This window comes from Methanobrevibacter sp. V14 (genome assembly GCF_963082475.1).
Classification (GTDB): Archaea; Methanobacteriota; Methanobacteria; order Methanobacteriales; family Methanobacteriaceae; genus Methanocatella.
In genome coordinates this window covers 1-57,500 of record NZ_CAUJAM010000001.1, presented here as the reverse complement: position 1 = coordinate 57,500, position 57,500 = coordinate 1, and the positions used below count along the sequence as shown (strand labels likewise).

Sequence of the window (57,500 nt, the reverse complement as noted above, 5' to 3'; positions counted from 1 at the left end):
TAATCTTAATGGAATTAATTTGACTTGTTCTAACTATGCATATATTTTAAGTAATTACATCGCTTTCAATACAAATAATGGAGTTTATGTTGATTATAACATTACAAAAATCGAAATTAAAGGAAATTTCTTTAATCAGAATCATTTATGGGAAGTTTTCAATAATTTCCATGTTTTGAATATAAATGATGTATCTCTTAAGAATGTAGAAAGTTTAGAAGTAATTACAAACAATTATATGATTAACTATGGTGGAGGAGGTACTGCAGATATTGATAGGCCGGTTTGGACTCAGATTTATGAATATAATCCTAATATAGGGAATTATAATTACGATGAAAGTAAAGACGTTTATGTATATGTTGGAGATGGCAATGGCCAATATTACGGTCATCAGGGAATAATGTATTTAGGTTATGTATTTGAAATAAATGAATTTGTAAGTTGCCCGAATATTTATTACTCTCCAGCTAAAATATGGTCAAAAAGTGGAAACTATGAACTCCTATTAAGCAATATTAAACAAATTAAAAAAGGAATTTATTCAATTTCAATTGTAGATGCAAAAGGCAATATTGCAACTGACTTGAGCTCTGTTCCAGTAACATTTTATCTTAATAAGGTTGGAAATAGCGTTTCTCCTCAAGAGGGGGAGATTTATAAAACTGTAATGCTGGTTAATGGAACTGCAACTGTCAGATTTTATATGGATGAATTCACACAAAGCGGTAATGTTATAACGGCTGTTTTCCCAACACCTGGCACAACACTCGATGCTAAAGTATCAAAAACATTCAATGTTAAGGATTCTGAAATTCCGGGAATTCCATTAAACACTTCAATTAAAGTTTATAATCTAAACACCTATCCAAATTCAAATCAACAAATAATAGCTACATTAGTTGATCAATATGGAGCGGCTGTTGCTGGAGAAGTATTGACATTTACAATTAACTCGAAAACATGTAATGTTGCAACTGACAGTAATGGTCAAGCTAAAATAAAAATCTCTGAGTCAAAAGTGGGAAATTATACTCTGAAAGTAAAATACGAAGGGGATGATGTGGAATATAATGGCAATACTTCATCTGCCAGTGTTGTCGTTAAAAAAACAGCTACTGAAATGATTTCTTATAATTTGAATATGATTCCTGAAAAGGCTGAATATTTCTCAATTACTCTAAAAAATGCATTCGGTGGAGTATTAGCTAATCAAAAAGTTACATTCAAAGTCAATGGCAAAACTTACACCAAAACCACTAATAATAAGGGTGTTGCAAAAGTCAAACTCAGATTTAATAAAAACAATAAAAATTATAAAATTAAAATCACTTACAAAGGATCCAACAAATACGCTTCAATCTCAAAAACAAATAAAATCAAAGTTAAATATTCTTCAAAAACCGCCAAGTTGATAACTCCAAAGATAACTATTCCTCCAAAAATCGCTAAATATTATAAAATTGCATTGAAAGATGGAAATTCAAAAGGAATAGCTAAACAAAAAGTTATTATTAAAATCAATGGCAAAAAATTCACTAAAAGGACTAATTCTAAAGGCGAGATTAAAATAAAAGTTAAATTTAGTAAATTAAAAACTTATAAAGTAAAAGCAGTTTATAAAGGAAGTAAAATATATAAAAAGGCTGTTTCTAATGGTAAAGTTAAAGTGGATAAAACAGCTACTTCAATCACTGCTCCCAGTATTTCTATGGTTCCTAGTGAATTTAAAACATATTCTGTTACTTTAAAAGCAAATAATAAAGCATTCGCCAAACAAAGATTAACAATCAAAGTCAATGGTAACACTTATGTTAAAACCACTGATTCAAAAGGCCAAGCTAGTGTAGGTCTTAATTTTGATGGTGAAAATACATATGCCGTAAATGTCGTGTATAAAGGAAATAAAATTTACAAAGCTTCAAAAGCTACTGGAAAAGTCACTGTTTCAAAAGTAGCAAGTCGAATTACAAGTTATGATAAAACTTACTCTAAAAATAGTCAAAAAGATTATCGAATAACATTAAAGGACAAATCAGGTAATGCAATTCCAAGTCAATCTGTCATGTTTAAGATTAATAACCGAAGTTACAATAAAACTACAGATTCAAAGGGTGTAGCCATTATTGGTCTTGATAGTTTGGAAGAAGGTTCATTTGATATTGTAACCACTTTTGGAGGTACTTACAAATATAAATCAATTTCTAAAACTAATAAAATTACGGTTTCTGGTAAATTAAACACCGTATTTGTTGATAACAATCTTCCAAATTCCGAAATTCAAAGTATTTTGGATGGTGCTTCAAATGGGTCTGATGTTGAATTTTTAGGAGATAATTATTCATCCATTGCTTTAACTATTAATAATGCATTAAATGTTTATTCATCTCAAAATACTACATTAACTGCAAAAACAAATACTCCTGTATTTGCAATCTCGGGAAATAATATTAATATTAGCGGATTTATAATTCGGGGAAACTCTGATAGTGCAATATCTGTTAATAATGGAGATAATGTGCATATTTATGGGAACACTATTTCAAATATGTTGGACGAATCAAAAATGAGAAGTTATCTTGATGCAACAGTTAATATGCCTGGGTGCGGTGTTGAAATTTCCAATTCGCGTAATGTAGCTATAAGCAACAACACTATTAATTTGTTTGAAAGTGGAATCTTTGCTGAATACTCTTCAAATTTATTGGTCAATAATAATACTCTCAAAGAAAATAATTACGGTATTAAATATGGTTATGGTGTTGCAAATACCGAGATTCTCTACAATGAAATCACCGATCAAATTGGATTGTATATTATGACAGTTCCTGAAGGTCCAAGCGGCTATGGAATATTTTTCAATAATTCTGCTGTAAATGTAACTGTTAGTCATAATCATATTTATTCAAATCATCTTGGCATTTCTCTTGATGCTAATCACACAACAGGTATTGTGATTACTCAAAACACCATAACTGACAATGTGTTAGAGGGCATTAGATTTAATGCAGGTTATGATTTAGCTCTAAATGCAGTTGAACCTCATGTAACTGATAATGCAATTTATAGAAATGCACGTGGTCCAAGCATGATGATTTTAGGTGAGTTAAGTGCAAATCCTGAAGGAATCTATGGAAATGGTTTATATAATGATGGGGATAAATTACAACTTGAAGCAAACTGGTATGGTACAAATAATTTGGTTACTTGGGATTATGATGCTGGCGTGATTGGTTATGGAACAATGTGTCCGAGAATCAATACTACAAACATCATTTTTAACATGACCCGTAACTCTCATGATAGTTACAGCATTGTCTTTTATAAAAATGGAGAATTGGCATCAAATCTTCCAGAGTTTGATATGTATGCAACATTAAATAAAGAAAATGAGAGTGCTGTTGAAGTTATTTTCAATGTAGTTAATGGAGTAGGCACATTTGCTTTAGACTCACAGAACTATATTGCTGGAAATAACACTATTGATATTTCCATTGGGTCTTTACTTTATTCTACATCAAGAGTATTTAAAGTAACCTATTCCTATGAATTCATAAATGATGGGTGAACATGTTTTTAACATATTTGCCCTTTTTGGATATAAAATATTTCTTAAAGCTATTTTTTAAAACAAGTATCATTTCATTGCCATTAACTATCATTAAATCAGTTGATATTAATCGAACTATTAAAATAATTAATCAGATATTCAATTTAATCAATCTCAAATCCGCACTCGGAACAGGTTTTATTTTGGAATTTCACAACTCATTCACACTTGGGACATAACCATTTTTCACGATCCTCATTCATCATACGGCCAATACCCATAGTTTTGATACGTTTGGCGGAGTTTAAAGTATCCAAATTTTGTCTTTTAATATATTTTTTAGAATGTTTTTTAATCTGAGGGCATGGAAACTCACTGCAACGCCCGCAATAGCTGAAATTCTTTTTATCAAAACAAGCCCTAATTTTGCATTTTAAACTAGCTTTGCTTTTACCATCATTATTTATCAAGCATCCTCCACAAGGGTTTTGGAATCTTTCACAACTAATGCAGTTAATTCCACATGGGGCTAGCAATTTTGAATCTAAAGTTTCAGGCATTTTCATAAAGAAAGTTATATATTTATTCAATAATAAATATTACCTCATGAAAATTTTGATTGTTCAAGAGTCTGATTGGTTAGAGAGAAATCCTCACCAGCAACATCATTTGATGGAGAGAATGGCAGAAAGAGGTCATCAAATAAAAGTCATTGACTATCCTATAGACTGGCCAAATGATGATGTGGGCGGTTTGATTTATCACAAGGAAGTCCATGAAAATGTTTCAAAAATTAAAGAAGATACAAATATTCAAGTTATAAGGCCGGGTTTTATTAAAATAAAAGGTTTAAACTACGCAACATTGTTTTTTACTCATAAAAAAGAAATTGAAAAACAAGTTGAAGAATTCAGACCAGATGTGATTTTAGCATTAGGAATCCTAAACTCCTATAACGCTTCAAGAATTGCTAAAAAACACAATATTCCATTTGTATATTACTTTATTGATGTTATTTATGCTTTAATTCCAGAAAAATCATTTCAAAAACTTGGACAACGGTTCACTGAAAAAACCATAAGAAATGCCGATTTGGTTATTACAATCAATAAAAAACTATCCGAATTTGCTTATTCGGTGGGTGCAAAACATGATTCTACAATATTGATTGATGCTGGAATTGATTTGAATAGTTATGATCCTAATTTAGATGATTCATCAATAAGAAATGAATATGGAATTGCTCAAGATGATATCGTATTGTTCTTTATGGGCTGGATTTATGAGTTTGCAGGTATGAAAGAGCTTGCAAGAGCATTAGGTGAAAATAAAGACAAATATCCAAATTATAAGATTTTAGTTGTTGGAGATGGAGATGCATTTGATGAACTGTTAGAAATCCGTGACGAATATGGACTTGGGGATCAACTTATTTTAACCGGAAAACAGGCTTTTGAAAAAATACCTGAATTTTTAGCTTCAGCAGACTTCTGTCTTTTGCCTGCACATATTGATGAGCCAATTATGCAAGATATCGTGCCGATTAAAATTTATGAGTATTTGGCCATGAAGAAAGTGGTTATAGCATCTGAATTGCCGGGGCTATCAAAAGAATTTGGCTATGGAAACGGCATTGAATACATTCAAGAAGCTTTTGAAGTTCTCCCAACGGTTGAAAAGATTTTAGATGAGGGGAGATATGGCGAAATTGCAGGTAATGCAAGAGAGTATGTAAAATCTAATGATTGGGAAGTCATCACTGACAAGTTTGAAGAAGCAATGAAAAAATTGCTGTAATCTATTTCATGATAATATTTTCTTTTTTTATTTGTCTAATCACCTAATATTGACTATTTTTAATAGGATATTGAGTTTTTAAGTTAATTTTGCTGATTAATATAATATTTTAGAAAAGTTATTAAATAACTTACTGAATATATATTCTTATCGAAAATTATATTTGGGGATTATAATAATGGAAAAGAAAATCAAAGTTATAATATTGCTACTTGCTGTTTTAGTTATAATGGGAGTAGCTACACACTTATTTTTAACACCTTCGACTGTGGAAACTGAAGGCTCTAAAAATGTTACCGATATGTTAGGAAGAAATATCGAAATATCTGATTCTGTAAGTAATGTGGTGGCAACCAGTCCTCCAATGACTACTGTGTTATATATGATTGCGCCGGATAAACTTAAAGCCGTAAACTTCCAATGGACAGAAGAGGAATTAAAATATGTTCCAAGCCAATATCAAAACTTCCCAGTTGTGGGGGGATGGTATGGTGCACAGGATGGAAATTATGAGGAGTTTATTGCATCAGAACCTGATATCATTATAGAGTCAATTGATGAAGGCGGCGATGGTGATGCATCAACTGTTGAAGAGCGTCAGGAAAAATTTGGAAAAATACCTGTTGTTGCAGTTAAAGACACTACGGATGTGGAAAAAATAGGAGAGTCCATTACATTTATGGGGGAAATTGTCGGGGCTGAAGATAAAGCCTCTCAGTTAAATGATTTCAACAATAAATATTTGGATTTGGTTCATGACCGGGCATCTAAATTATCTGAGGGTGATAAAAAAACTGTTTATTATGCTCAAAGTGATGATGGACTTCAAACAAACCCATCCGGATCTAGTCATGGTCAATTAATCGATTTGGTCGGTGGAGTCAATGTTGCCGATTCTTTAGGTCAAGGAAACACTACCTCTGGTGTTCAAGTATCGATAGAGCAAGTAATTAGTTGGAATCCGGATATAATCATTACAAATGACCCTGAGTTTTACGCAAGTGTTTATAATGATTCTAATTGGGGGAAACTTGATGCAGTTAAAAATCATGAAGTATACTTATCTCCACAATCTCCATTTAAATGGTTTGATAGGCCTGTTGGAGCAAATATGATTATTGGAGTTCCATGGGCTGCAAAAGTAATCTATCCTGATGATTATAAGGATATTGACATGGTTGATGCAACTAAAGAATTTTACTCCAACTTTTATCATATCGATTTAAGCGATGATAATGCAAAACAGATTCTTTTAGATTCAGGACTCAAGGAATCAAATTTACAGTGATTTATATGGATGGCGAATCAAAAGAGATTATGGGCATCATACTTTTAATCTTTTTTCCAATAATTTTATTTTTTGCTTCATTTTTAATTGGAAGATATCCGATTGGTCCATTCGATGTGATTAGTACATTATTGTCTACAATATTTCCATATCTAGAAGTATCTCCGACTATTACAACAATCGTATTTGAAATAAGGCTTCCAAGAATAATTGGAGCAATTGTAGTTGGAGCATGCCTTGCAATTTCAGGAGCAGCTTTCCAATCAATATTCAAAAACCCCCTTGTTTCATCTGATTTGCTTGGAGTATCAAATGGTGCAGGATTTGGAGCAGCTTTAGGAATTTTAATTAGTGGAGCTAATATAATCACTCAGATATTCGCATTTCTTTTTGGGTTAATTTCAGTGGCAACTACATATTTCATATCTAGAACATATAATGCGGGAGGAATACTTGTACTTGTACTGTCGGGGGTTGCAATTTCGGCATTTTTCAATTCATTGATTTCCGCGATTAAATTCATCGCTGATCCTGATGATAAGCTTCCGGAAATTGTTTATTGGCTAATGGGATCTATAGCTTCCATTAATGCTGATAAGCTATTCATGATTGCAATACCAGTTATCATTGGATTGGCAATACTGTTAATTTTAAGATGGCATATGAATTTACTTGCAATGGGTGATGAGGAAGCACAATCCCTAGGATTAAACCCTTCAAGAATTAGATTTTTAATAATCGCAGGATGTACTTTACTGACCTCGGCCGCAGTATCAATAAGTGGTATCGTTGGTTGGGTTGGTTTAATCATTCCTCATATGGCCCGTATGATTGTGGGGCCTGATAATAGAATATTGCTTCCAGCATCATTGAGTTTAGGTGCAAGTTTCCTATTGTTAATCGACAACATATCTCGCGCAGTCATTGCTATTGAAATTCCAATCGGAATCCTGACAGCCATCATAGGCGTTCCAATATTTTTATACTTACTTAAACAGGGGTATTCAGAATGGTCATAGACAATAAACTCTTTGAAGTTAAGAACATATCATTTTCATATGATGATGAGGAGATTTTTTCAAACATTAGTTTTTCAGTTGATAAAGGTGACGTATTATGTATTTTAGGGCCGAATGGCACTGGAAAAACCACATTAATCAAATGTCTCAATGCTTTGCATGATATTGACACGGGTGAAATCCTAATTAATGGCAAAAATATGAAAGAATTATCATTTAGAGAAATATCCAAACATATTGGTTATATTCCCCAATCTCATGTTCCTTCATTTCCATTTAAAGTGTTTGATGTTGTTTTGATGGGTAGGGCACCTTATCTTAATTTAACCGACTCTCCTAAGGAGGAAGATGTTGAAATCACTCTTGATGCTTTGAAAACTCTTGGAATTGAAGATTTGAAAAATAAAGAATACACTAACTTAAGTGGTGGAGAACGCCAATTAGTATTTCTTGCAAGAGTACTGTGTCAAAAACCAGACCTGTTGATATTGGACGAGCCAACTTCACACTTAGATTTTGGAAATCAGATTAGATTATTGGAAATAATTGATAATCTTGCAAAAAATGGATTGTCAATTATAATGTCTTCGCACTTCCCGGATCATGCATTTTTAAGCTCGACAAAAGTAGCTATTATGAAAAATAAGCAATTTATTGATTTTGGAAGTCCTGAAAGTGTTGTAACCGAAGAAAACTTAAAGAAGGCATATTCAATTGATGTTAAACTCATTGAATTGGATGACAGTCGAAAAGTCTGTGTACCAATGAAAACAGATTTAAAATTAAATTTATAAAGACGATATTATGAATGAAAAAGATTATGATGAACAATTAGAAAAAGCTGCGGAGTTTCACGGCCATATCTGCGGCGGAATAGCTATTGGAACAAAACTTGCAATGTATGGCCTGGAATTGCTTGGAATGGAATTAAACCAAAGGCATAAAAATTTAATAGTATTTTTAGAAATCGACAGATGCATGTCTGATGCTGTTCAATCAGTCACTGGATGTTCTATGGGTAAAAGAAGCCTAAAACAAATGTATTATGGTAAATTTGCAGCAACATTCTATAATCAGGATACTGGTGAAGCCTTAAGAATTACCGATGCTGATGCAAATAAAAAATTCAAAGATGAAGAAACTAAAGGGGAAATGATTGCCCGTTTTAGAAGAACACCTCCTGAAGAGTTATTCAAAGTGGATAAAGTTAAAATTGAGCTATCCAAAGGGGATATGCCAGGTAAGCCTTATACCACAACATTTTGCTGCCAGTGTGGTGAGAAGGTTTCTGATGGAAGGCACGTTATTAAAGGAGGTAAACCTTATTGTATTTCCTGTGCTGAAGGTTCCTACTACGAACTAATTGAAGAATAGATATTCATGTTGTAATTTATTTATTCTTTAATATTATTTTTTTCATCATATTTATTAAAATTTTTACTTTATTTTGTTTTTTCTTCGTTTTTAATAGTTTTTTAGTTAATTTAGTTAATTTAAAGATATTGATTTATATTTTAATTATTTCTTACGATATGTTTATATATTCAACTGGATAATATTTAATTAGATAAATTAATATAGGTTTGAAAAGAATGGATTTGATTGGGGGATATTTATTAATTCTTTTAGTGTTATTCACAGCAAACATTGCTTTGATACTCGGAAACTATGAATTTAATAGTTCTAAGTCAATATTGATGTCATTAATATTTTCGGTTATTACTTTTGCCTTAATGTATCTTTCAAATTATTTAAATGCTGGCTTGTCATTCATATTGGATTATTTAGGATTAATATTCCTGATAATTGCAATAGTGATATCTGCTTCAATGATACATTATTCTAAAACAGATGATTTTAAACCCGCTTTATATTCGATAGCTACAATATTTTTGATATCTGCTGTTTTATTTGCATCTCAAACAAATTTGGACTTTTTAAACACAGCGTTATATTCTATATTCAGTTTTATAATCATTTTTATTGTTTATCAACTCACTAAATTACTGCATCATGCTAAACGACAGTATCCAGTAATAATTGGAGAATATATGTCATTGTTCGCTGTTTTGATGTTTATTTTCGCATTGACCTATAATTCAACAAGAAATTTAGATTACACAATGTTCAGGTCATTTTTAATACTGACTCCAACATATCAGTTAATCTATGTTATTATAGGAATAGTTGTTGTTTTAGTCATTGGTGTTTTAATAAATGATACTAAAGGGGGAAATTCATGATAATTCAGGGAACTGAAACTTTAACATCATTAATTCACATAATCTCTGAAAGTTTACTAACGCCGGTGGTGATATTGCTTATAATTTCAATAATCATTGTAATCTTAGCATTCGGAGGACTAATTAATGAATTTATTTCAAGAAAAGCAATTAAATCAGGTGATTTGGAAGATTTAATCCGAAGAATTTCATTTTCAACTAATGTTGATGAAATGAAAAATGAAATAAATAATAGTGACTTATTCGATTATCAAAAAGAAATATTGACTAGAATAGCTAATAATTATGATATTGGGCCTGATGCAAGAAAGGCATTGGCGGGAGAGTTAATATCTGCTCAAGAGACAAAATTAATTAAAAAAACTAATAAAACAGATATTTTAGTTCGTGTAGGTCCTATTTTAGGTTTATTAGGTACTTTAATACCTTTAGGTCCTGGTCTTGCAGCACTTGGAACCGGAAATATTGCAACTCTTGCCCAATCTTTAATAATTGCATTTGATACGACTGTCACCGGATTATCTGTCGGCGCTGTTGCTTTTTTAATTTCTAAATATAAAAAACAATGGTACGAATCTGAATTGATAGATGTTGAAACTGTTTGCGAAACAGCTCTTGAAGCTATTAATAAATGGTGATGATATGCTTAGAAAAAAAAGAAGAATTTCAGAATCTGCGGATGATGATCCGATGGGAGGATTAAGTAATCTTTCAGATGCAATGCTTGTTCTTGCTTTAGGGTTTTTAATTTTTGCAATACTGTCATTGTCCGCTAATCCGGATATGATTACCCAATCTCAAGCAACCCAGGATGTTTCAACAGCTGATAATTTCACTCAAAATTACTCTGATGCTGGTGGAGGTCTTGAAAATAGTGGCTACAGTGAAGTTGGAAAGGTATATGAGGATCCAACTACAGGCAAGCTTGTAATGGTATCGGGTTAAATTAATTTTTTATTTTTTAATTTTTTCTTATTTTTCACCAATTTTACGATATATTTATAAATACATAAAACAAATATTTGATTACTGTTATTTTAATGACAGTTTCAAAATACTTTTTTTGGGATAAGTTCCCATAGGATGTGGCCTTCATGGCTGAACAAAAGGTGTTATTATGTACAAATATATAAGAGATGCATGGAAAAACCCAGATGAGTCTTACGTACGTGAACTCATGTGGCAGAGAGCTCCTAAATGGAGAAGAGAAAAAGCAGTTCAAAGAATTGAAAGACCTACTAGACTCGATAGAGCTAGAAGTTTAGGTTACAGAGCTAAAAAAGGATTTGTTTTAGTTAGAACTAGAGTAAGACGTGGTGGAAGAAGAAAAACTCGTCGTTTCAATGGTCGTAAACCTAAAAGAATGGGTGTAAACAAAATTACTCAAGCAAAATCTATTCAAAGAATTGCTGAAGAACGTGTAGCTAAAAAATACCCTAATTTAGAAGTATTGAACTCCTACTGGGTATGGGCTGACGGAAAATATAAATATTTTGAAGTAATTTTAGTAGATCCGCAAAGTCCTTCTATCGTCAACGATAAAAAAATCAATTGGATTTGTTCCAAAAAGCATACTAACAGAGCTCTTAGAGGATTGACTAGTGCTGGTAACAAAGGACGTGGAATCAAATCTAAAGGAAAAGGCTCTGAACAAGCTAGAAGAAGAAAATTATAATTTTCTTCATTCCTTTTTTGATTAAAATGATTCATAATATTAAATTTAGAGTTTTCGTATATGAAAATGAAAGCATTGATGATATTAATCAAGCTATTTTAAACTTACTTCCTGAAGCTGAAATTGAAGTGGAAGAAGCTGAAGGATTACTTGAAGATAAAATATTAATTTTATCTGGCGAAGTATCTAAAAAAAGATACACAAGAACTTTTTTTAACACACTTATTGAAAGTGTTGATTTGGATAAATTAAATGAGGATTTAGAGCGTAAAATGGATGAAAAAGGAAACTGGTTTTTAAGATTTGATAAATCCGACGCTCTGGATGAAAAATTAACTGTCCTGGATAAAGGTGATGCAATACATCTTAAAATTAAGATTGCTGCTTATCCTGCAAAAAAACAAATTGCAGTTGATAAAGTTCGTAATGCTTTTTTAGGTGATGGTTAAATGGAAAAGAAGAGTTATTATTTATTGATTCTATTAGTTGCACTTGTAATCAGCATTGGCGTATTCTGGTTCCAATTTAATAATGATGTGGCAACTCTCATAATAATTAATGAAACTGAAGTTGTGGAAAACGAATCTTTTTCTGGAATGTTAATGGATGCATATGGTTATGGCGTTCCAAATCAAACAATATCTTTTCACAAACCCAGTTATGAGATAGGAACATTAGTTGTAGCTCAAACAGATGAAAATGGTGAGTTTACAATAGAACATGCTGATTATTTGCCGGATAGGCAAAGTGAAAATTATTATGGCAACTTTACATTTGCAGGTAATGGAAAATATCAGGGATGCAAATATGAAGGAACCGTTGCTGTTGGGGCTAAATAGTTATTTATAATTCTAAAACAAAACTATTATTATATTTGGAGGTATATTATGAAAGGCGAAATATATTATGGAAAAGGTATTAATCAGTTAAAAGACAATAATCCTGATTTATATGAGCTTGTAAACGCTTTAAATGAAACTTTATGGAATGGTAAAACTTTAGATTATAAAACTCAAAAATTAATAGCTATCGGCATTACCGCTTCTCGTTCAGATGCAAAAGCCACTAAAAATCAAATACAAAGTGCTATTCAAGAGTTGGACATTACCAAAGAAGAAATAGTGGATGTTTTAAGAATTGTACTATTGACTTCTGGCATGCCCGCTTTTTCTAATTCTTTACAAATATTGAATAGTGTTGTTGAAACAATAGATAAATAAGTTATCTATTGTAATTTCTATTTTTTTAGCTTAATGCCTGTGCAGTTATTTGCAATATAAAATATCCAACAAATAAAATCATCCCATAATTTAAAAACATTGTTTTAAATGGGTATTTCAGTGGAATTTGAGTTTTGATGCCATTAAACCTTGCTCGCTTAAAGTCTTTAAGTCCGTAAATTCCTATGATGAAAAATATTAATACAAATAGGGTATATCCGATTACAATTATCAAATCAACTGTACTGTAACTATTTTGAATATTCATCAGGGAGCTTGAAAAGATTAAACTGACTACTGATCCCATTATATTAACAATAGTATGTAATATTATGGTATATGTAACTTTTCCGGTTTTAATATATACATATGCGAAAAATCCGCCAAGTAGCAATGTATAAAAGAATTGATTTAAATTACCATGTATAAGTGCAAATAGTACTGCAGATAATATTATCGACACTTTAGCACCATATTTAAGTGTTCTATCAATTAATAATTTTCTAAAAATTAATTCTTCAAAAATGGGAGCCATAATTCCCAGCAATATTAAGTTCAACCATATGTTTGTATTATTAACTAGGTTGTGAACTGGATTTGCAATGTCATTTTGTATTGCACCGCCCAATAGTGCGGTTATGCCTAATCCAATTTGATTTCCAATCATCATCAATACACATGTGATTCCGATATATATGATAAATTTTTTAGCATCAACACTTCTTTTTTCGATTTCCACATGCTCTAGTTTATTCATTAGCCAATAAATTATTGGAAATGGAAGTATATAACAAGCTATTGATGATAATATAGTTTGCATATTAATGTCATTTAAATATTCAGGTTGTATTAGAGATATGATATTCACCAGAATTATTTGAAAAATCAAGGTTAATATAACATATATTAAATAATTAGCGCCTATTTTTGAGAAAAACTTTTTGTTGATATTCAATTTTTCACCTATATCATTTTTTGAATTTTGCATTATATATGTTATTCGTTTAATATAAGTTTAGGCATTCCAAAATATTTATATACTATGGAAAATAAAATTAGGTATACCTAAATATTATGGGAGGGGTGTAATTTGAGAGGTAGATACGGTGCTGGTAATTCAATATCTGCATTAGAGATTGGAATGCATATATTTTCCGAATTTTTAAAATCATCACATAAGTCAAGATGGCGTATTGGAAATGAAATTCAAAGATGTTCCTTATGCGGTAGATGTCAAGCAGTTTGTCCAGTTAATGCCATTACCGTAAGTGTACATAATAAAACTTGGACTTTAAATAATAGGAGATGTACTCAATGCCTTAATTGTGCTGTTAAGTGTCCGACTCATTGTTTAACACAAGTCCGTTTATAAAATTTTTAGGCATATAAAAATTTTATTTCTTTTTTTACTTATTTTTATCACTCTGTTATATAAAAAACTCCATATTATCCGTTTAATTTATATATAATGATTTTTTAACATATTATATGTAGTTAACTTGGTGTGTAACTTAAAATTTCGGAGGGTTGTTATATGGGTCACAGACATAGACGCGGTAGATCCCCTAGTTTATTTCACTTACGTCCACGTTCTACTCTTGGATTGGTTCGTGATGTTGCATTAGGCGCATTTATTGTTCGTGAAATAATTAAAAAATAATTTAATTATTTTTTTCGAGTATTTGCCAGAATACATTTATTATTCTTTTAAGGTTAAAATATGATTAATTTTGGCCAATGCTCGTTTTGGATTTCTTTGATATGTTAAGTATTTCACATGATTGTCATATATTTTTTTTGAAATTCATCTTATTTTTATTCATAATTTTCCATGTTTTTTTGGGTATAACTAAAAATCTGTCATGTTTTTTTAGGTATAATTAAAAATTAAACCGTTTAATTTAAATATGAAGAGGAAGTTATTTATTAATAGTATAACCAGAAGTTATACATTTAAGGCATTTTAAATTTAAATTAGCTACTTCATGTTTTTACATGATTTTACCTCAAGTACACACCTTTGCTTTTTTAAATTCCATGCCTTTTATTGTTCTTCCTGTTTTTAAGCATTTTTTTAAGTTTAAGATTAATAAATCAATTATTTTTTATGTAACATTTTTTGGCATTGCTAAAAATTATTTTGATTCACGTAAATTATTTTTTTGTATAACTAAATAAAAATCCTTTGTTTGACCTATAAGGGTCTTAAAAATCGATTACTTTATATAATATGACTAATTAATATTGTATTGTCAGATAACTCATGTAAACTCAGTATAGTTTTTAGGTTTACATAAGTTTTGAGATCAGGTTCAAAAAACTTTCTTGCTGAGTTGGAAGTATTTTGTTTCCAGTTATAAAAAATGAATATTTTAGGAGTCCTAAAATATTAAATATGTTTAAAAACAAACTATATTTAATTGAAGTATTCAAAACTTCAGTTAATATAAAAATTTAAAGGATGGTATAAAAATGAGACGTGAAGATATTATTAAAGCAACTGTAGAACATAAACATGCATTAATTTTTGCAGCAGGAATTGCAACAGCTATTGTAGGTAAAAAAATAATCGAATCTAAAACTGTTAAGGATGCTGCAACTAAAGGAATGGCAACTGTAATGTCTGCTAAAAAAGATGCTGAAGAATGTTTCCAAAATATGAAAGAAAATGCTGAGGACATTGTTGTAGATGAAAATGCTGATGTCAAAAAAGAAGTTTATGTTGAATCAAAAAAATAGATGATTAATTTTTTTTAAGTGATAAATATGAAATATCAAGTAATGCATGATAGTGGACCTCGTTTAAGAGTCCGTGCTGGTCAATGGGCTTTCACTAAAGAAGAGGGCTATGGTCTCGCTTCATTACTTTTAGATCAAGATTTTATTCATGATGTTTTCACTTCTTACAGAAATGGTAGTATTTTAATTTATTATGATGGGGAAGTTGAAAACAAACAAAGGATATTCGATATTTTAGACGGAATCACAATCGATGATTTATTTGAAGCCGAACCAACTCAAACTCAAGTTTCAAAAGAAATTACTGATGATTTCTATTGGAACATAAGTGGAATGATTGGACGTAGGTTACTTGGAAAATGGTTCTTGCCTATGCCAATTAGAAATGCAATAACTTTATATAGGGCTATAAAATATATTTGGAACGGTTTGGATAGTTTGACCAGTTTCCGTGTCGATGTTGCTTTACTTGATGGTGCTGCAGTAACTGGTGCTTTATTACAAGGACAATATGACCCTGCAAGTTCCATGATGTTCTTATTATCCATCTCCGATGAACTAGAACATTATACTGTACAAAAAGCTAAAAGTACATTAAAAGATAGTTTGGCTTTAAATATTGATACAGTCTGGCTAGTTGACGATGATGGTGAAGAGAAACAAGTTCCAGCAATGGACATTGATAAGGGGGATAGAATTAAAGTTCGCATGGGCGATGTAGTTCCTGTGGATGGAAAAGTAGTTGATGGCGAAGGTATGGTTAATGAAGCTTCAATGACTGGAGAACCATTGGCTGTTCATAAAACAAATGGAAAAACAGTTCATGCGGGAACTGTTATGGAAGAAGGAAACATTGTTGTTGAAGTTTACTCAATGAATAAAGAGACTAGATTAAACAAAATCATTGATTTAATCGAAAACTCAGAAGATCTAAAAGCTGAAACACAAGGCAAAGCTGAAAGATTAGCTGATTCAATTGTTCCATATAGTTTCCTTGCCACTGCTTTAACATATTTAATTACAAGAAATGCATCCAAGGCACTATCAGTACTTATGGTCGATTTCTCATGTGCAATTAAATTAACTACTCCATTATCCGTAATTTCTGCAATGCGTGAAGCATCTGATAATAGAATGATGGTTAAAGGCGGTAAATTCCTTGAACACTATGCAAATGCTGACACAATTGTATTTGATAAAACCGGAACTTTAACTAATGCAACTCCAAAAGTTGTTGATGTAATTCCAATGTCTAGAAGATATAAGCGTGATGAAATCTTAAGAATGGCGGCATGTATTGAGGAACACTTCGCACACAGTATCGCTACATCTATTGTAAATCAAGCTGCAGAGGAAGGTCTTAAACATGATGAAGACCACAGTGAAGTTGAATATATTGTAGCTCATGGTATTGTAACCGAATATGATGGTAAACGTGCAGTAATAGGATCCAGACACTTCTTATTTGATGATGAGAAAATTAAATTAACTAAAACTCAAGAGAAAAAAATCGAAAAAGAAGCCACAGAACACTCTGTAGTTTATTTAGCTATTGATGGTAAACTTGAAGGATTGATCTGCATTGATGACCCTGTGAGGGAGGAAGCAAAATATGTCATTGAAGAGCTTAAAAGCTTAGGTATTGAAAATGTCATAATGCTTACAGGAGACGGTGAAAGCGGTGCTAAGGCAGGAGCTAAATCATTAGGTATTACCCAATACAGATCTCAAGTACTTCCAGAAGACAAATCCAGAATTGTTGAAGAACTTAAAGCTGAAGGTAAAACCGTTATCATGGTTGGTGACGGTATTAACGATTCACCAGCATTGGCAGCCGCTGATGTATCAGTTTCAATGAAGCACTCTTCTGATATTGCCCGTGAAGTAGCTGATATTTCATTATTGTCCGATGATTTATATGATCTTGTCACTTTAAGAAAGTTAAGTGTTGGAATGTTGGATAAAATTAATACTAACTACCGCAATATTCTTGTATTCAATGGTTCCCTTTTAGTTTTAGGGGTTATGGGTTTAATTCAACCTGCAACATCTTCCATGTTGCATAACTTATCTACAATGATATTCGGTGCAATGAGTACTAAATCTGTATTATCCGACAGAGATATTTCAAATGATATTGAAGTAGAAGCTATTCAGGTAGCTGATGCTTCATAATTTTTTTTTTAAAGTTTTTATATTATTAAATTAATAACTATTAGTGTGTAAAAATGTTAATTAAGTGATGTAATGTTTGAAAATTATAAAAATAAATTCATTCCATTAATTTTACCAATCTGCATTATAATCTTCTGGTATTTAATTACTGAAGGATTAAGTATGGTTAGTCCATATATATTGCCCGGTCCGATTACAGTTTGCGAATCTGCCTGGAAATTAATATTAAATGGCAAACTTCTTGCAAATACATTAGATACTTTATATAAAGTGTTCGGAGGTCTAATTTTAGCATCTATTATTGCAATTCCTTTAGGAATTTTACTTGGATGGTATAAAACCTTGGAGGACATTGCAACTTTGATAATCAGTGTTTTAAGGCCAATTCCTCCGGTAGCATGGATTCCATTTTCTATTTTATGGTTTGGTATAGGTATGTTTCCTGCAGTATTCATTATATTCATGGGATGTGTCTTTCCGATATTGGTTTATACAATTGATGGAGTTAAAAGAACTGACAAAGTTTTAATTGAATCAGCTCAAACTTTAGGAGCTAATGATTTGAATGTATTAAAAAGAGTAATATTGCCATCAGTTGTCCCTTATGTTATTTCAGGACTTAAAGTTGGAATTGGTATTGCTTTAATGTGTACTATTTCTGCTGAAATGGTTGGTTCAAGTAGTGGTTTAGGTTATATGATTCTTACAGCAACAAGTTTATTCGATCCAGGTACAACAGTTGTTGGTATGTTAGATATTGGGTTAATTGGTATCATATTTGATTATGTATTCACCAAAGCTCAAGAGAAGATATTCTGGTAGGTGTTAAGTATTCCAATTGAAATTAAAAATATTAATAAATCTTTTAATAGTAAAAAAACTAATAAGTTATCTGTTTTAGAAGATATTAATTTAAATATTGATGATGGGGAGTTAATTTGTCTTTTAGGCCCATCTGGTTGTGGCAAAACAACTCTTTTAAGATTGATTGCAGGTCTTGAACAACCTACCTCTGGGGAAATAATTGCTAATGGAGAAAAAGTTACAAAACCTTCAGGGGATAGAGCGGTAATTTTCCAGCAATACTCCCTATTTCCATGGTTAACAGTATTGCAGAATGTTACTTTTGGTTTGGAAATGACTAAAAAAGATTCTAAAGAGGAAAATATTGCTGCCGCTAAAAGATACTTAACAAGTGTTGGCTTAATAGACTTTAAAGATAGTTATCCTCATGAACTTTCAGGGGGCATGAAACAAAGGGTTGCAATTATTCGTTCTCTGCTTAACCATTCTCCAATCTTACTTATGGATGAACCATTTTCTGCATTGGATATGCAAAATAGACATAAGCTTCAAGAACAACTTATTGGGGTTTGGAAAAGATTCAAAAACACAATAGTTTTTGTAACTCATGATGTTGATGAGGCGGTTTATCTTGCAGATAAAATCGTTATTCTCGATAAAAATCCAGGCAGAATCTCAAAAATAATTGAAGTTAACATTGAAAGACCAAGAAAACGTGAGTCCCAAGAATTCATTGACCTTCAGGAAGGTATTGTAGAAAAATTGGACATGGGAGATTAGTTAACTATTAACTAATTTTCAAACTTCTTTTTTTAATTATGCATGTGACTATTCTTTTACGTTTTGCTGTATTAATGTTCCGTAATTTCCGTTTTTTATACTTTCATATATATAATCTAGAGATTTCGAAATAGCTGTGTGCAAATCATTATTCTTTGCTAGGTATGCGGTTATTGCAGCGGATAAATTACAACCAGTTCCATGAAGATTATCAGTCTCAATTAATTCTTGTTTTATGGTTGAAATTTCACCATTGATGTAAATAGTGTTTATTCCATCTAAATGGCCTCCAGTAATAATGTTATTGCAAACAATTTTTTCTGATGCTTTAATGGCGTCTTCTTTTGTGTTAATGGGCATGTTTGCTAATTTTTCAGCTTCAGAAATATTTGGTGTGGTTAAAATTGATTTTGGAAGTAGATATTTATTTAAGACTCGTGCAATGTCTTTTTTAGTTAAATCTCCACCTGAAGTTGCCACCATAACAGGGTCAACTACTGCCTTCAGATTATATTCATCGATTTTTTTAGCTACTAATTTAATAATTTCAGGGGAATAAAGCATACCTGTTTTTATAAACTCAATCTCATAAGAATCAAAAACGCTGTCAATTTGTTCGCAGATATAATTTTCATCAATTGGCAATGTGGAAAAGAATTTATAAGGATTTTGAGCAGTTAAGGCTGTTACCACTCCGGTTCCATAAACACCAATAGCTTGAAACGTTTTAATATCGGTTAAAACACCTGCTCCTCCTGACGGATCAACACCTGCAATGCTCATTACAATCATTTAATCATCTCTTGTTACTTTTATTCGCTCACTGCCTCTATATGGTTCAAATTTGACCTTTAACTCTTTTAAGTATTGTCTTGTGTGGGTTTTTTCACCATGAATCATGATTTCGCCTAAATCTTCAGCAGTATTGACGTCCAATGCCATGAAAAAGGAATCATGGACTTGCGGATTTAATTTTTTATTCTCAGCAGCATTTACATGTTCTGTATAGCTAAAACCTTCGAATTTGGTACGTATTGCCATAGGCTTCATAATTATCATATTTGTTCCGCCACCTTTAGATGGAACAATGATGAATTCTAGGTTTTTAGATGCATCAATTAACATTTGCACATTAGTTTTTCCAATTAAAGGAACATCGCTAGGGGCAATAAGGACTTTTCTAGTTTTTCCTTTGCAGTATTTCATTGCTTGAGTTAATGCTTTATTTAAGTTTGATTTTTCATTTTCAAGAATGATATTCAAGTTTAAGCTTTTAGCATAACTTAAAACATCATCATCGTTGCTTATGATGAATATTTTATCAACATATTTTTTTAACGAGTCGGTTACATCTTTAAGCATCACTTTCAATAGTTTTTCCCTTTCCTCCTCTGATAAAAAAGGGGATAATCGGGTTTTTGCATTTTTGAATTTAGAAACTGGAATTATTGCATAAATGTTGTCCATATTATCACTAATAAGTTTTAGCAATTAAAGCCATGAATTTAGCATCATTATCACTGGCTATACATTTGCCTTCTGAGATTTCCTCTTGAATGCCTAAAAGGTCATAGCCAGTTCTTTCTTCAATTTCTTTACCTGTCTCTTCGTCTCCACACCATCTGAACTTGACAACATTGCCCGCTTCAACAAGTTCCGGGATTTCGGCAATGTTTTCTGTGAATTTGACATGTTCTTTTTGGAAGTTCCATGCAGTATCAGATAATTTTTCAGTTGTTTTATCTAATAACTCCACAACTGCATCTGCTAGGCTGTCGTCAAGAGGAAGTTCTATTTTTTCTTCTTCATCTCTCCTCATGGCTATTGCAATATTGTTTTCCAAATCACGCGGTCCGATTTCAAGTTTAACAGGGGTTCCTTTAACTTCCCAATCGAAGAATTTTTTACCGGGCCTAATGTCTCTGTCATCCATATTGACTCTTAGACCTTTAGCTTCTAATTGTTCTTTAATTTCCATACACTTAGTTAAAACTTCTTCTTTTCCTTTTTTAAATATTATTGGAATGATGGTTACTTGATTTGGTGATACTTTAGGTGGTAAACGTAATCCTTTTTCTTCACCATGAACTCCAATAATGGATGCAATAACTCTGTCTGAAAGTCCAGCACATGTTTGGTAAACTAATTTGTGCTCTCCATCTTTGTCTTCAAAGGTAATGTCAAATGTTTTTGCAAATGTCTGGCCTAAATTATGGATTGTTCCTATCTGTAAGGTTTTACCATTTGGCATAATGATGTCAAATGCCATAGTGTAATCTGCACCTGGGAATTTGTCCCATTCTGGTCTTTTTGAAATTAGATATGGCAATCCTAAATCATCAAAGAATTCTTTATATATTTCAATGAAGTCTTGAATTTGCTCGTCTGACTCTTCTTTAGTTGCATGAGCAGTATGAGCTTCTTTGAAAGTAGTGATTTCACGAACTCTTATCAAAGGTCTTGTGTGTTTTGTTTCATATCTAAAGGTATTTACAATTTGGTAGTATTTAATTGGAAGGTCAATATGTGATCTAATCCATAAAGCATACATTGGATAAATTGCAGTTTCACTGGTCGGTCTCAAAGCTAGCTGTTCGTTTAATTCACTTTGCCCACCTTTGGTAACCCAGTATACTTCCTCTTCAAATCCTTTTACATGTATCCCTTCTTTTGCAAGTTCAGTTTCAGGAATAAGCATTGGAAACAATACTTCTTCGTGATCTTTATCCAGTAATTTTTTAATTATTTCCATTGTGTGTTTTCTTATTTGAAAACCGTATGGCATCCAAATTGCCATTCCTTTAATAGGATATCTTGAATCTGTAATATTCGCTTTTTCTAATATGTCATGAAACCATTCATCAAAATTTTCCACCATATCACCTAAATAACATTTTATAATATAAATTATTCTGTTTTTAATAAGTATTAAAGTTATTTATTTGCTATTTAAAATGGTAATGGGGATTTATTTTATTTAAATTTTTAATTATGTAACAATTAATTTTCATTTCCAATTGCCTTATCAATTCTCTCAAGACAATGTAATTTTTAGAAGTATATTACAATTTTTTTAGAAGTAAAAGTAAAAATATTTATATCATTGTTGTGAAATTATAATATATAGTTTAGTTTAGGATATGAGATGATTTAATGTTATTAAATGAATTGTTTGGTGAAAATGCGAGGATAAAAATATTGGAGGAATTATTAACATATGTTGATTCATTTTTGACTGCAGATGAGATATCTAGGATGTCAGATGTTTCTATAAAAACAGTTTATATTCATATGAATCAATTAGAAGAAATTGGAATATTGGATGTTGAAAAGAAAGGAGCTAAAAAATTCAAACTAGATGCTAATGATGAAAGGGTATTGGCATTAGGATTGATTGAAGCTAATGAATTTTTAAGAAGATCTGAGAGATTAGAGTTATCATTTGAAATCAGCGAAATCAGCTCTTCTGAAAATATTAAAACATATTCAGATTTCAATCAAGTGGAATTGTTATTTGACGAAGCACCTATTTTAGAGTTTTCAACAACATTATAATCGGGTTGATAATTATGAATAATGAAAAACAAGAATTGAATATGTTAATCCCAGAAGAGTTAACCGAATATTATATTACAGGTGGGGCAATAGCCTCTTCTCCTGTTGACCTGAGATTAATTTTATTTACAGATGAACTTGAAAGAAACAATAATATATTAGATGGTTCAAAAGTGGGAATGGTTCGCACAGCTAAAACTGAAATTATCATGTCTCCTATAGTTGCAAAGCAGTTAAGAGATTTATTAGATAAAGAATTAAAAAATATGGTGATGGCTAATTTTTTGATTTTTTTGGAGGCAATATGATAAATATTGATAAGGATCCAAAAGAGATAATCAAAGAATTATCGGCATCCGAAAAAAATATTTTGTATATTTTGGGAAAAATGCGAATTTCCGTTAAAAAGAATTTTAATGAGAAAACATTGAAAAAGAAGTTAAGCAATGAGGATTTAAAAAATTATAATCATGCATTTTCTAATTTATGTACAAGTGGGATAATTGTAATGTATAGGCCTGAAAACTATGGAGTTTCAAAGATAGGTCGAAAAATTACTGATGAAATTGTTGAACAAAAAAGAAGAAAAAGATATTCTATTTTAAGGATTTTAATGCTTCAAGTTTGATTATTTTTTAAGTTAGCATAATTTCTTGAGTTAATTTTTATTTAAGTAGGTTAATTTAAGTCAGAATTATCACATTATAAAAATCTATTTATAATTACTATTTATAAATATAATGATGTATAATTATTTTTAGGAGATATTATGAGTAACAGGAAAATACAAATGCCTCGTGAAGTTTACATTGATCCCGGCATTATCAAAGACACTGGGGATATTTGCAAGTCTTTGCATTTGGATAAAAAGATTTTAATTGTTACTGGTTTTCATACATACGATATCGGTGCAAAACCAGTAATTGAAAGCCTTGAAAAAGCAGATATTGCATGTGACGTTGTTAAAGTGGACAATGCATCTTACGACTCAATATCCGAAGTTGAAGAATTCATTACACCTGACACTACCGTTTTAGGTGTAGGTGGAGGAAAAGTTATTGATGTGGCTAAAATATCTTCATATAATCAGGATGTATATTTTGTATCTATGCCAACAACAGCTTCTCATGACGGCATCGTATCTCCTTTGGCATCAATAAAAAATCCAAAAACCTCAATATCCGCTAGTGCACACTCGCCAATAGCGGTCATTGCTGATTCAGAAGTTATTGCACAGTCTCCATTCAGATTACTTTCTGCAGGTTGTGCAGATTTAATTTCGAACTTTACAGCTATTAAGGATTGGGAACTGGCCCATAGACTTAAACATGAGTCGTTTAGTGAATCTGCAGCAGCATTATCAATAATGTCTGCTCATTTAATCACTGACAATATAGCTAATATTAAACCCAATCTCGAACCTAGTGCAAGAATTGTGATGAAGTCATTATTCAGTGGCGGAATGGCAATCAGCATTGCTGGCTCATCAAGACCTGCAAGCGGATCCGAGCATTTATTCTCCCATGCTCTAGATAAGATTTTAGATAAACCTGCATTGCACGGGGAGCAATGTGGTATCGGCACAATAATGATGATGTATCTTCATAGTGGGGATTGGAGAGCGATAAAAAAAGCACTTGAGGGTGTAAAAGCTCCAACTACTGCCCGTGAAGTGGGCATTGCTGATGAGGACATTATTGAAGCATTAATGATGGCTCATAAAATCAGGCCTGCCAGATACACAATACTTGGAGATAACGGAATCTCTGAAGAGGCGGCTTATGATTTAGCTCAAAAAACTGGAGTGATTGAATGATTACATTAATTGGTATAGAAATTGCAAAAGAAGGCCAAGAATTTCTATTTTTAGGTCCAGCACCCGAATGTGAAGAATGTAGATTTAAATCATCTTGTGTAAGCAAATTGGAGTTAAATCGAAAATATGTGGTCACTGATGTTCGTGATAACGAACAAAAATGTCTTATACATGGTGAAGGTAAGGTAGTGCCTGTAGAAGTGGAAAAAGCATCAATTGGTTTACTTACCAATTCAAAAAATATATTTGAAGGTTCAACGTTCACATATAATTCTCCAAATTGTGAAGAGATTTGCGAATTTCATGATTTATGTTTCCCTGATGGTTTGGTGGAAAATGATAAATGCCTTGTTTTAAAAAATGATGGCAAACATGAAGGAAAATGTAAAAAAGGTTATAAACTTAATAAGTTAACTTTAGGATTTGTGGTATAAATGAAAAATGCTGGTAGTAATAATTCTAGTAAGAAAAATGCAGGTTATAAGGCTGCTGAATATGTTTGTGATGGAATGGTTTTAGGACTTGGTACAGGTTCTACAACTCATTACTTTATTGAAAAAGTAGGCATGAGAATCAAAGAAGAAGGAATTAATGTAATGGGAATTCCAACATCATTTCAATCATTATTAATTGCTAAACAGTGGAATATTCCAGTAACCACTTTGGAAGAATATGATATTGATTTATCAGTAGATGGTGCTGATGAAGTAGATCCTGAGTTTAATTTAATTAAAGGTGGAGGCGCGGCTCACACAAAAGAAAAGATAGTGGATTATGCTGCAGAGGAATTCATAGTAATTGTTGATGAATCAAAATGTGTGGAAGAGCTTGGAACATTTCCAGTACCTGTGGAAGTCCTGCCTGATGCATCTCGTATGGTAATTCAAACCTTAGAGGATATGGGTGCAAATTGTGAGATAAGAATGGCGCAAAGAAAAGACGGGCCTGTAATAACTGATAATGGTAATTTTGTAATAGATGCTAAATTTGATAAAATAGAATCTCCGGATTGCTTAGAGATTGATTTGAACTCAATTCCTGGAGTAGTTGAAAATGGAATCTTCTCACAAATGGTTGATAAAGTAATTGTTGGAACCAAAGAGGGTACAAAAGAATTATAGGTGATAACATGTCTATGTTTGATATTCCAGACATAATAGATTTAACCTATAAACTGGCGATCGTTTTCGGTGCTTTAGTAGTCCTTTATGGTATTTTATGGTTGCTTGTAACATTGGGGGTAATCCCGGCGATTGTTGCAGCTATATTTCCACAGGTAGTATTGATAATCATTGGATTGTTTATTATTTATGCTGCAGTTGACCGCAGAAAAAAATATTATTAATTTTTTAAAAAAGAAAAAAGAGATTATTTAAATCTCTTCTTATTTTGTTTTAATCTTAACCTGTTTGGTTACTTTGCTATAGTATTTATTGCCTTTAAAAGTAATTTTAGCTTCAAATTTACCTTTTTTAGTTAATTTGTTAATTTTAAAGGTAGCTTTACCTTTAGAATTGGTTTTAGCATAGTAAATTTTACCTTTAACTTTGATGGCAACTTTTGCTTTAGCAATTTTCGCACCGGTTTTTGATTTCAGAACAATTGTATATTTTTTATTTTTAGTTTTTACTTTGAATGTTTTCTTTTTGGCAGTTATTTTACTTGCTTCTTTGGTGATTTTAATAGTTGTTGTTTTACTTACAGCTTTATTGGCATTGTCTCCAGAGAAAGTAACAAATGCTTTTTTAAATCCGGTTGAAATAGCTTTTAAGGTTACGGTAGCAACACCTTCTGAGTTGGTTGTTCCCTTGTAGGTTTTACCGTTGAATACTATGGTAATAACTTTATTGGTCAAAACCTTTCCATTAGCATCATTAAGGGTTACAATGTATTTGTAACCTGAAGCAATAGATTTTAAATAAACAGTTTTGCTAACGGCAGTTAAAGCAGATGCAGCCCTATCATCTTTCACGGTAATTGAAGCATTTCCACTTGCAGATGCATAATTGTCATTACCTTCATATTTAATTGCTGCTTCATAAGTGCCGGCGGTTAAACTTAAATTGACTGTTGCAATACCATTGGCATTAGTGGCGGTTGTGTAGTTAACTCCGTTAATTGTAACAATCACAGTTTGTTTTGGAATCGCTTTGTTGTTTTGATCAATCAGTGTAATTTCAAGAGTTCCTTTCTTATAACCAACAGTCACATCAGCCGCATCGATAGTTACAGTTTCTTTATCGGAGTAGGTTCTCACTACATTATCCTCAGATTGATATTTGTTTTCTGCTTTTGCAAGATAAGTTACAAAAGTAGGAGGGTATGGTAATGAGTCTAAGTTATATGTGTTTGCACCGATTGTTACATTGTAATATCCTCCACCAAGTAAAATACCAATTCTGCTTCCTTTTAATGTATTATTAAATAAACATTCATTGCCTGAGCCATAACATGTGATGGAAGCAATTTTAGAGTTTAAAATGGTGTTGTTGTATACAGCATGTCCTCTTGAGTGCATTAAGTAAATTCCTTCTTTGGAACCTGAGACGATGTTGTTAAATATGGTTGCATTGGGTCCGGTTCCGTGCCTTACATCAATGCCATGGTTTATGGCATTAGTAATTATATTGCCTGCAATGGTACTGTAAGGGGAACCAAAGTTCATTATGCCTGTTGTGTATTGGTCATGTACATTATTGTTTGCAATAATGCTGTGGTTACAATGTTGTTGGAAAATACCCCAGGATGCGCCTTTGATATCACAACCTGTAATTGTTAAATTAACCGTAGACTCAGCATAAAGACCGGAAGTCTTATATTCATCTGTTTTTGGTGTTACCTTTGTTGTATCATATCCTGGGTATAATGCAATGATATTCAAATTGCTGACAACTGCATTGGTGTTATTTAATACATATAATACTGCACGGTATGCAACTGAATATCCTCCATTGTTAGTGCTTGCCCTTACTTTTTCAGGTATGTAATTTAAGCTGATATTGTTATATCCAATTAAAGTTGCATTGTTGCCGATTATTTTAATGTTTTTATCAGTATAGATGGAAATGTTTTCATAAATTCCATTTGCTTCGAATTCTAATGTGTCTTTGTCATTCATTGAGCCAATTATGGTTTGAATCTCAGCGCTTGATGTTCCAATTGGAACGGTGTATATAGTTCCAGTCTTTTCTAAAATTGTAGCATAATCAATGCCGATTCCTGCAGGAGCTTTAATTTCACTGTATTCAGTGTAAGTTGGACTGTAACTTGAACTGTCAGAATAGGTACCCATTATATCTGCAGTATCTTGATAATCAGATTTTGCTTCTGCAACATAATATACAAAGGTTGGCGGCATTGGTAGGTTATCTAAATCAAATTCATTTTCACCAATGGTGATATTGTTGTATCCCCCACCTAACAATACTCCAATTCTGGATTTTTTCATAGTGTTGTTATAGATATTTATGTTTGATGATCCATAACAAGTAATAGAGCTTATGGTACAGTTAATCAATGTATTATAAGATGCTGTGTGTCCTTTTGAGTGCATTAAGTAAATTCCTTCTTTAGAACCAATTACTGTATTATTTATAACTTTCACATTTGGTCCAATACTATGTCTCACGTCAATACCGTGGTTTATGGCATTGGAGACTTTATTTTGTTCAATTAAAGTTCTGGCAGATCCGAAGTTTAAAAATCCTGTTACTGCCTGATTTTTAACAGTATTTTTTTTCACAATTCCATCTTCACAAAATTGGAAATATAATCCCCAGGAGGATCCATTCAGGGTATTATTTTCAAAAGTCAAATTTTTTGCCTGATAGGCATATACTAAAGTATTTAAATAATTCGAAGAGCTGTTTGCACCTCCGACAATAGTTAATCCATTAATAGTCACTCCGGTTGTCTTTAAAATGTATAATGTTGCAAAGTTTTTAATGGAATATCCTCCACCACTGGTGTTTCCCCAAATGAGTTCAGGTGTGTTATTTTTGGAAGGAGTATCGTATCCTACTAATTTTGCTCCATTGCCGTTTACTGTAATATTTTTGTCAATGTAAATGCAGATGTCATTATATGTTCCAATTTCGAATGATAATGTGTCACCATCGTGCATACCGTTGATTTTTTCTTGGATTACAGAGCTATTTGAACCTGCTGTAATAGTTTGTTGTGATGATAACATATCATCGTCGCTTTGACTTATTGTTGCTATGTCATTAGTTTGATGTAACTGAACATCTTCTGTAATTTCTTCAGCAAATACAGAATTTAAACTTAATATTACAACATATACTAATAAAATAGCTAGAATAAAATTCTTTCTATTCATTATTTCACTCTTTTATTTAAATTTTAACCATTGCTTAGAAATTCATAAAATTAAGATTAAGCAACTTATGATATAGTGTATTTTTCATTATATTTAAATTAAAATGTCTTAAAATTTCTATATAACACTGTTAATATTTGTAAAACATAATTTAAACACTTTTAAATCCATATTTTTTGATTTTTTTAATAAAGTTTATATATTATTGCTATGATATTCTATTGTATAATCAATATTCATGTTCGGTTAAGTCGTTAATTTAAGTGTATGATTATGCCTTTAAATTGGATAGTTCATTATCAATAGTCAATTAATTTCATATAATAATATAACTGAATGGCATGTATTGATTACAATTACATATTGGAGAGTAAAAATATGGATAAGAGATTTTCAATAATTTTGTTCATATGTCTAATTAGTTTATTTCTAATTTCGGCAGTTAGCGCAGCAGCTGATGAAAGTAAAACCAATAATGCAATTGCCGGTTTTGATACCCACTATCAAGTTACTTCTGATTTGTCAAATGATGATGTTCAAAGTATGTTTGATGGAGCTAGTGATGGGGATACATTCGAGTTTACAGATTCCAATTATAATGACATGTCTTTAATTGTGGATAAAAAGCTGAATATTGTATCTAATTGCAATTCTAAAGTTTATACTTCAAGTCAGCTAAGTGACAGTGCAAGAAAATTAGGAATCACTAGTTCCTTTGGATTTTACTTCACATCTGCTGGTGCAGGCAGTGTTTTATCGGGAATTACCATTGTCTCTTCAAATAGCGATTGCGGAATAATTGTTGATTCAGCTAGAAACGTAACAATCAATAATAATGTAATTGCGGGTGGTAAAAATTGCATTTTAATTAAAACCTCCCAAGACATTACTATAACAAATAACAATATTTCAAAAGCAACAGCTAATGGAATTCAACTTCAGAATGTTTATAACTCGTTAATCTCAAAAAACGATATTTCTCACAATAAAAGATCAGGAATTGAATCTTCAAATATTTATCATTGTGAAATAACTAATAATGCTGTTCATCATAATAATTTTAATGGAATTTCATTGTTCAATATATCTTATGGAAATGTAATTAAACACAATCAGGCTTATGAAAATCCAAATGGCATTTATATTAATTCAAAATCTTCATATGATGTTATAAATGCAAATTCATTTATCCACAATCGAAAAGACACAGATTATGAATTAGGTGCTTTTGAATCTGGTAATGGTTTACTTTTTGGAAAGAACTTCAGAACTTCCAAAGAAGATAGTTCTGCTAGATTGGAAGTTAAATATAATGTTTTAGCACATAATGAAGGTTATCAAGCTAAAAATAATCCTGAATTGCCGACATTCAAACTTGGAGACAATTGGTTCGATTCTACTGATGATGAGAATACCTTTGTCTGCCCTATGCTTTTGGCGGGCATTATGAAAATGGGAACAGTATCTGTTAAAAACGGTATAGGTCTTCAGATGTATGATACTAAAGGCCAGCCTGTAAAGGAGTTTGGAACATTTGATACTACAGTAAATGTTGATGGTAATACCTACACTGCGAAATTTGTAAATGGCAAAGCCACAATCGATGCAAATTTAGATCCTGATAGGGAATATGATATTGAAGTTAATATTGGTGGAAAACCTGTAACTTTTAAATATAAAGTTGCTTCTGGCAAAACTGGTGAAAATAAAGACTCTTCTACCACAGACCATTCTGGTGGAAAAAAAGGATCATCAGGTTCTAATCCGCAAACTTCCACAAGTTCAAGTTCTGGTGTTGCTAAAGGCAATGGGGGGAATGGAACTTCCAACAGTGCACATTATGCAAATTCTGATAAATCAGGAGTTTATGGAACTAATGCATCTGGCAGTTATCGGGATTCATCTGATAATGGTGAAAGTGCCTTGACAAATGGGGATATTGATGCAGGAGATGCAAGTGAAGGTGAAGTATCTAAAGAAGGGGAAGCATATGAAGTCGTACCTCAAAGCAAGATTTCAAAAGAAATCACCGATACATCAGGTCTTGTGGTATTAAGTATTATTTCCATTATGGGAATGCTTATTTACGGATACTGGCGTAGAGATAACTGCGATTAAATTCTTTTTCTTTTTTTTTATTTATTGGCTACTTTTAACATATGATCTTTAAAATTCAGCTATTGCGGTTAATGAAAAGGAATGTGGGTTGTTGAATGATTTAAAATTTGTATTGGGTGATATAAATATCAGTGTAATCATGAAATCATTGATAATAATGATTCATCATATTTAAAGTCATTTTTACTCTCTTCAAGTGAAAGCATAATTTTAAAATGGATTTGGGAAACTGGTAGTCTGTATTTTTTTTATATAACTTGATGGATCTAGAAGTAATGGAACCATAAGTTTAATAGTACTTGGGGAATAATATATTATTAATATGTGGATAATGAGGTTATTTTTATGGATGATGAAACACTTAAAGCATATGGTTATGTAATTAGTTCATCCTATAGGGAAAAATCGGTTAAATCCTTAAGTGATGGTAAGAAAATTCCAACAGATTTGGCAGAGGATATTGGAATTAGAACAAATCATGTTTCTAAAGTTTTGCGCGAACTTAAGGAATGTGGTGTAGTTGTATGTGAAAATGAGGAAAAACGTATAGCTAAACTTGTAGATTGATGCTATTTTTTCAATGTATTGGTGATTTAATTGAGAAGAGGGGTGATAATTTTAGTAGTAATTATAATTGTATTGTTAATTATGATATTTGCTTTCAATAATTATGATGCTTCTCCAACTGGGGATAATTACTCTTATATTGAAACACAAATGCGAAAATTATGGTATTGAAAAAGAATTTTAATTTAAAAATTCAATTTCAAATGCAATAACAGGATAATCAAGGGTGAAATTACTGATTACTTCAGGGGATACCTCACCAAAGAAACCTTTAACAGAAAGGTTGCCTGCACCACCTTCAACATCGGCCACTCTACCGCTAATGAAGGTCTTATTTTCACTATCCCTAATTTCCATTGAGTAACCAAGGTTAGATAAAACAGTAGTTACAACAGATTTTATTTCGGTAAAGTTGGCAGTTGAGTGACAAATTACTCCAGCTAATTTTTTGGAAGAAACGGTTTTATTTTCTTTACTTTCATCTAAGTATAAAACGTCCCCAATTTCGAATATTTTTTGAGGTAGATCCTCATGTTTGTTGTCTTCTAAAAATTCCATTAAACTATTGATTAGGCTAGTTCTAATCATGGTTCTATCAATTGTAATTGGTTTTGCAACTTGCACATGAGGTTTTTCTTCCTGATTCATGTTTCTGTAATGTGATTCTTCGCTTGTAAGCATTAGACTCATTACTTCCTGGAAACCTAAGCCAACCATCACATCACGAATGCTGCTTTCTGCTTTAAACCAATTGTTTTCATAAGCAACAGTATTGATGTCAGGCAATTTTGCTACAACATCATTAATGCGGTATTGCACCGCAATATTTTCAACAATATCAACTTCATGTAAAATATCTATTCTGTAAGGGGGGATAATGGCTTTAACTTCATTATCATTTAATATTTCAGCATCAAAACGAGCTTTTTTAAGCAAACCTTCAATATCTTTGGCAGTTAAATTAGTTCCGCCGATTAATTCATTTGCAGTATTAACATGAATGTTCATTTCTTGTGGAGTCAAATCCGGACTAACAATTATTTTATCATCATATTTAACTTCCATGCTTTTGATTTGACCTCCAACTTCAGCAAATGAAGAGCAAATGATGTTTAATGTTTGATTAACCGCTTTCTCATCAGTTCCAGTTACATCGACAATAATGTTTTTTGTGCTCTCATGGAGTTTTGTTAATTCTCCGTTAATAATCGGAGGCATAGATAAGACATTGTTGTTTTTATCCAGAATTAATGGGTATTTGTCAAATTCGTCAATTAAATGGGCATAATCTTTACCTTTTTCATGCTCTTTTAAAATTGCTTCAGGAGTCATTTCCAAGTCTTTTTCCAGCGGAACAAAAGCATTTTCATCTTTTGGTGTAGCAATATATCTGAATGGAGCTTCAACAACATCCGCATTATGAATGCCGATAGCTACTTTTTTCCTATCTCTTCCAATAACCCAGTGAAGGTTTTCTTGGAAATCCATAATATATTTGAGTTTATCACCAGCAAAATCAACATTGTTGATTTTAGCAAAAGCAATGTATGGTCTGATTTCGGCAACTTCTTTTTCCACAATTACCTCTTCATTTGAATGGATTGTTTCATATTTTGCTAATCCTACTTCCTGACCAATAAAACCTTTAAAAGATCTAGCCACTCCCTCAACAGATAAATTGTCCGGACGGTTTGGGAAGAATTCTACTTTGATTTCTTCATCATCAAAGTCCTCAATATCACTGGACATCATTGGTAAAGTGTCTATTAATTCATCTTTTTCCATGTCGATACCTAAATCTCTTAAATCTTTATATTTAAATGTTATAACTGGCATTCAATAACTCCATTAATTAATTTATTATAATCCATATATTAAAATGAAAAATAGAGACTCAATTACAAAGTGAAGAGCTCTATGTTCTAATTCACCCATATCTCGTATAAAGACAGTATGGGTTACATCAATTGTAAAGTGGACTAGTGCTCCTAGTATTCCAATAACTGGATTTAAGAAAACTATTGACAATACTATAAAATGAAATCCAGCTTCCATCGCTTCATGGGAAAGCCAAGTTTGCCATGTATAATGGGTGGATTGTTGAATTAAACCACCTAATAGTATGTAGAAGTTATTTAATACTTTCCACATTAAAGTGGTGTGCAATACATCACTTACAGCTAATACAACTGCAATATAAAACCATAGTAATTCCATTTCTCACACAATCCTTTTTTAATTCATAATATTATTACACTCAATTCAATTATTAATCAAAATTTTGATAATTATGAAATAATTGTTATAGATGATGGTTCAAGTGATAATACTTTATCAAATATTAAAACTTTATCTAAACAAGATAACAATGTTAAGTTCATTTCATTTTCAAGAAATTTTGGGAAAGAATCTGCGTTATATGCAGGTCTTGTAAATAGTTCTGGGGATTATGTAGTTATAATGGATGTGGACTTACAAGATCCTCCAAGTTTACTTCCTGAAATGATAAGTATTCTTGAGGATTCAGATTTTGATTGTGTAGCTACTAGACGAGTTTCAAGAAAGGGAGAACCCATTATCAGGTCATTTTTTGCAAGATTATTTTATAAATTAATGAGTTTTTCAGACGTGGATTTGGTCGATGGTGCAAGAGATTATAGGATGATGAAAAGACAAGTTGTTAATTCTGTTCTGGAATTAAATGAATATAATCGTTTTTCTAAGGGAATATTTCAATGGGTCGGTTTTAAAAATAAATGGCTTGAATATGAAAATATTGAAAGGATAAATGGTGAGACAAGCTGGTCATTTTGGTCACTATTTAAATATTCCATAGAGGCTATCGTTGCTTTTACAACCCTTCCTTTATCAATTTCAACATTTATGGGCATTTTATGTTCAATAATTTCTTTTATTTTAATAGGTGTTGTTGTATTTAAAAATTTAGTTTTTGGTGATGCTGTTCAAGGTTGGACTTCTTTAATATGTGTTATTTTATTATTAGGCGGTATTCAATTGTTATCTATTGGAATATTAGGTAAATATTTGGAAAAACCTATATTGAAACTAAAAAAGGCCGATTTATTTAGTTAAAGAAACTAACTTTAAAATTTAATATTTTGTATAAATTTTTATTTATGATGAATTAGATATAATTATTTAAATAATATTTGATTTAGTGATATAATGGAAGAGGATATTTTTAATGTTAAACGGTATAATAAAGAATTTATAGGAAAATTATTTTATATTTTTTCTTTTTTGTTTTTTGGTTTTATGGTATATTTAATTATTACTAAACCTTTTGTTTTTAATGATGATTGGTTTACAGTTGGTTTAACTTATCTTCCATTATCTGATTCAATAAAAATAACTGCAGCGGATGTACATCCTCCGTTATATTATATAATTATTAAATTTGTAACTTTTATTTTAACTAGTCTTAATATAAAATACAATACAATTTTTCTTTTAAAACTGCTTTCTGCAGTTCCATATCTTTTAATTTTAATAGTTTCTGGAATAAAATTGAAAAATGAGTATGATTGGTTAACTATAGGGTTATTTACAATTCTCATTGCTATCATGTCAAATTTTCTTTTAATGTATGTATCAATAAGGATGTACACCTATAGTGTTTTGTTTTTATTATTGTCTTTTTATTACTTAAATGATGTTATAAAAGAGTCTTCTACAAAATCTTGGGTATTATTTACTTTATTCACTTTATTAGGGGCATATACTCATTATTACACAGCAATATCCTCAAGTTTATTGTATTTTTGTTTATTAGGATATTATTTGTTTAATAAAAACCTTAAATTCAATAATAAAACTGAAATAAAAAAATGGTTTGTTTCTGTATTGTCTTTAATAGTTTTATATTTGCCTTGGATTTCAGTTTTATTGTCTCAATTCAGTAGGGTAAGTGATAGTTATTGGATACCTCCTATTGATATTAATAGTATAATGCATATTTTTAGTTATTTTGCTGTAGATACTGGTGATTTTTTTGTTCAAGTTTCTTGTTTATGTGTTTTAGCTATTTTGATGATTTGCGTATTTTCAAATTTAAATAAAATGAATGATATGGAAAAATTTTATATTTTAACCGGGCTTTCAGTGTTTTTTGGAAGCTTTTTTATAGGATTTATATTATCTTATGTTTTCCAACCAATGTTATATGATCGTTATCTTTTACCTGCTATGGGATTATTATGGTTGATATTTTCAATTTCTATCTCAAGATTATATGATTCCAATAAAAAAATATTTGTCATGATATTATGTTTACTTTTGGTTTTGGGTTCTGTAAGCTTAATTGATACTATTGACACTATTAATAGATATGATCATTATACAGATACAACTATGGAGTTAATTAATAATTTTGATAATGATACTATAGTGATTTATAGTATTGAACATGAGTTTATAAGATTCCATGAACAATTAAAAGGAACAAATGAATTCCTAGTTCCTAATAAAAATAGGCTTTTAATCCTAATGATTATAACTTGTCAGTAATGCCGATTGATAAAATTGTAAATGAAAATCCTCATAAAGATATATATCTAATATTGAGAATTCAAAAAAGTAATGAAAATTTTGGAGAAGGGATTAAAGTTAACAAATCAGCTTATATTGGACCTTCTTTTGTAAAATTGGAAAAAATTAACTGATTGTTAATAATTAAGGGCATTATATGAGTTTAAAAAAGAGTTAATACTTTATTTAATATTCGGCATTTTAACTACAATTGTTAATATTGTAGTTTATTTAATTTTGCCAAGTTTTTAAATATTGATTATATAATATCTAATATTTTCGCATGGTTTTTTTCTGTTTTATTTGCTTATGTAACTAATAGAATTTGGGTTTTTGAGCGGAAAAGCAATAATATAATTAAAGAAGCAACTTTATTTTATGGAGGTCGGGTTTTTTCAGGAGTTTTAGATACCGGACTCATGTATCTATTTATTGATATATTGTTTATTAATGATTTTATATCTAAAATTATAATACAGGTCATTGTTGTCATTGTTAATTATGTTTTTAGCAAATTCATTGTTTTTAAATAATAAGATGCCTATTGTGGTATGATGTTTAGAAAAGCTTGCAATGCTTTCAAATCTTGCTTTTGAGTTCTAACTTCTGGTCTTGTAATAATTACGTTTTGTAAGATTAATTCAGTTCCAAGCATGCTAACAGTTCCAAATAAAGAACCTACACCATGAATAATGGATCATTCAATGCTGTTTGTTAATTCTATAATTTACTTGCCAACAGCACCATAAATTGCAGAATCTCACTGAACACTAGTTACTAATTTATTTACTTTTATAGCTTCAGCAATTATTCCCTTGCTTTCTTCTAAATTAAGATAAGCGCTGCTGTAAACTTCACAATCATCTTTTTTGGATTTAAAACTTATTTATTTTAATAGGCATTCGTCAATTTGGTTTTTTGTGAAGAGTGGATGAAATTTCTACATGGTATATAGTTTTATTTCAAATTATGCAGTTTTTCATTAGCTTCCTGTGAACATCCTCATTGGAATTATTTTTCAACGTTTTCTATTGCATATTTTACTGTTTCACTAGTATGTTCACAAAATTCTATGTAATGATTTAAATCAGCATTAACTTCATGAATTTTAGAAAGTGGAATTTCTTCATTAATATAATCATTTCTACTAATTGAAGTTTTAGTCACATTTTAATCTGTGTATGAAATGGGCAAAGCAGAAGGTTAATGAGATGATTTTAGAGTTAGGGTTTTGATTGCTTTTTAAACTATTTTATAACCTTAAATTATTTCATTGTTTATTTTAAAAACAGTTATATTAATTGAATTCTACTTTAATATTGTCAAGTTTTGTTTAATTAAATTTAAATACTTTTAAAGTTAATATATTTTGTATGGATTTGAATTTTGACTTTACCGAAAAAAGAGTAATTATTACTGCATTTTTCTGTATGGCATTCACAATCGCAAACTTAATCACTGTTAAAATCATAAGTATAGACTTTATAGGTATGCAAACTCCTGCTGGAGTTTTAATTTATCCTTTAGTTTATATTTTAACTAACGTAATTGCAGATGTTTATGGTGAGAGAACTGCACGTCGAACCATTATTCTAGGTCTTTGTGTAGATGTTTTATTTGTATTTATGACAACATTAATATTGTTCTTGCCTTCTCCATCATTCTATACTGGAGATTCAAGCCTTGCATTTGTATTTACTCAAACTCCAAGAATTCTTATAGCTTCTTACATTAGTTACTTAATCGGTAACTTTGTAAATGCAAGAATTACTACTATGGTAAACGCTGGCGAGGAGTATTCCTCTGTTAAAAACTTGGGGATTATTGCTTTAAGTGAACTAATAGATAATTTCATATTTATCGGTTTGGCATTTGTTGGAGTATATTCTGTAGTGGATATTTTAATAATGATTATTTCACATTGGGTATTAAGTTTAATTTGGAGTGCAATAGCTCAACCATTTACTTCAATGACTGTTAGGTGGGCTAAAAAAGGAAAATCTGTGGAAATTTAAATTTTTTAGGGATTTATTTTCCCAACTTTTTTTTATTTTTCAATCACATTTCTAAAAAGATAAATATTTTATACTTTTATTCAGAGATATATTAATAGTCAAAAATTATTATTTTATATTTGAAATAAGTTTTTACAAATTTTAGATATTTTTATATTATTAAATAGATTTTTTGGTAATTATTGATCAATTTATGAGAATTTTGTGATATGTATGGTTGAAGAAAATAGTAATATGATATTAGGTGTTGCTGATAAGCCATCTACACTTAGATGGATTTTACTTGCTATTCAGCATGTATGTGCAATGTTCGGAGCTACAATTTTGGTTCCAATTGTTGTCAATACAACGGCTGGAGCAGATATCTTGTCAATTCCGGTAGCATTAGTATCATCAGGTATAGGTACGTTAATTTACATTATTTGTACTCGTAATAGAAGTCCAGTTTATCTGGGAAGTTCTTTTGCATTCATCACTCCAATGGTTGCAGGATATGCAATAGGAGGTACTGGAAGTGTATTCACTGCACTGATGATTGTAGGTATAGTTTATATGATTATTGCTTTGATAATCCATCTTTCTGGTCCTGGTTGGATTAATAAGTTATTGCCTCCTGTTGTTGTAGGTCCAATGATTATGGTTATTGGTTTATCACTTGCTCCAACAGCTATTTCTGAAATTGGATTAAATTTAACAACTGTCCAATTGAACAATATATTGGTTGCATTTGTTTCATTTTTAACAACTGCAATTATTGCGATTCATGGAAAAGGAATTATAAGGGTTATTCCATTTTTATTAGGTATTATTGTAGGTTATGTTGTAGCGGCAGTATTGGGGATGGTTGATTTTTCACAAGCTTTAACAGCAAGTATTGTTGAAGTTCCAAAATTCTATCTGCCATTTATGCATTATGATTTAAACTTTGCAGCAGTTTTAACTATTGTTCCAATTGCTTTAGTAACAATGGTGGAGCATGTAGGTGACCATAAAGTATTAAGTGAAATTATTGGCCGTGATTTAATCGAAGATCCGGGACTTAATAAGACCCTTCTTGGTGATGGACTTGCTACATTTTTAGCAGCTGTTATTGGCGGTCCTGCAAACACTACTTATGGTGAAAATACGTCTGTTGTTGGTATGACTCGTGTAGCATCAACTCATGTTTTAGGTCTTGCAGCATTAATTGCTATTGTATTTGCATTTTCAGGACATTTGACAGCACTCCTAACAGCTATTCCGGCACCGGTTTTAGGGGGAATTTCAGTATTATTATATGGGTTTATCTGTGTAAATGGACTTAAAATCTTAATTAGTCATCAAGTCGATTTTAATAATACTAAAAATGTAGTAGTGGCTGCAACAATGCTTGTTTTAGGTTTAGGTGGGGCAACATTATCTATCGTGTCTGGTGATTTATCCATCTCAATATCTGGAATGTCTCTTGCAGCAATTATTGGCGTACTTTTAAATCTTTTAATACCGGAGGAACAGCATGAATGAATTTGTATTAAATCATCCATTGATAACTCATAAATTAGCTATTTTAAGAGATGAAAACACTGGAACAAAAGAATTTAGAGAATTAGTAACTGAAATCTCAACAATTCTTCTATATGAAGCAATGAGGGATGCAAAACTAGAAAAAGGAACAATCAAAACTCCGCTAGAAGAAATGGATACTGGAATGTTAAATGAAGATAGGTATGCATTTGTACCGATTTTAAGGGCAGGTATGGGTATGGTTGAAGGTGTTTTAAATGTAATTCCAAATGCAAAAATAGGTCACATTGGTCTTTATCGTGATGAGGAAACATTTCAGCCTGTTGAATATTATTATAAAATGCCTGATGGAATTGATAAAAGGGAGGTCTTTGTCATTGACCCAATGCTTGCAACCGGAGGAAGTGCATCAGCGACAATTTCAAGGCTCAAACAAGATGGAGTAACTGAAATTAAATTACTATGCATTGTCGCTGCTCCGGAGGGAATTAGATGTATCGAAAAGGAGCATCCTGATGTTAAAATATTCTGTGCAGTTGTGGATAGACAATTGAATGAAAATGCATATATTTTACCTGGTCTTGGGGATGCAGGTGACAGAGTATATGGAACGAAATAGTGAAGTCAAATCTTCACTTAATTTTAATTCTTTTAAGTGATGATCCACATAGGTGTTGTTTTTAAGATAAATTATATTTTTTTTTGAATTGTTTAAATAGTGTATAATTTTATTTAGATAATTTATACAAAGTTTGAAATTTTGAGTCATGTCGCATCCTTTTGATGATATGTCTGATTCATCTATTTTTGAGGCAAGATTTCTACGGGATTCATATCATTTTATAATTAATTTTTAGGCCGTTATACTAATGATATATCATAAATATGGTTCTTGGATGGATTAATGGCAATATTAATTCTATAATTGCGAATATGATGGTTAAACAAAAAGTTTTTATAAAATAATATTTAAATAATTGACTAGTTCTTGGAGGTTCTATTATGGATGAAAGAGTATATGATATTTTAGAATTTGCAATTGAAGGAAGAGAAGCAGTAAAAACAGTATTCTATTCAACAGATTCAACAAGTGGGTCTGTATGGTGTGTAAAACCAGGTCAGGAAGTAGCTTGTCACACTCACAACAATTCCGATGATATTTGGATTTGTATTCAGGGGAAAGGAGTATTCTACCCTGAAGTTGGAGATCATATTCCAATTAAAAAAGGTCAAGTTGCAGTAACTCCTAAAGGACTTTGTCATGGAGCTACTAATACTGGTGATGAAGACTTTATTTTTGTAAGTATTGTTGCACCGGTTCCGGCAGATTATAATCCATTATAATCTGATTTATTTTTTTTATTTTTCGATATAACTATTTGTATATGTCATTTTTTATTTTTATTATTAAACTTATTATTTTCATATTAAATTAATTTTTATATCTTAATTTTATAAAATATTGGATTTACTTAAAAATAATTAATAATATATATTATTAAATATTATATACTATATTATAAGGATTATTTTCAATATTTAATTCTTACAAATTGATTGTAAAGGAGGTGAAAATATGATAAATAAAAAGGTTATTATTGCATTGCTTGTGTTGGTTTTATTAACAATAAATTTTAGTGCGGCTAATGAAGTTGATAACTTAACTAGTGATGATTCGCCAACCAGCATTGATTGGGATGTATTAAAAACAAGTGATGTAATTGAAACAACCCTTAAAACTTCAGGTCAGATAAATACACGAATTACAGTTAACAGTACAGTTGATTTTGATGTTGTTGGAGATTACTTTAAAGTTAAATTAACAGACGCGGATAATAAAGCTTTAAAAAATACTAAAATCACATTCACTGTAAATGGAGTTAGCTATAACAAAAATACGGATTCAAATGGAATAGCCTCTTTTCAAATTAGGTTAAATGATGGCACATACAAAATTGTTTCTAAATTTGCGGGAAATTCTAACTACAAATCTTCATCCATTACAACTAAAATCACAATGGATAATACTCGTGAAGTTGCAAGTGGGTTAAGCAGCTCGGAAATCCAACAAACAATAGATAATGCAAAAATAAACAATGTAATATTATTTGAAGGTTCAAGTTATTCAGATATCAATCTTATAATCACCAAAAGTTTAATATTATTAAGCAATGTTGACACTACCTTAACAAGTTCCACAAATCCTGTGATTACAGTTAAAGGAAAAAGCGCATCCCTTACTACAGTCAAAGGATTCAAAATTAAATGCGGTGGTGATGGAATTAGTCTCAGAGATGTGGATTATGTAAAAATCATTAATAATGATATTGCTTCAGGTGGTGAAGGTATCGTGGCAGTAGGAACAAAGTATCTAAATATTTCCAAAAATGATATTTCCAAAAACACTAAAAGTGGAATAAGTCTTGCTGATTCAACTTATACTTATATTTTCAATAATAATATTAGGAATAATGGTGAAAACGGTATTCAAATAGCAAAATCTAGTCAAGTCTATATTCATGGAAATACTATTTCAAATAATAATCAAAACGGTGTTTATTTAGCTAAAAAGATCAATGGTGTAAATTATGGCCGTGGTCCGGATAACATATATTTAACTAAAAACACTATTTCGAAAAATGATTATAATGGAGTTCATGTTTATAATGCCAGAAATAACATCCAGATTAAAGGCAATTCCATAAAATCTAATACTAAAAGTGGTATTTCAATAACTTCTATTGGAAGCAACTCTATTCAATCTAATGTAATTGCAGATAATGCATATGTAGGAATTAAATTCAATGACGACTATGTAAAACCTAAAAATCAGGATATTAGTTATAATGCAATCATTGGTAATGGACATCGTGAAGTTGAAGCTAAAGAAACTTATTATAGTGAAAATGGTCAACGATTGGACATTGGGGATAATTGGTATGGGGGTGCTGGAGTAATTTGCCCTAAAATCAAATCAAACAACCTTAAATTTACTGTATCACAAATAGGAACTAATACATTCCAAGCTACTTTTACAGACTCGAACGGAAATATTGCAAGCTTGCTTCCAGATAGAACTTTATCCTATTGGATTGACAACGGCCATAAAGTTACAATGACAATTAGTGGAGGGGCTGCAACATTCAATGTCGATTTTTCAAATGGAGTCATTGTTAAAACCACTGTGGATGATGCTAGGGTGAATAATGCATATGATTCTAATAGCAAATCTACTTCTAAACCCATTAATGGTCAAACAACCAAATATTCCTATTCAAATATTCCCCATTATCAACTTTATGAGGATATAGGTAAAGAATATGGGAATGGTGAGGGTGGTTCAGGACAGGGTTCTAGTAATGGGAATAATGATAATGTGGAAAACAGCACTCGCAGTCAAAAACAAGATTTGAGTAATAATGTTAAAAACCAAGAAAATCATGTTTCACAAAATTATAAAACACAAGACACTACTTTTCAAGATAGTGGTTACGGAGAAAGTTCCGATGAGAGTATTTCGGGTTCTCAATCTAGATCTGTTGTAAAGCAAATATTGCTTGATGAAGATGATTTCTTTAGAGTCACCGGCATGTCATTCATAATATTGCTAATAATATTAACTGTTGCTTTTTATTATCGTGATGATATTAAAGAATTGAATTCCAAAAGATAATTATCTTCTTTTTTTACTATTTTTAACTCTAATTTTATAATAAATTATTTAAAACGATTTTTAACAAATATTATATTATATTACTGGAGGATTAATATGAATAAAAGTGATTTGAAAAGAGATTATTATATGCTCAAAGGACCACTTGCTAAAAAAGGTTATGATTGGTGGTGGCATTCTTTAACGGCTTACAATAAGAAAACTGGTGAAGAAAGACCATTTTTTATAGAATACTTTGTATGTAATCCAGCATTAGCTGAAGAAGAACCAACACTCGGACAATTGCCGGAAAACCAAAAAACAGGTAAAAAACCATAATATTGTATGATTAAAGCGGGAACTTGGGGTAAAAACCCTAAACAGATTCACAATTTTTACTCAATGAAATACTTTAACTGTCCTGATGATGAGTTAAATATTCAGGTGGGGGATTGTAGTTTAACAGAAACTCATATGAGTGGATTTGCAAGAGTTTCTGAAGAAGATGCTAAAAATCACCCGGAATACATGTGTGATGCTGGAGATATGATGTGGGATTTAGACATCGATAAGCAAATCACTTTTAATGTTGGATATGGTGCTAGTTCAATATTTAGAAAATTAAATTCATTCGAAATGTTTTGGCATGCTGAAGGAATCAAAACTCAATACAGTGGAACTATTTGGTTGGATGGGGAGGAATATGAAGTAATTCCTGAAAATCATATGGTTATGCTGATAAAAACTGGGGAGGGGATTTTACCTCTCCATGGTTATGGATTTCATCATGCAATATGGCCAGTCTTATATCTGGTAAAAAATTAAATAATTCTGCATTTGAGGCAGGTGGTGGAAGACCAAAAGCATTTGGTATTGAAATTCCACGTAAATTGCTTATTGGATTTTATTATGAAGGCACTATGTATGAATACAATTTTGCAAGATTCTGGAATCTTGTAAAAATCAATTTTGACTTTGAAGAGGGAGATGAAGTTCACACTTGGCATGTTAATGCAAGTAATAAAAACTCTAAAATGGAGTTAGTTCTTTATTGTAAACGTGATGAAATGATGTTATTTAATTATGAAGCTCCAGATGGTCAAAAGAGACATAATCGATTATGGAATGGTGGAAATGGTTGGGGTGAACTCAAATTATATAAAAAAGATGGAACTTTAATCGACCATGTAAAAATCGAAAATGCCGGATGTGAATATGGAGAGTATGATGACAAATGATATTCTTTGATGTACTCGCATTAATTGTTGTATATATCTATATAGTAATTATTTTTGTTGTGGCTGAAATGGTTTTAAAGACTAGGCCTGAAGTTTCACGTAAATTTTTACATATTATGATAGGTAACATGATATTTGCAATGCCATTTTTCTCAGATCCATGGGTAATGGTTTGGTTTTTAACACTTCCTATCACAATAGTGCTATTCTTCTTAACAGAATATTCTCCAATTAAAATTGACAATAGTGTAACCGAATCCGGACATGCTTTAGGGTTATTTTTTTATGCAGAAATATGGACTTTATTAATTGCAATATATTCTATGCTTTCACCAGCAAATGATTTTAAATTTTTTATTTGGATTGTTGCTTTAGCAATAGTTCCAATGGTATATGGTGATGGATTTGCAGCATTAATTGGTCAAAAATTTGGTAAAATCAAATACAAGGTATTTGGAGGTACAAAATCCATTGAAGGATCACTTACAATGTTTGTTGTAACAACTGTAATGAGTGTATTCGTGTGGATGGTTTTCGTTTCAATTGGATGTACAATGCCTGAATTTAATATTGTTAATATAATTATGATTTCATTAGTTGCAACGCTCTGTGAAGCATTTAGTTATGGTGGAATTGATAATTTGACAGTTCCAGCAATAACTTCTATTTTGTATTATTTAGTAGCTGTATTATAACTCCTACTAATCTCCTTTTTTTTTACATTTCAAATGTTTTTAGAACAATCAATAGCATAATGGCAATATTATTCAGCTATTTTTATAAATATCATCCACATGATTTGTTTTCTTATATCTAATCAATTCATCTATACGAAGATATTTTTCCTAAATTGGAATTTTTTCAATGGTTTTAATGGAAAATCCGGTTGATTATTAATGGTTTTTGAATAGGTATATAACACTATATGAATTTAAAAATATTTTTCATTGTCTTCTTTTTGCATTTCAGTTTGTATATTCTGCAGTTTAGTAAAGTTGATAATTACTCATTTATATATAGTTATAGTAAGTATTATTATCGAACTTAAATTGGAGACGATAATCATGTCGGATTCACGTGCAAGAGCTGAAGAGCGAGTTGATAGAAAAATTAAATTTTATAGAAATCTTAAAGCATATTTAATTGTTAATGCAATTTTAGCAGTTATTAACGGGTTTTCATCACCAAGTTTTTGGTGGGTAGTATTCCCATTATTTTTCTGGGGAATCGGAGTTTTAGTTGATTTCTTAAAAGCATTTGTATTTGTTGATGGTTTTGATGATGAGGAATACCGAGAACGTAAGATACAGGAAGAAATGGAAAAATTAAGTGATTAAAATATGAAAGTGAATTTGTTTGTTTCAAGAGATGTTGAAGAACCTTATGCTGATATTCACACCGATGAATTGACTGATAATATTACAAAAGCAATGTCAATTCTTGAAAATGAGGATTCAAATGATATGTTTGCTGTAAAAAAAAGGTTTGGATATTACTCTTTTAGAATTTGGGGTGATATTCATGTTTCGCGTGGAGGATAAGCAAGTTAATGTTTACACGCAAAACAATCAATATCAAATCAAAAAGCCATTAATCAAGTGGAGGAGGATTTGCCTTCAGATTTCATAAGAATTTCAAAAATAACTATTGTTAATTTGAAAAGAATTAAAAGGGTTGCTCCTTCACTTAAAGGAATGATGTTTATTGAACTTAAAAATGGCTTAAAGGATAACATCTCTAGAAAATATTTTTGCCTGATTTTAAAAAGGCTTTGGATTTATAGGTGATTAAATGAATATTTCAGATTTAATTAAACATTTGGCATTAGGTGCTTTTATTTGTCTTTTAGCAGTTGTTTTAATATCTCTTCATGCAGGGCCTCAAAATATTAGTTTTTCAGGTACTGAATTGATTAATTTGTTCCTTGGGGGCATTGTTATTGGTTGGGCATTTTCTTTAAGTGGATTCATATATGAAAAAGAAAATCTTACCATGCCTTTGCAGGTAATTTTCCAAATGCTTATAGGAATGACTGTATTGTTTTTAGTTGCAATATATTTAAAGTGGATGCCTACTAATTTAGGTGTTGGTCCAGTAATAACATGGATTTTAATTGCATGTGTATTTGCGGCTATTTCATGGTGTGGTTTTTATATATATTATTACTTACTTGCGAGAAGCTTAAATAAAAAAATTGTAAATAAGTAAATAGTTTTAACTATTTACTCTTATTCTTTTGTTTTCTATATCCAACTGATAATAAAATAACCATTGCCGCCATGCCTATGATAAATATTCTTAAAACAACATTAACTTGTTTAGATACTGAACTGTCAGGTTCATTTAATTCATAAACTTCTTTATCATTGCCATGGCTGGTTGTGTTTTCAATAATTATTTTATCACTGGAATTAACAATATGGAAATTATTATCTTTATCTATATTATCATTTTTACCAGCAATATTGGTTTTTCTTCATTATTTATAATAGATTGGTTAATAGTGCTTAATTTAGGTTTACTTTCAATTGTATTCTGATTTGTGTGTTTATTATTAAATAGGCTTTTAAATTCATTAAGTGAATTATTTGGGAAGTAACTATTAATCAAATCACCGTATTTATCTAATAAATTTAAGTTTAAAATTTTTAATAAATCAGATTTAATAGTTGAAGTTACTTTACTTCTACTTGTAACATTGTTCGGATCTATTATGGATGAATCATTAGGATTTTCATCTCCCCAATCATTATTGTTAAATTTGGTATATAAATTTCCAATGTCGTCCCATTTAATAAATATTTCCCGACCATATGGTGAAGTGTTGTTTGTTATGAGATTGTCATGTACATTTATAATGGTTTTAGCATCATACATTGGTTGTTGAATGTAAAATGATCCGCCAGTTTTTTTCCCATTGTTGTTCATGATTATGGAGTTTTTAAGATCCAAGTTTCCAGAAACCATTACTGCTCCACCATTTGTTCCAGCGCTATTGTTTAAGAAAACACATCTATTGATGTGGGAGATGCCTGACCAACTATAATATGCTCCACCCCATTCATCAGCATGGTTGAACATAAAAATACAATCCTCAACATTCCCATATCCGGAAACACTAACCCGAATAGCCCCTCCATCTCTATGCGCTGAATTATTAATAAAAACAGAATTATAAATATATGAATCTGCATAGCAGGTTGTTATGGCTCCACCATCATGTTCGGCATGATTATTTATAAATAATGAATTATTCACTAACAGATAACCTTTATTTTCATCAGTTCCATAATTTGAAATGCCTCCAGCATTAACACCGGCTCTATTGTTGGCAAAAATACAATTATCAACATATACATGTCCAGTTTCAATAGATATTGCTCCACCAAATCTTTCACTATTTGCATTTGTGAATGTGATATTTTTAAATGTTATATGAATTGAGTCATTCATTATTATAAAAATACCAGATTTATTTTGTCCATCAATAATAATCTCTCTTGGATTGCCGTTTCCCTGAATTGTTAAATTTTTAGTTAGTTCAAGATGGTTAATGTAATATGTTCCAGGATTAAGTTTGATTGTTGCATGATTGTCACTATTTAAAATTTCTTTTCAAGATTTAAAGTCGAATTTCTTAATATTTGATTATCATCTAATGAAATTTCATTCATATTCATAGTTGATGTTTGATTATCCTCCATTGCATTAACCGAATTTAAAGATATTAGGATAATTAGTAACATTAACAATATGTTAGTCAATTTTATTTTTACCACTTCCTTTTAGGTTTTAAATATTCTTTTTATTTTGTTAATTTAATTTTTATACTTGTTATATAATAAGTTTTACTTCGATTTTTTTTAATTAAATATTTTTTTTTAATTATTTTTATATAAATCTATTAATTTTGTAAATTATTTAATATTTATAAGTTTTTATTAGTTATATTTTTATATTATTGGATAATTTTTTAGATAAATCCATTTTTAATCGTTATGAATTATATTTCATATTTTTAATTTTTAGTATATTTTTTTATTTTAATTAAATACTTTAAAAAATAAATAAATAATTATATTAATTCAATATATTTCTTTATATATTAAAATAAGTATTTAAAATAATTAATTTCATTTTTAATTTTATTTTAAGAATTTTCAAAATTTTCAATAAATAATAATCTTTATATTATATATCGATATAATATTAAATTAACTGATATTAATAAAGATGATATTGGAATGAATAGTTTTTATTTTTATTAGTTAATTTAAAAATGGAGAAATAAATTATGGATAACAAAAAGATTTTATTATCTTTCCTTTTAGTTGTTTTAATTGCTTTATCTCTTAGTTCAGTTTCAGCTGAAGACGTATCTGATGTTGTATCATCAGATGATGCTTCTAATGTTGTGGCAATGGATGAAAACTTGGATATCTCATCTGGAAGTGATAATGCGGATGTATTGGCTGCTAATCCTGTTGCACCTACCACTAATACTTCAGATGCTATTCAAACAGCAGTTGATACAGCTACTGCGGGAGGCATAGTTGATTTAAGTGATTTTGCGTCTTATGATATTAAGAATCATACTATAAAGGTTGCTGATAAAGATAATTTAGTTATTAAAGGTAATGGTACTACAACTATTTTTGGTTATGGCGACAATGATGGATTTTTTTATATTACTTCTCAAAATGTCACAATTCAAGGAATTAAATTTATAGATAACAATCCTAAAAATAATTTTACATATAACGGTACTGTAGCAGGTTTTGGTGTTAATTTCAATGGAGGATCTGCTATGGGTGGAGTAGTTGATAATTGTTATTTCAAAAACTTCAATCAGGCTGTTGTAGTTAAATCTGCAAACAATATCACTGTTAAAAATTCTTACTTTGATGGTGGTTATGCTACTAAACTTGTTAATGATCCTAGTGTAAACAAGGAAAAAGGCTCTAAAGTAATTAGTATTATGGGTTCTTATTTCGCCCATATTGAGAACAATACTTTTAATGGTTCAGTACTTGATGCAATTTCTATTGCAGGAGGTAGTGGAGATGCTAAAATCATCGGAAACAAATTTATAAATAATGTCTATTCAATTTTCTTCGGTGGAGCATCAACCGAGGGCACTTTTATTAAAAATAACATATTTGATACTTGCGGTTATTTTAAAGAAAATAGTATTTACTGGGACAAATTCCCGGTAATCAGTATTCAAAAAGCTGCATCTGGGGTTTACATTGACAATAACACATTTAAAGCAATCAATAATAACTTCTTAATTGCTGCTGAACAAGGTAACACTGCTCATGGTTATGCAAGTAGTCTTGGTGACATTAATGTAACTAATAACAAAGTAACTTTAAACAGTAGTGATGTTGTTGCAGGTTCTATCATTTTATTACATATTAATTGTAAAAAAAGTGTTTTAAACCCGTATGCTAATATTACAGTTACTGGAAATGATGTTGCTAAAGGTGTAAATGTCGTTGTTGTATGGTCTACTGAATGGGGTACCGAAAACGGCGATGATATTGTAATTCCTGCTGCTGATTTAGTTCAAACTCAAATTAAAGTAACCAATGTAAAAGACATGATAATTACTGCTACTTTAACAGATATTTATGGTAAGGCTTTAAACAACCAAAATATTACTTATACTATTGGTGGTGGAAGTGCTCAAACTATTACTACTAATGAAAATGGTGTTTTCACAATTACTGGACAATCTGGTAAAGAAGTTGCTATTAATTTCGCTGAAACTAGTAAATATGCAGGCTCCCAAACAGCAATTACTTTAAATACTAAGACTGTTACACCAACTTTAAAAACAACTAAACTCACTGCTCCTAATAAGACATTTAAAGTTAAAAAGACTAAAAAAGTTGTAATTACTTTAAAAACTGTCAGTAATGTTATTAAAGGTAAAATAGTCACTCTTAAAGTTAAAGGTAAAACCTACTATGGTATTACTAATTCTAAAGGTAAAGTCACATTTAAAGTTGTACTTAAGAAAAAAGGCACTTTCAAATACAAAGTTAACTTTGCTGGTGACGCTACCTACAAAGCAATATCAAAAACTGGTAAAATAGTTGTTAAAAAATAACTATTTTCTTTTTATTTTTTTAATTGGATGTTGCCAAAATTAATTATTTTGAACATTGTAGAAACCATGTTTAAATTTAGATTAATATCGAATTTTTTTGCTTTTTTTATTTAAATAATAACCTTGTAGAAACCCTCTTCTAAAAAACTTGTATGGCTATAAATGTTATATAATACATCTTTGAGTTTTGTTTCTTTATTCTGTAGTCTTGTATTTCTACTAAAATTAACACCATTAAATTCTTCTTTTTATTACGGAAATTACGCTTTAAACATTCATTCTTCGTGCATTGACATCATGCCAGAAGATTGTAGCACTATTTAATCTATAATGTCATGTTGTCGCACCTTTTTTTTAATGGTATTTGGTCGAATGCTCCTACTTCTTCATTTTATGCATTTTTCTTATTTCTTCGGAAATCATATGCTTTGTCTGCTAGTATGTAATAGGGGGTTTGTATAGTATTAATTGTCTAATTGAAGGTAATGCGAATTGTGTATCATGTTTTGGACTTTTATTTGCTGCGTAATTTTAGGATCATTCGTGTGTCAACATTTGATTGCAATATTGGTTTTTAATGTAAGCTTTTTCGTGATTTGCCTCTTATTTGTGCATAATAATTTTATCAGCATAGTCGCTTGTGTGCCCAGTTCCATCCAATGGCAACTAATTTTACATTCTGATGGATGCATAAAAATTAATTAAGTCATTTAAATCTTTTAATTATGGTGTCTGACATTCTTACAAAGAATTTTTGAATAGTTGTGAAGTGTGGTAGCTTATTAAGACCTAGGAATTTTCTTATTTTATCCATAAGTTCCAAACATTCAATTATCTCGCGATAGGTTGTCTTTAAATAAGTTTTCATTGCTAAAATAGTGAATAATTGTGGTTGATCGTACAAATGATTGCTGTAATCACAGGAATACTTTGGAAAAATCCATTTGGAAATAGTTATAGGGTATTTATGTGGTTATTGCCTTTATTTGTTGTATTAATTATAGCATTCTTTATTTACATATACTTGCAAAGCCATTATAATTAATTTTGAAGGTCTAGAAACACGGAAGTTGCAGCAACCGCACCTTCACCACATGCAACAACCCATTGTTTTAATCCAACACATACATCACCAATAGCATAAACATAGTCAATATTAGTTTTTTGATTTTTATCAGTAATTATATGTCCTGTTTCATTTAGTTGAACATCTAGTTGTTCTGCAAGTTCAGTATGGGGAATATAACCTACGCTTACAAATATTCCATTAGTTGGAAGATTCATTAACGCACCGGTTCCCGTATCTTTTATAGTAACTGATTCAACAAGAATATCACCTTTGATTTCTTCTACAACTGCATTAAGGATAAAATTTATACCTGACTCTTTAATTTGATCCTTTAATTGTTTCTGAGCTCTAAATTCATCTCCTCTGTGAATGATTGTAACATTGGCTCCTAGATTTTTAAGGTAAATTGCTTCTTGAAGTGCGCTGTTTCCGCCCCCTACAATGATTATGTCCCTTCCAGCAAAGAAGAATCCGTCACAGGTTGCACAATAGCTTACACCTTTTCCTTTAAATTCATCTTCACCTTTTACATTTAATTGCTTACGGGAGCTTCCAGTTGCCAATATAATAGATTTAGTTTGATATTGGTCTTTATCGGTTTTAACGGTGAAGCGATATTCTGAATCATCTTTTGTTATTTCTTCCACATTTTCCATTTCATGAAGTTCATTGTTTTTAATAGCTTGTGCCTTCATTTTTTCTATTAACTCTAAACCTGAAATGTTATCAAAACCAGGGTAATTTTCCATTTCAGGAACTTCACGACCAATTCCGCCTGCCATATCTTTATCAATTATCAAGTTTTTAGTTCCTTGACGACCAGCATATATTCCTGCAGTTAATCCGCCAGGACCTGCTCCAATAATAATGATGTCATATTTCTCCATGGTATAACCTCAAATTAATATTGGCAATTATAATTTAAAAATAGTTAGGTTAATATCTGAAAAATTAGTTCTAAAAAGAGAGATAACAGGTGTTTAATCGGCATGTTAAACACCTTGAATTGAGGAAAATTATATTTTGGCAGATTTTTTTAAATTTTCCTAACGACTTGTATCAAATTAGAGAATTGTGAGAAATCTAATTTAACACATTCTAATTTTGGAGAGTATTATTATTTGACTAATAATGTGAGAGTTATTTTAGGTAAACCTAAATTTAAGCTCTACTTTATAGTTTTGCTTAAGTAGTATATAAAGCTTTCTATTTTTTAGGCAAACCTAAATTTATGGTAATCAAAAAATATATTTTTATAAAATTTGAACCTTGTAGAAATCATCATTTAATATTTGGTTTGTTCTGCAAATATTACATAATACTTCTTTGAGTTTTCTTATTCTTTATGTTTCTTTATTATTTTGTCCATTAGATTTTTCATTGCATGGAAAGTGCATCTTTGATGATTAAATCCTAAATCACAAATAAAACGGGTATAATGTGGAATATCTTTTGATGAAATTTTCTAGATTAGTGACTTTTGTTTTTATTACAATTTGGACAAATATATTCTTTTTTTTACGTATTCTCTCCCATTTATTAGGTTTGACTCGACATGAACCATTACTGTTCATTGAACTTCCACATTTAGTACATATTGGCCCATCATATTCATAATATACAATTTCCGAATAGTTCAGCAGAATGAACATCAAAATTATATTTATTTTCCAGTTTTCATTACTTAAACCAATCCTCAATCGCATTTAAAGATACATTTTGTTTTATCATTCGTGTTATGCACCTTCTGAAATCAGCATATTCGTCATAGTTATTATTTATCATTTTTTCACTGTTTTTAGACCAATTGGCCTTTTTGCTTTCTCAGAATCCTTTATTCAGAAAAGAACATCAGACTTCCTCAAAGTCACCCTACTCATCATAAAAAAAAAGAAATGGGGCAATTCTGGACTTACCAAGTTCATCTTCTGTCAGATACAGCTTGAGTTTAGCCTCTACCATTAAATCAATACGCCTATGGGCTATAACCGATATATGTTCCTTTTTAATCTGTATGGCCTATGTGTATTAACGACAGTTTTTCCAACACCTTTTGTCTGTCGACTTTCTTAACGATGCTTATATAAGTTCATTTAACATTAACCATGCTAGTCTTTCTCTCGCCATCAATCAAATATCATCTCAAATAAAGACAATATCTGTGTAATGATTAGATTAGAATTTAAACTATCATGCAATTCCCTACTGTTGTCAGTGATGCAGTTTCAAGTGAGAATAATCCATATAGCAAGGTTAACAATATATTAATAGTTGTACTGACATAAAACTCTCAAAAAAAATGAGCCCGTATAACAAAATTTAAAAGATAATTGCTTGTCGCACAAAAGAGAATAATAGAGAAATTAATCTCTATTTAATTTTAACTTTTACTTTTTTTGTAAGTGATTTATAGTAGTTACTTCCGCCAAATTTAACTATAGCATTATAAGTTCCTTTTTATTAACTTTTACTTTAAATGTAGCAACACCTCTTTATTGGTTTTGTAAATTTTGCCTTTTATTTTAAGTAATTCTAGCCTTTTTTGAGCCTTACCTTTATTATTTTTCAAAGTAGCAGTTATTTTCTTATATTTTGCTTTAACTTTAAAAGGTTTATTAGATATAGTTAATTTAGGGTAGCTTTTTCACAACAATTTTAACAGAAGAAGAAACACTTTGTATTCATCGTTTCCAGCAAAACTCAATTTAATATTGTAGGTTTTGGAATTGGCCAGTATAAACTTGTCCTTTCTTATTTGTAGTTAATTTATAAACTTTGTTATTTAATGTAACTACAATGTTAGCGTCTGAAACAATTTTATTGTTACTGTCTTTTAAAGTAATTATAAGTTGTTTTCCACCATTATAAACAAGTTTAGTATTACTAAATGAAAATTTAGTTGGAACTTTACTGTTAGGCATATCACTTGAATTTTTATATCCAGTTAATGTTCCATTATTATAAACAGAACTTAAAAATGAATATTCAAATAATCTTAGTGTTCCATAATTAACAATAGCGGGTTTTGAACTAATTTTATTGATTTCGCTAACATTAGATAATGTTGTTAAACCTCTATTAGTTAATATTGTGTTTTCACCATCAAAAATAGAATCAGTTAAATTTAAAACAGTCCATTGGTTCGATTGGTAAATATCACTTTCAACTTTATTATTTATAAATCTTGAATTTTCAATTACAGTTACCGCATTAAATTCTTCTATCATGTTTAAAGTACCGAATGTTGTAATTAATGTGCCATTTTTATTTACATGATTTTTAAATTCAGTATTATTAATATTTAATGCTCCAAAATCATTTAATATTGCAGAACTATCTGGAGCTACATTTGAATCAAATTCTGAATTTGATATGTTTACATATGGCACTCCACTATAACCAATGTAAATTGCACCAGCAGAAATGTTAGCTTCATTTTCTTTAAATGTACAGTTATTGATTGTAGTCCAATGAGTAGTCCATGTTGTAACACCATTAGATGTAATTCCAGTGATAGAATTGCTTAATCCCAAAGCACCACCAAACTCAGCAACATTCTTATTAAATTGAGAGTTTGAAATAAATTCATTGGCATAATTAGATACATAAATTGCTCCACCTACCGCATCAATATGTGCTGTTGCATTTCTAACAACTACATCACTAGTATCAATTATACATCCACAAGGACCAGTTACTACACCTTCTTTAATTTCTACTTCATAATTTTCACTAATAGCTTTATTACCATTGAAAATTGTGTTATCAATGGTCATGTTGGAATATGAAAGATAAATTGCTCCACCTCTCCAGTTTCCAACGTTATCTATGAATTTTGAATTTTTAATAAATCCATCATAACAGTTTGAACCCTCGAAATAGAGTGCACCACCAAAGGAAGTAGCTGTGTTATTTATAAATTCAACATTGTCAACAATAAATGATCCACTAACAGATGATGAACCTAAGACAAATATTGCTCCACCAAGTTTACCTTTATTATTTATAAATTTAGAGTCTTTAATAGTAGTATTGCCCCATACAAATATTGCTCCACCTCTATCAGCACTTAAATTTTTAAAGGTACAATTTTCAATGGTTAAGTTAGAATCATACATATTTTCAACAGCACCACCATCACCATATTTAAGGTTTGCTCCTTCAAATATTAAGTTTTTCAAGGTTAAATCAGAACCAATATCTACAAAGAAAATTCTACGGGAATCACCTTTAAATATGACTGATTGACTATTTAGTGAAGTAATGGTAACAGTTTTATTTACTGACCATGGTTCAATTGGCATATATCTATGACCAATATCTATTGTTGAATAAATTTCATAAACACCAGGAGTGCCTTTAATAACATCACCAGTTTTAGCTGCAGCTACAGCATCATAAATTGACCTATATGCAACATCATCAATAAACCAGAGATAATCATCAACTTTGAAGGTAGCAAAACCTGTGAAATTAGTTACATTCTCATCTCCAGCATAATCTACAGAGACGGTATAATTACCTGTTTTATTAGTTGGAAAAGTTAATACAACTTTTCCTTCATTTTCAGATAATGAATATTCAACATCGTTAACTTTAACTGTAACATTGTTTTTTAAGTTATATGGAACTCTAATAAGGATTTTTGAATTTTCACCAGGAGTTACATAAATAACAGCATAACCTTTTTCTTTTTCAGGAATAATCGGTTCTGTAGGTTTTTTAGTCACGTTAAATGAAGTTATACCAGTACTTTCATCATATAAATTATTTCCATTGAATTTAGCTATAACTCTATAAACTTGTAATTTATTTTCATAATCTTTGATGTATAAACCTGAAATATTAAAGCTACATGAGCCATTCACGAGTTGTTTTGTGAATTGTTTTGCATCAACTGTAATAGTTACACTACCGGTAGTAGCTGGATTAACAGTGACATTTATAATAGCATTTTCACCACTGTAAATGTTATCAGCCACAACAACTACATTAGAATCATATTTATCAACTTTAAATGAATCAAGTTTAGAAAATGGATTATACTTGTCATCACCCTCATAGCTTACATTAACATTATAAATATTTGGAATTGTGTATATTTCTAAGGTTACATTACCATTAATATTAGCTCTTGAGTAAGATATACCGTTTACACATATTGTAACATTATTAGCTAAGTCAATTGGGACATTAACAACAATGAGGGTTCTATAACCTGAATTAATTACAATATTAGGGTTCGCATTCTCTTTATTTAATTTTAATACTTTGAATGAGTAAGTATATCCTCTAATAGTGATTGTTTCTTCCCCAATATTTTTAGCATGATAATCTATTTGTCCGATATTATTAGCAATAGTGACAACTGGGCAAATTTCATTTAAACCAGATGATACATCTAAAGTGTATTCATGTACATTTTCTTTTAAAGTTGAAATTACGCCATTAACATCTCTATTTTTAAATTCAACATTGATTTTAACATTATCACCTTCATGAACTGGAGTTGTTTGAGTGATTGCTTGAATAATTAATTGGTTAGTGAATTTAATATTTGTATTTGCATTTTGTGAATTTGAACCCCAATAATTATATTCTCCACTTACATTAGCATAATCTAAATTACCATTATGCATTACAAATAAATGTTCTTGAGTAGAGGATACAAATAC

At 30.5% G+C, this 57,500-nt stretch carries 56 protein-coding genes and 1 pseudogene (1 of these 57 running past the window's edge); 44 read left to right on the top strand and 13 right to left on the bottom strand.

Translation table 11 applies throughout. The features are described 5' to 3' along the window. On the top strand, positions 1-3,568 hold the 3' portion of the coding sequence (locus Q9968_RS00285) for a right-handed parallel beta-helix repeat-containing protein (RefSeq protein ID WP_305512312.1). The gene continues 869 nt to the left of window position 1, outside the view; only the last 3,568 of its 4,437 coding nucleotides appear in the window; its start codon lies off the left edge, out of view; it ends in the stop codon at positions 3,566-3,568. A 200-nt stretch (positions 3,569-3,768) separates the two neighbouring features. Here Q9968_RS00285 and Q9968_RS00280 read toward each other — a convergent pair whose 3' ends face one another. Then, positions 3,769-4,116 carry a DUF3795 domain-containing protein gene (locus Q9968_RS00280; protein WP_305512311.1) on the bottom strand — a complete coding sequence of 116 codons (348 nt, stop codon included), beginning with the start codon at positions 4,114-4,116 and terminating at the stop codon, positions 3,769-3,771. Positions 4,117-4,156: 40 nt separating this feature from the next. On the opposite strand from Q9968_RS00280, the gene Q9968_RS00275 reads away from it, so the two are divergent. The 12 genes from Q9968_RS00275 to Q9968_RS00220 all read left to right on the top strand — a co-directional run bounded on the left by Q9968_RS00275 (position 4,157) and on the right by Q9968_RS00220 (position 12,792). Continuing rightward, positions 4,157-5,347: a glycosyltransferase gene (locus Q9968_RS00275; RefSeq protein ID WP_305512309.1), complete on the top strand. Its 1,191-nt coding sequence runs from the start codon at positions 4,157-4,159 to the stop codon at positions 5,345-5,347. A 178-nt stretch (positions 5,348-5,525) separates the two neighbouring features. Then, entirely contained in the window at positions 5,526-6,635 is a 1,110-nt protein-coding gene (locus Q9968_RS00270) for an ABC transporter substrate-binding protein (protein ID WP_305512308.1), read from the top strand. Positions 6,636-6,640: 5 nt separating this feature from the next. Next, positions 6,641-7,654 carry an iron ABC transporter permease gene (locus tag Q9968_RS00265; protein WP_305512307.1) on the top strand — a complete coding sequence of 338 codons (1,014 nt, stop codon included), beginning with the start codon at positions 6,641-6,643 and terminating at the stop codon, positions 7,652-7,654. Continuing rightward, entirely contained in the window at positions 7,645-8,448 is an 804-nt protein-coding gene (locus Q9968_RS00260) for an ABC transporter ATP-binding protein (RefSeq protein ID WP_305512305.1), read from the top strand. Before Q9968_RS00265 ends, Q9968_RS00260 begins: the two co-directional genes overlap by 10 nt. Positions 8,449-8,455: 7 nt before the next feature. Continuing rightward, positions 8,456-9,028, top strand: a complete 573-nt coding sequence (locus tag Q9968_RS00255; RefSeq protein ID WP_305512584.1) for an FmdE family protein — start codon at positions 8,456-8,458, stop codon at positions 9,026-9,028. 218 nt (positions 9,029-9,246) lie between these two features. Beyond that, positions 9,247-9,897: a hypothetical protein gene (locus tag Q9968_RS00250; protein ID WP_305512303.1), complete on the top strand. Its 651-nt coding sequence runs from the start codon at positions 9,247-9,249 to the stop codon at positions 9,895-9,897. Beyond that, positions 9,894-10,535 carry a MotA/TolQ/ExbB proton channel family protein gene (locus tag Q9968_RS00245; protein ID WP_305512301.1) on the top strand — a complete coding sequence of 214 codons (642 nt, stop codon included), beginning with the start codon at positions 9,894-9,896 and terminating at the stop codon, positions 10,533-10,535. Before Q9968_RS00250 ends, Q9968_RS00245 begins: the two co-directional genes overlap by 4 nt. Before the next feature lie 4 nt (positions 10,536-10,539). Then, on the top strand, positions 10,540-10,842 hold the full coding sequence (locus tag Q9968_RS00240) for a DUF2149 domain-containing protein (RefSeq protein ID WP_305512299.1): 303 nt from the start codon (positions 10,540-10,542) through the stop codon (positions 10,840-10,842). A gap of 172 nt (positions 10,843-11,014) precedes the next feature. Further along, on the top strand, positions 11,015-11,572 hold the full coding sequence (locus tag Q9968_RS00235; protein WP_305512297.1) for a 50S ribosomal protein L15e: 558 nt from the start codon (positions 11,015-11,017) through the stop codon (positions 11,570-11,572). 26 nt (positions 11,573-11,598) lie between these two features. Further along, positions 11,599-12,021 carry an RNA-binding protein gene (locus Q9968_RS00230; RefSeq protein ID WP_305512295.1) on the top strand — a complete coding sequence of 141 codons (423 nt, stop codon included), beginning with the start codon at positions 11,599-11,601 and terminating at the stop codon, positions 12,019-12,021. Continuing rightward, positions 12,022-12,411, top strand: coding sequence for a hypothetical protein (locus Q9968_RS00225; RefSeq protein WP_305512292.1), 390 nt, complete (start codon positions 12,022-12,024; stop codon positions 12,409-12,411). 48 nt (positions 12,412-12,459) lie between these two features. Then, positions 12,460-12,792 carry a carboxymuconolactone decarboxylase family protein gene (locus Q9968_RS00220; protein WP_305512291.1) on the top strand — a complete coding sequence of 111 codons (333 nt, stop codon included), beginning with the start codon at positions 12,460-12,462 and terminating at the stop codon, positions 12,790-12,792. A gap of 25 nt (positions 12,793-12,817) precedes the next feature. Here the strand turns inward: Q9968_RS00220 and Q9968_RS00215 are convergent, their stop codons facing one another. After that, positions 12,818-13,549, bottom strand: a complete 732-nt coding sequence (locus tag Q9968_RS00215; RefSeq protein ID WP_305512289.1) for a CPBP family intramembrane glutamic endopeptidase — start codon at positions 13,547-13,549, stop codon at positions 12,818-12,820. Between the two features lie 333 nt (positions 13,550-13,882). On the opposite strand from Q9968_RS00215, the gene Q9968_RS00210 reads away from it, so the two are divergent. The 6 genes from Q9968_RS00210 (at position 13,883) to Q9968_RS00185 (ending at position 19,290) form a co-directional block, all read left to right on the top strand. Beyond that, positions 13,883-14,164, top strand: coding sequence for a 4Fe-4S binding protein (locus Q9968_RS00210; RefSeq protein ID WP_305512287.1), 282 nt, complete (start codon positions 13,883-13,885; stop codon positions 14,162-14,164). 162 nt (positions 14,165-14,326) lie between these two features. After that, complete coding sequence (locus Q9968_RS00205; protein WP_305512285.1) at positions 14,327-14,452, top strand: hypothetical protein; 126 nt, start codon at positions 14,327-14,329, stop codon at positions 14,450-14,452. An 812-nt stretch (positions 14,453-15,264) separates the two neighbouring features. After that, entirely contained in the window at positions 15,265-15,531 is a 267-nt protein-coding gene (locus Q9968_RS00200) for a DUF6110 family protein (protein ID WP_305512283.1), read from the top strand. Between the two features lie 27 nt (positions 15,532-15,558). Then, positions 15,559-17,706: a heavy metal translocating P-type ATPase gene (locus Q9968_RS00195; RefSeq protein WP_305512281.1), complete on the top strand. Its 2,148-nt coding sequence runs from the start codon at positions 15,559-15,561 to the stop codon at positions 17,704-17,706. A gap of 72 nt (positions 17,707-17,778) precedes the next feature. Then, complete coding sequence (locus Q9968_RS00190) at positions 17,779-18,528, top strand: ABC transporter permease (protein WP_305512279.1); 750 nt, start codon at positions 17,779-17,781, stop codon at positions 18,526-18,528. Between the two features lie 9 nt (positions 18,529-18,537). Beyond that, complete coding sequence (locus tag Q9968_RS00185; RefSeq protein WP_305512582.1) at positions 18,538-19,290, top strand: ABC transporter ATP-binding protein; 753 nt, start codon at positions 18,538-18,540, stop codon at positions 19,288-19,290. A gap of 48 nt (positions 19,291-19,338) precedes the next feature. On the opposite strand, the gene thiD is transcribed toward Q9968_RS00185, so the two are convergent. From thiD to proS, 3 genes are read right to left on the bottom strand one after another with little or no spacing between them, the layout of a single operon-like run. Then, complete coding sequence (gene thiD / locus Q9968_RS00180; protein WP_305512278.1) at positions 19,339-20,082, bottom strand: bifunctional hydroxymethylpyrimidine kinase/phosphomethylpyrimidine kinase; 744 nt, start codon at positions 20,080-20,082, stop codon at positions 19,339-19,341. Then, positions 20,083-20,757 carry a 2-phospho-L-lactate guanylyltransferase gene (cofC, locus tag Q9968_RS00175; RefSeq protein ID WP_305512277.1) on the bottom strand — a complete coding sequence of 225 codons (675 nt, stop codon included), beginning with the start codon at positions 20,755-20,757 and terminating at the stop codon, positions 20,083-20,085. Positions 20,758-20,764: 7 nt separating this feature from the next. Beyond that, entirely contained in the window at positions 20,765-22,168 is a 1,404-nt protein-coding gene (gene proS / locus Q9968_RS00170; RefSeq protein ID WP_305512276.1) for a proline--tRNA ligase, read from the bottom strand. A 275-nt stretch (positions 22,169-22,443) separates the two neighbouring features. On the opposite strand from proS, the gene Q9968_RS00165 reads away from it, so the two are divergent. The 7 genes from Q9968_RS00165 to Q9968_RS00135 all read left to right on the top strand — a co-directional run bounded on the left by Q9968_RS00165 (position 22,444) and on the right by Q9968_RS00135 (position 26,006). Then, positions 22,444-22,845, top strand: a complete 402-nt coding sequence (locus Q9968_RS00165) for a transcriptional repressor (RefSeq protein ID WP_305512275.1) — start codon at positions 22,444-22,446, stop codon at positions 22,843-22,845. Between the two features lie 14 nt (positions 22,846-22,859). Beyond that, a complete protein-coding gene (locus Q9968_RS00160) occupies positions 22,860-23,153 on the top strand; it encodes a hypothetical protein (RefSeq protein ID WP_305512273.1) in 294 nt (97 codons plus the stop codon). Beyond that, complete coding sequence (locus tag Q9968_RS00155; RefSeq protein WP_305512271.1) at positions 23,150-23,473, top strand: hypothetical protein; 324 nt, start codon at positions 23,150-23,152, stop codon at positions 23,471-23,473. The genes Q9968_RS00160 and Q9968_RS00155 overlap by 4 nt, the downstream gene beginning before the upstream one ends. Positions 23,474-23,614: 141 nt before the next feature. Next, the gene (locus tag Q9968_RS00150) at positions 23,615-24,661 is read left to right on the top strand and encodes an NAD(P)-dependent glycerol-1-phosphate dehydrogenase (protein ID WP_305512269.1); all 1,047 of its coding nucleotides are present in this window, start codon (positions 23,615-23,617) and stop codon (positions 24,659-24,661) included. Then, a complete protein-coding gene (locus Q9968_RS00145) occupies positions 24,658-25,095 on the top strand; it encodes a UPF0179 family protein (RefSeq protein ID WP_305512267.1) in 438 nt (145 codons plus the stop codon). Before Q9968_RS00150 ends, Q9968_RS00145 begins: the two co-directional genes overlap by 4 nt. Then, positions 25,096-25,782: a ribose-5-phosphate isomerase RpiA gene (gene rpiA, locus Q9968_RS00140; protein WP_305512266.1), complete on the top strand. Its 687-nt coding sequence runs from the start codon at positions 25,096-25,098 to the stop codon at positions 25,780-25,782. 8 nt (positions 25,783-25,790) lie between these two features. Then, positions 25,791-26,006, top strand: a complete 216-nt coding sequence (locus tag Q9968_RS00135) for a hypothetical protein (protein WP_305512264.1) — start codon at positions 25,791-25,793, stop codon at positions 26,004-26,006. Between the two features lie 39 nt (positions 26,007-26,045). Here the strand turns inward: Q9968_RS00135 and Q9968_RS00130 are convergent, their stop codons facing one another. Continuing rightward, complete coding sequence (locus tag Q9968_RS00130) at positions 26,046-29,000, bottom strand: right-handed parallel beta-helix repeat-containing protein (RefSeq protein WP_305512262.1); 2,955 nt, start codon at positions 28,998-29,000, stop codon at positions 26,046-26,048. Positions 29,001-29,378: 378 nt separating this feature from the next. Here Q9968_RS00130 and Q9968_RS00125 point away from each other — a divergent pair, with 378 nt between their 5' ends. Together Q9968_RS00125 and Q9968_RS00120 are read left to right on the top strand one after the other, a co-directional pair. Continuing rightward, complete coding sequence (locus Q9968_RS00125) at positions 29,379-31,118, top strand: right-handed parallel beta-helix repeat-containing protein (RefSeq protein WP_305512260.1); 1,740 nt, start codon at positions 29,379-29,381, stop codon at positions 31,116-31,118. Positions 31,119-31,463: 345 nt separating this feature from the next. Next, a complete protein-coding gene (locus tag Q9968_RS00120; protein ID WP_305512258.1) occupies positions 31,464-31,685 on the top strand; it encodes a winged helix-turn-helix domain-containing protein in 222 nt (73 codons plus the stop codon). 180 nt (positions 31,686-31,865) lie between these two features. Here Q9968_RS00120 and pheT read toward each other — a convergent pair whose 3' ends face one another. Both pheT and Q9968_RS00110 read right to left on the bottom strand, forming a co-directional pair. Beyond that, a complete protein-coding gene (gene pheT, locus Q9968_RS00115) occupies positions 31,866-33,521 on the bottom strand; it encodes a phenylalanine--tRNA ligase subunit beta (protein WP_305512256.1) in 1,656 nt (551 codons plus the stop codon). Between the two features lie 24 nt (positions 33,522-33,545). Beyond that, the gene (locus tag Q9968_RS00110; protein WP_305512254.1) at positions 33,546-33,902 is read right to left on the bottom strand and encodes a hypothetical protein; all 357 of its coding nucleotides are present in this window, start codon (positions 33,900-33,902) and stop codon (positions 33,546-33,548) included. Positions 33,903-33,923: 21 nt separating this feature from the next. On the opposite strand from Q9968_RS00110, the gene Q9968_RS00105 reads away from it, so the two are divergent. The 3 genes from Q9968_RS00105 to Q9968_RS00095 all read left to right on the top strand — a co-directional run bounded on the left by Q9968_RS00105 (position 33,924) and on the right by Q9968_RS00095 (position 36,367). Then, the gene (locus Q9968_RS00105) at positions 33,924-34,778 is read left to right on the top strand and encodes a glycosyltransferase family 2 protein (RefSeq protein WP_342765931.1); all 855 of its coding nucleotides are present in this window, start codon (positions 33,924-33,926) and stop codon (positions 34,776-34,778) included. Positions 34,779-34,871: 93 nt separating this feature from the next. After that, entirely contained in the window at positions 34,872-36,212 is a 1,341-nt protein-coding gene (locus Q9968_RS00100) for a hypothetical protein (RefSeq protein WP_305512252.1), read from the top strand. Continuing rightward, the gene (locus tag Q9968_RS00095; protein WP_305512250.1) at positions 36,203-36,367 is read left to right on the top strand and encodes a hypothetical protein; all 165 of its coding nucleotides are present in this window, start codon (positions 36,203-36,205) and stop codon (positions 36,365-36,367) included. Before Q9968_RS00100 ends, Q9968_RS00095 begins: the two co-directional genes overlap by 10 nt. Positions 36,368-37,244: 877 nt before the next feature. Here Q9968_RS00095 and Q9968_RS00090 read toward each other — a convergent pair. Continuing rightward, positions 37,245-37,400 (bottom strand): hypothetical protein, encoded by a 156-nt coding sequence (locus Q9968_RS00090; RefSeq protein WP_305512249.1) that lies wholly within the window; start codon positions 37,398-37,400, stop codon positions 37,245-37,247. A gap of 206 nt (positions 37,401-37,606) precedes the next feature. On the opposite strand from Q9968_RS00090, the gene Q9968_RS00085 reads away from it, so the two are divergent. The 12 genes from Q9968_RS00085 to Q9968_RS00030 all read left to right on the top strand — a co-directional run bounded on the left by Q9968_RS00085 (position 37,607) and on the right by Q9968_RS00030 (position 46,849). Further along, positions 37,607-38,248, top strand: a complete 642-nt coding sequence (locus Q9968_RS00085; protein ID WP_305512248.1) for a queuosine precursor transporter — start codon at positions 37,607-37,609, stop codon at positions 38,246-38,248. A gap of 213 nt (positions 38,249-38,461) precedes the next feature. After that, the gene (locus Q9968_RS00080; protein WP_305512247.1) at positions 38,462-39,751 is read left to right on the top strand and encodes a uracil-xanthine permease family protein; all 1,290 of its coding nucleotides are present in this window, start codon (positions 38,462-38,464) and stop codon (positions 39,749-39,751) included. Further along, the gene (upp, locus tag Q9968_RS00075) at positions 39,744-40,370 is read left to right on the top strand and encodes a uracil phosphoribosyltransferase (protein ID WP_305512245.1); all 627 of its coding nucleotides are present in this window, start codon (positions 39,744-39,746) and stop codon (positions 40,368-40,370) included. The genes Q9968_RS00080 and upp overlap by 8 nt, the downstream gene beginning before the upstream one ends. Before the next feature lie 383 nt (positions 40,371-40,753). Then, complete coding sequence (locus tag Q9968_RS00070; RefSeq protein ID WP_305512243.1) at positions 40,754-41,095, top strand: cupin domain-containing protein; 342 nt, start codon at positions 40,754-40,756, stop codon at positions 41,093-41,095. Between the two features lie 232 nt (positions 41,096-41,327). Then, positions 41,328-43,424 carry a right-handed parallel beta-helix repeat-containing protein gene (locus tag Q9968_RS00065; protein WP_305512241.1) on the top strand — a complete coding sequence of 699 codons (2,097 nt, stop codon included), beginning with the start codon at positions 41,328-41,330 and terminating at the stop codon, positions 43,422-43,424. A gap of 96 nt (positions 43,425-43,520) precedes the next feature. Beyond that, positions 43,521-43,742: a hypothetical protein gene (locus Q9968_RS00060; protein WP_305512239.1), complete on the top strand. Its 222-nt coding sequence runs from the start codon at positions 43,521-43,523 to the stop codon at positions 43,740-43,742. Between the two features lie 6 nt (positions 43,743-43,748). Further along, positions 43,749-44,228 carry a hypothetical protein gene (locus tag Q9968_RS00055; protein WP_305512236.1) on the top strand — a complete coding sequence of 160 codons (480 nt, stop codon included), beginning with the start codon at positions 43,749-43,751 and terminating at the stop codon, positions 44,226-44,228. Next, complete coding sequence (locus tag Q9968_RS00050) at positions 44,183-44,641, top strand: hypothetical protein (protein ID WP_305512578.1); 459 nt, start codon at positions 44,183-44,185, stop codon at positions 44,639-44,641. Before Q9968_RS00055 ends, Q9968_RS00050 begins: the two co-directional genes overlap by 46 nt. Next, positions 44,638-45,336 carry a diacylglycerol/polyprenol kinase family protein gene (locus tag Q9968_RS00045; protein WP_305512234.1) on the top strand — a complete coding sequence of 233 codons (699 nt, stop codon included), beginning with the start codon at positions 44,638-44,640 and terminating at the stop codon, positions 45,334-45,336. Before Q9968_RS00050 ends, Q9968_RS00045 begins: the two co-directional genes overlap by 4 nt. Positions 45,337-45,705: 369 nt before the next feature. Continuing rightward, on the top strand, positions 45,706-45,978 hold the full coding sequence (locus tag Q9968_RS00040; RefSeq protein WP_305512232.1) for a 2TM domain-containing protein: 273 nt from the start codon (positions 45,706-45,708) through the stop codon (positions 45,976-45,978). 3 nt (positions 45,979-45,981) lie between these two features. Continuing rightward, positions 45,982-46,182, top strand: coding sequence for a hypothetical protein (locus tag Q9968_RS00035; RefSeq protein WP_305512230.1), 201 nt, complete (start codon positions 45,982-45,984; stop codon positions 46,180-46,182). A 250-nt stretch (positions 46,183-46,432) separates the two neighbouring features. Next, on the top strand, positions 46,433-46,849 hold the full coding sequence (locus Q9968_RS00030) for a DUF3021 domain-containing protein (protein WP_305512228.1): 417 nt from the start codon (positions 46,433-46,435) through the stop codon (positions 46,847-46,849). Between the two features lie 231 nt (positions 46,850-47,080). On the opposite strand, the gene Q9968_RS00025 is transcribed toward Q9968_RS00030, so the two are convergent. Beyond that, positions 47,081-48,094, bottom strand: a complete 1,014-nt coding sequence (locus Q9968_RS00025) for a hypothetical protein (protein WP_305512227.1) — start codon at positions 48,092-48,094, stop codon at positions 47,081-47,083. Positions 48,095-48,935: 841 nt separating this feature from the next. Here Q9968_RS00025 and Q9968_RS00020 point away from each other — a divergent pair. Next, a complete protein-coding gene (locus Q9968_RS00020) occupies positions 48,936-50,756 on the top strand; it encodes a hypothetical protein (RefSeq protein ID WP_305512225.1) in 1,821 nt (606 codons plus the stop codon). Positions 50,757-51,462: 706 nt separating this feature from the next. Here the strand turns inward: Q9968_RS00020 and Q9968_RS00015 are convergent. From Q9968_RS00015 to Q9968_RS00005, 3 genes and pseudogenes are all read right to left on the bottom strand, one after another. Beyond that, the gene (locus Q9968_RS00015) at positions 51,463-51,660 is read right to left on the bottom strand and encodes a transposase (protein WP_305512224.1); all 198 of its coding nucleotides are present in this window, start codon (positions 51,658-51,660) and stop codon (positions 51,463-51,465) included. Between the two features lie 137 nt (positions 51,661-51,797). Further along, on the bottom strand, positions 51,798-52,712 hold the full coding sequence (locus Q9968_RS00010; protein WP_305512222.1) for an NAD(P)/FAD-dependent oxidoreductase: 915 nt from the start codon (positions 52,710-52,712) through the stop codon (positions 51,798-51,800). Between the two features lie 1,818 nt (positions 52,713-54,530). Further along, positions 54,531-57,500: pseudogene (locus tag Q9968_RS00005) on the bottom strand (hypothetical protein); the annotation flags it as partial.

Excerpts from the sequence above, each read along its gene's own strand:
- thiD (WP_305512278.1), bottom strand. The coding sequence starts at position 20,082 with ATGATTGTAATGAGCATTGCAGGTGTTGATCCGTCAGGAGGAGCAGGT.
- Q9968_RS00130 (WP_305512262.1), bottom strand. The coding sequence starts at position 29,000 with ATGAATAGAAAGAATTTTATTCTAGCTATTTTATTAGTATATGTTGTA.
- Q9968_RS00040 (WP_305512232.1), top strand. The coding sequence starts at position 45,706 with ATGTCGGATTCACGTGCAAGAGCTGAAGAGCGAGTTGATAGAAAAATT.
- Q9968_RS00225 (WP_305512292.1), top strand. The coding sequence starts at position 12,022 with ATGGAAAAGAAGAGTTATTATTTATTGATTCTATTAGTTGCACTTGTA.
- upp (WP_305512245.1), top strand. The coding sequence starts at position 39,744 with ATGAATGAATTTGTATTAAATCATCCATTGATAACTCATAAATTAGCT.
- Q9968_RS00035 (WP_305512230.1), top strand. The coding sequence starts at position 45,982 with ATGAAAGTGAATTTGTTTGTTTCAAGAGATGTTGAAGAACCTTATGCT.
- Q9968_RS00010 (WP_305512222.1), bottom strand. The coding sequence starts at position 52,712 with ATGGAGAAATATGACATCATTATTATTGGAGCAGGTCCTGGCGGATTA.
- Q9968_RS00245 (WP_305512301.1), top strand. The coding sequence starts at position 9,894 with ATGATAATTCAGGGAACTGAAACTTTAACATCATTAATTCACATAATC.
- Q9968_RS00100 (WP_305512252.1), top strand. The coding sequence starts at position 34,872 with ATGGAAGAGGATATTTTTAATGTTAAACGGTATAATAAAGAATTTATA.
- Q9968_RS00230 (WP_305512295.1), top strand. The coding sequence starts at position 11,599 with ATGATTCATAATATTAAATTTAGAGTTTTCGTATATGAAAATGAAAGC.
- Q9968_RS00280 (WP_305512311.1), bottom strand. The coding sequence starts at position 4,116 with ATGAAAATGCCTGAAACTTTAGATTCAAAATTGCTAGCCCCATGTGGA.
- Q9968_RS00220 (WP_305512291.1), top strand. The coding sequence starts at position 12,460 with ATGAAAGGCGAAATATATTATGGAAAAGGTATTAATCAGTTAAAAGAC.
- Q9968_RS00205 (WP_305512285.1), top strand. The coding sequence starts at position 14,327 with ATGGGTCACAGACATAGACGCGGTAGATCCCCTAGTTTATTTCACTTA.
- Q9968_RS00195 (WP_305512281.1), top strand. The coding sequence starts at position 15,559 with ATGAAATATCAAGTAATGCATGATAGTGGACCTCGTTTAAGAGTCCGT.
- Q9968_RS00215 (WP_305512289.1), bottom strand. The coding sequence starts at position 13,549 with ATGAATAAACTAGAGCATGTGGAAATCGAAAAAAGAAGTGTTGATGCT.
- Q9968_RS00275 (WP_305512309.1), top strand. The coding sequence starts at position 4,157 with ATGAAAATTTTGATTGTTCAAGAGTCTGATTGGTTAGAGAGAAATCCT.
- Q9968_RS00080 (WP_305512247.1), top strand. The coding sequence starts at position 38,462 with ATGGTTGAAGAAAATAGTAATATGATATTAGGTGTTGCTGATAAGCCA.
- Q9968_RS00265 (WP_305512307.1), top strand. The coding sequence starts at position 6,641 with ATGGATGGCGAATCAAAAGAGATTATGGGCATCATACTTTTAATCTTT.
- Q9968_RS00025 (WP_305512227.1), bottom strand. The coding sequence starts at position 48,094 with ATGAATGACTCAATTCATATAACATTTAAAAATATCACATTCACAAAT.
- Q9968_RS00250 (WP_305512303.1), top strand. The coding sequence starts at position 9,247 with ATGGATTTGATTGGGGGATATTTATTAATTCTTTTAGTGTTATTCACA.
- Q9968_RS00120 (WP_305512258.1), top strand. The coding sequence starts at position 31,464 with ATGGATGATGAAACACTTAAAGCATATGGTTATGTAATTAGTTCATCC.
- Q9968_RS00235 (WP_305512297.1), top strand. The coding sequence starts at position 11,015 with ATGTACAAATATATAAGAGATGCATGGAAAAACCCAGATGAGTCTTAC.
- pheT (WP_305512256.1), bottom strand. The coding sequence starts at position 33,521 with ATGCCAGTTATAACATTTAAATATAAAGATTTAAGAGATTTAGGTATC.
- Q9968_RS00060 (WP_305512239.1), top strand. The coding sequence starts at position 43,521 with ATGAATAAAAGTGATTTGAAAAGAGATTATTATATGCTCAAAGGACCA.
- Q9968_RS00020 (WP_305512225.1), top strand. The coding sequence starts at position 48,936 with ATGGATAACAAAAAGATTTTATTATCTTTCCTTTTAGTTGTTTTAATT.
- Q9968_RS00165 (WP_305512275.1), top strand. The coding sequence starts at position 22,444 with ATGTTATTAAATGAATTGTTTGGTGAAAATGCGAGGATAAAAATATTG.
- Q9968_RS00065 (WP_305512241.1), top strand. The coding sequence starts at position 41,328 with ATGATAAATAAAAAGGTTATTATTGCATTGCTTGTGTTGGTTTTATTA.
- Q9968_RS00270 (WP_305512308.1), top strand. The coding sequence starts at position 5,526 with ATGGAAAAGAAAATCAAAGTTATAATATTGCTACTTGCTGTTTTAGTT.
- Q9968_RS00045 (WP_305512234.1), top strand. The coding sequence starts at position 44,638 with ATGATATTCTTTGATGTACTCGCATTAATTGTTGTATATATCTATATA.
- Q9968_RS00110 (WP_305512254.1), bottom strand. The coding sequence starts at position 33,902 with ATGGAATTACTATGGTTTTATATTGCAGTTGTATTAGCTGTAAGTGAT.
- Q9968_RS00125 (WP_305512260.1), top strand. The coding sequence starts at position 29,379 with ATGGATAAGAGATTTTCAATAATTTTGTTCATATGTCTAATTAGTTTA.
- Q9968_RS00240 (WP_305512299.1), top strand. The coding sequence starts at position 10,540 with ATGCTTAGAAAAAAAAGAAGAATTTCAGAATCTGCGGATGATGATCCG.
- Q9968_RS00085 (WP_305512248.1), top strand. The coding sequence starts at position 37,607 with ATGGATTTGAATTTTGACTTTACCGAAAAAAGAGTAATTATTACTGCA.
- Q9968_RS00150 (WP_305512269.1), top strand. The coding sequence starts at position 23,615 with ATGAGTAACAGGAAAATACAAATGCCTCGTGAAGTTTACATTGATCCC.
- Q9968_RS00070 (WP_305512243.1), top strand. The coding sequence starts at position 40,754 with ATGGATGAAAGAGTATATGATATTTTAGAATTTGCAATTGAAGGAAGA.
- Q9968_RS00055 (WP_305512236.1), top strand. The coding sequence starts at position 43,749 with ATGATTAAAGCGGGAACTTGGGGTAAAAACCCTAAACAGATTCACAAT.
- Q9968_RS00160 (WP_305512273.1), top strand. The coding sequence starts at position 22,860 with ATGAATAATGAAAAACAAGAATTGAATATGTTAATCCCAGAAGAGTTA.
- Q9968_RS00190 (WP_305512279.1), top strand. The coding sequence starts at position 17,779 with ATGTTTGAAAATTATAAAAATAAATTCATTCCATTAATTTTACCAATC.
- Q9968_RS00135 (WP_305512264.1), top strand. The coding sequence starts at position 25,791 with ATGTCTATGTTTGATATTCCAGACATAATAGATTTAACCTATAAACTG.
- Q9968_RS00200 (WP_305512283.1), top strand. The coding sequence starts at position 15,265 with ATGAGACGTGAAGATATTATTAAAGCAACTGTAGAACATAAACATGCA.
- proS (WP_305512276.1), bottom strand. The coding sequence starts at position 22,168 with ATGGTGGAAAATTTTGATGAATGGTTTCATGACATATTAGAAAAAGCG.
- Q9968_RS00260 (WP_305512305.1), top strand. The coding sequence starts at position 7,645 with ATGGTCATAGACAATAAACTCTTTGAAGTTAAGAACATATCATTTTCA.
- rpiA (WP_305512266.1), top strand. The coding sequence starts at position 25,096 with ATGAAAAATGCTGGTAGTAATAATTCTAGTAAGAAAAATGCAGGTTAT.
- Q9968_RS00155 (WP_305512271.1), top strand. The coding sequence starts at position 23,150 with ATGATAAATATTGATAAGGATCCAAAAGAGATAATCAAAGAATTATCG.
- Q9968_RS00145 (WP_305512267.1), top strand. The coding sequence starts at position 24,658 with ATGATTACATTAATTGGTATAGAAATTGCAAAAGAAGGCCAAGAATTT.
- Q9968_RS00030 (WP_305512228.1), top strand. The coding sequence starts at position 46,433 with ATGAATATTTCAGATTTAATTAAACATTTGGCATTAGGTGCTTTTATT.
- cofC (WP_305512277.1), bottom strand. The coding sequence starts at position 20,757 with ATGGACAACATTTATGCAATAATTCCAGTTTCTAAATTCAAAAATGCA.